Consider the following 55,884-nt stretch of genomic DNA (forward strand, 5'->3'; position numbering starts at 1 on the left):
CCTCGGCGTGAAGATCTATCTCGATCTGCACGTGAAGGTCGCGAAGGATTGGCAGCGCGATCCCAAACAGCTGGGCCGTCTGGGATTCTGACGCCGGCGACGAGCCGCTTAGCGACCGGACGTGGTGATCGGCGGGGTGAGCCACATCGATGCGAGGTCGTCCGCGGTCACCACGGTCCCGAAGTTCTGCGCGACCACCGAGACCGACGCGGCGTGTGCTGTGGGGCTGTAGGACGCGGCGCAGTCCTCGACGAGCGAGACCCAGTACTCGTGGAACAGGCCGCTGCGCAGGCTCGATTCGACGCAGATCTCGGTGGCGACACCGGTGAACAACAACGATTCGATGCCTCGTGAGCGCAGGACACGGTCGAGGTCGGTGCCGACGAATGCGCTGAAGCGATGTTTGACGATCACCGGTTCTCCCGGTTCCGGCCGGACACCGTAGTAGTCGGCTCCGGGGGTTCCGGGTCGGCAGGTCAGACCGGTCCGTGCCGTACCGGGGCCGGTTCCGACGCGGTCCAGCCACTGGGGTGAGTCCGTGGTCTCGTCGTGTTCCGTGCGGACCCACACGACGGGAACGTCCCTGCGGCGGGCGCGGTCGATCAGTTCGGCCAGGCGCGGTGTCATGGCCTCGGCAGCGGAAACGTCGAACCCGCATCCGGCGAGTGCGCCGTCCGGGGAACAGAAGTCGTTCTGCATGTCGATCACGACCAGGGCACAGCGCCGGGGGTCGTAACGGAAGCCGGATTCGTCCACGGGGATCCTCTCCTCGAAGCTGTTCGGTACGGGTGCGCCGGTCACCAGATCACCACCGCGGCGACGGCGGCGACGAGCAGTCCGCTCACCACCGGGATCGCGAGTCGGCGTACGAGATCGCCGACCGGGACCCGGCAGAAGCCCGCGACCACGATCAGCGACGACCAGATGACGAGGGTGCCGCCGCCGGTCCAGGTCGCGGCGTTCTGCGCCAGTGCGGCAAGCGTCGCGGTGTCCATGCCGGCCTGCGGTGCGAGCGCGGCGGCGATACCGCCGGTGAGCGGCAGGCCGGCCCAGCCGGAGCCGTCCAGGCCGATGAGCATGCCGATGAGGATCATGCTGAACGCAGCGAACAGGCCGTTGTCGGGAATGTAGGTCCGCACGCTCTCGACGGCGTCGAACAGGAATGCCGGTCCGGTTCCGTCCTCGATCCCCAGGATCGATCCGGAGTAGTCGGGGATCCCGAGGTACACGAATCCGGCCACGGGCAGGATGATTCCCATGGCCTTGAATGCATAGACCAGGCCGTCGACGAACTGGGTGGCGCAATGCTCCAGGGCTTCGGTCGGGCGCGTGGTCAGGGTCACGGCGGCCATGAGGACCAGTGCGGTGCCGCCGACGAGCGAGGCGCCGGCACCATCCGACCACGGGACGAGCTCGGTGAAGCGTCCCAGCATCATGTAGACGAGCACCAGACCGAAGGTCGCAGGAACACCGATCGCCCAGGCGCGTGCGCGTGTGGGGTGGGCGAGGACGGGCGTGACCGTCCCGGGCATGTCGACGTCGGCCACGATGCCCACCGACGCGGGTCGGTCGATCTCGGCGGTCGGCAGATCCCCGTTCGGGTGCGGTGCCGGGTGTCCGCGCGTGGGGCCGCCGATCGCCGAATCATCCGCCGGGGGCATGGAATTCGCGGAGGTGCGGGCGATCTCTTTGCGGATGGTGAGGAACCAGGCGAGTGCGGCCGCGGTCAGGCCCACGATGAGGGACAGGACGAGCGCGCGGTCGGCGATGTCGTCGGCCGGCACGCCTGCGCCGCTCGCCGAGATCGACGGTGCGAGGCCGATGACGTAGTCGGATGCGAGGGCCATGCCCTGCCCGGAGATCGCGAGGGCGATCGCGGCGCCGAGCGGCGGCAGTCCGGCCTTGATCGCCGCCGGGAGCAGTACTGCGCCGATGAGCGCGAGAGCGGGTGTGGGCCAGAAGAACAGCGACAGCAGGTAGGTGACGACGAACAGCACGATGTAGGCGACGCGGCCGTTGATCATCCAGCGTCCGAAGGGGCGCACCATGAGTTCGTCGGCGCCGATGGATCGCATTGCCGCGAGCATCGACGTCACGGCGGCGATGACGACGAAGATCTCGAAGAGTGCGCCGCCTGCGGTGAGGGTCGCGCGAAAGACCGCCATGACGGCGGAGGCGACGTTGCCGTCGTAGGCGAGTGCGGTGGCGAAAGTGGCGCCGACGGCCGGGATCAGGACGTTCTTGCGCAACGCCATGGCGACGAGCAGGCCGACCAATCCGAGTAGGAAGACGATGTGTGCGACGGTCACGGGAGACTCCTCGACATGTGAACATGCGGCGGGTGACGACCGTGGACGGACCGAAGGGCGCCGCGACATCGATGGGCGGCACCGCCGTCGTCGGCCGGAACACCGTTGATCTTGAAGATCGGCGACGGGCTCGGCAATCGGCCGACAGACCATTCGTGACGGGAAAGAACTGTGCACAGTGCACAATTCGTGACAGTCGGGTTTCCTCGCAGACGCGGATGTGAACGCGCCGTCACACCGGAGCGTGGAGGACGGCGCCGGGGTGGAGTTCAGCGGCGATCGGCCGTCGCCCCCTGCAGCAACAGCAGGACGCCTTCCGACAGGTCCGGCTCCGTGCCCGTAGACAGGCGGCGCAGCTGCAGACCGGTGATGGTGGCGACCAGCGTCGGGGCGATCGCCTCCGGTGCCGGCACGCCGAGAGCGGAGAGGACGGAGATGGCCAGCACGTCGTAGGCGCGCCAGCACCGCTCGGCGACCCGCCGCAGCTCGTTGTCGCGTCCTGCCTGCACGTACAGTTCGAAGGGCGCGATGCGCTCGGCCGTGAAGGTCAGGTCGCGGGCGACCCGCTCGGTGAGCTCCGCCGCTTCGGTCCACGAGAGCGCTCGCGAGCGATACCGGTCGGCGAGTTCGCGCAAGCGCTCGGTCTCCTCGTCGACGAAGAACTCGAGCGCGGCCCGCAGCAGGTCGGCCTGGGTGGGGAAGTGGTAGGTGATCGATCCCAGCGAGACCCCGGCGCGTGCCGCGATGCGCCGGTTCGTCACCCCCGCGACACCGTGGGTGCCGACGAGATGCAGAGTGGCGTGGACGATCCGCGAGCGGGCGTCGTCGCGCGTGGTCACCACCACTGCTCCGGGGTGTGCTCGTGCCAGCGCAGCACCGCCTCCAGTTGCGAGGCGAGGGACACCAGAAGCGGCTCGGAGTTCTCCGGGCCGAGCAGCTGGGCGCCCACCGGCAGACGCTCCTCGGTGAATCCGGCCGGGACGTTGACCGCGGGCCAGCCCAGCACGTTCCACGGCCACGCGTACGGGCACGCGCCCGTGATGACCTTGTCGGTGGCCCAGCCGCCGATTCCGTCGATCGCCGTCACCGGTAGCGGCGGTGTGGCGGTGGTGGGGGCGAGGACGACGTCGAACCGGTCGAAGATCCGGCCGACCCGCCGGTGCAGGCGCGGTTCGGCGGCGCGTGCTGCGCGTAACGGAAATCCGTGCAGTAGGCGGCCGGCACGTGCGTTGGCGCGGGTGCGGACGTCGGGGAGGGACGGATCGGGCAGGCGATGCACCCAGTCCTCGATGCCGGACATGGATCGCGGAAGGAAGTTCAGCCCGAAGAGGATGCCGTAGTCGGGATCGGCGAGGGTCACCTCGTGCCCGAGATCGCGCAGCACGGCGGCGAGCGCGGCGATGCGGGTGCGGACGCGGGCGTCGAGGCGGGTGGGTGTCGCGGTGAACGGAATCTTCAGTGACAGAGCGATGTTCAGCTTGCCCGGATCCCGCCCCACGGCGTCGGAGACGGTGAGCGGCTCACGCCGGTGCCGGTCGCCGGGATGGTTGCCGGACACGACGTCGAGGAGCAGGGCCGCATCGGCGACCGTGCGGGCGAGGGGGCCGTGCGTGGTCAGACCGTTGAAGGACTCGGCGTCGGGCCACATGGAGATACGGCCGCGTTGCGGCTTGATGCCGACGAGATTCGACCACGAGGCGGGGATACGGACCGATCCGGCACCGTCGGATCCCAGCGCGGCCGGCACGAGTCCGGCGGCGACGGCCGCGGCGCTGCCGCCCGACGAACCACCGGGGGTGTGCTCGCGCGACCACGCACTGCGCGTGTGCCCGAAGGCGTCGCCGCCGGTGAGCGGCCACTGGCCGAGTTCGGGGGAGTGGGTCTTGCCGACGATCACGGCGCCGGCGGCGCGCAGACGGCACACGACCTCGGCGTCGGTGTCCTTCGGGGTGAAGGTGCCGGCGCAGCCGAACATCGTCGTCTCGCCGACGATGTCGGTGTCGTCCTTGATCGCGATGGGGACCCCGAGCAGGGGCCGGCGTTCGCCGCTCGCGCGGCGCCGGTCGGCCTCGCGGGCCTCGTCGAGTGCGGCGGTGCGGCGCACGACACGGAAAGCGTTGAGGTGCGGCTGCGACTGGTCGATCCGGTCGAGGCTCGCGCGGACGAGCTCCGTGGAGGTGGTCTCGCCGCGGTCGAGCGCTTCGACGGTCGCCGTCAGATCGTGCAGGTCGGTTCGAGCGTCCATTCGTTCCCCCGTTCGTTCGAACGAACAATAACGCGTTCCAGTTCTGGATGTCGAGGCCCTTTGCGGGTCGTCCCGTGTCACCGCGACATGACAGACTCGGGGAGTGAGGCTTTATCGGGACAACGCGGTGGTGCTGCGCCAGCACAAGCTGGGCGAGGCCGACCGCATCGTCACCCTGCTGACGCGCCGGCACGGTCTCGTGCGGGCCGTCGCGAAGGGCGTGCGCCGGACACGCTCGAAGTTCGGCGCACGGCTCGAACCGTTCGCCCACATCGACGTCCAGCTCCACCCCGGCCGCAATCTCGACATCGTCACCCAGGTGCAGACCCTCGACGCCTTCGCCGTGGGCATCGTCGACGACTACTCCCGCTACACCACCGCATGCGCGATCCTCGAGACCGCCGAACGTCTCGCCGGTGAGGAACGCGCGCCCGTACCGCGCCTGCACGCGCTCACGGTCGGAGCTCTCCGGGCGGTGTGCGACCGCACCCGGCCACCCGAACTCGTGCTCGACGCCTACCTGCTGCGGGCGATGACCTACGCGGGGTGGGCACCGGCGATCACCCACTGTGCGCGTTGCGACCGTCCCGGCCCGCACACCGCCTTCCACGTCGCCGCCGGCGGCGCGGTGTGCGTTCACTGCCGTCCCCCGGGGGCGGCCACACCCGCACCGGGGGTGTTCGCGCTGCTCGACGCACTCAACCGTGGGCGTTGGGCCGACACCGACGCGGCCGACGCGGCGGTGCGTCGCCAGGCCAGCGGCCTCGTCGCCGCACACCTGCAATGGCACCTCGAACGGCAACTGCGCTCGCTGCCCCTCGTCGAACGCGGTCGTACCGAACCTGCGATGGACAACCGGGCTGATGACGTCGCCCGGGCCGTCCGGCAGGATGGGGATCGTGATTCGACGACGTACCACGCCCCCATCGTCTGAGCGGGTGATCCGGCCGCCCGACCCGCATCCCTCGGGTGCACGGCCTCCCGTCCTGCAACCCGAGCTGATCCCGCAGCACGTGGCGCTCGTGATGGACGGTAACGGGCGCTGGGCGCAGGAGCGCGGTCTGCCGCGCACCGCCGGACACGAACGCGGCGAAGCCGTGCTGATGGACACGGTGTGCGGTTGCATCGAGATGGGCGTCAAGTGGCTGTCGGCCTACGCCTTCTCCACCGAGAACTGGAAGCGCAGCCCCGACGAGGTCCGATTCCTCATGGGCTTCAACCGCGACGTGATCCGGCGACGCCGCGACGAAATGCACGAGATGGGTGTGCGCGTCCGGTGGGCCGGCCGCCGTCCCCGCCTGTGGCGCAGCGTGATCAAGGAACTCGAGATCGCCGAGGAACTGACGAAGGACAACGACGTCATGACCCTCACGATGTGCGTCAACTACGGCGGTCGTGCCGAGATCGCCGACGCCGCACGAGAAATCGCCCGTCGCGTCGCGGCCGGTGAACTCGATCCCGAACGCATCACCGAGTCGACCATCGCGCGTTTTCTCGACGAGCCCGAGATGCCCGACGTCGATCTGTTCCTGCGGCCCTCTGGCGAGCAGCGCACCTCGAACTTCTTGCTGTGGCAGTCCGCCTACGCCGAACTCGTCTTCCAGGACACGATGTTCCCCGATTTCGACCGGCGCGACCTGTGGGCAGCATGCGTCGAATATGCCTCGCGCGACCGACGATTCGGTGGTGTGAAGTGACCTCGCTGCGCGAACGGATCGCAGTCGCCCTCACGCCCTTCGTCGACGTCCGCAGCCCGTCGTCCACCGCGAACGGCGACGGCTCGTTCGGATTCGACTACGGCGCCGTGCCCTTCGCGCTGCAGGTCGTCACGCTCACCGAAGGACTCGACGTGGTCTCCGTCACCGGAGTGCTCGCGTGGGATCTTCCGCTGGACGACGCCGTGCGCAGTCGCGTCGCGACCGCCGCCGACGTCCTGCAGTTCGGCTCGATCCACCTCGTCGAACGCGACACCGACGCCGACGTCGTACTACGGTACTCGTTCCCCGCGACCGGTCTCGACGACACGGCGCTGACCACCATGCTGCTGCTCGTCCTCGACGGCGCCGCCGACGCGCGCAGTACCGTCGCAGGAATCCCCGACCCGAAGGAGAATTCGTGACCACGACCGACACCGACGTCGAGACCATCGCCGAGGAGATCGTCGCCGACGACGGGTCGCATGCCGTCGCGATCCCCACCGAGGACGACGACACGCTGCGTGCCGCTGTCGTGGAGACGCTTTCGGAAATCCTCGAGGAGGCACCCGAAGCCGACGAGGACGGCGAGATCCCGATCTGGATCGACGACGTGCTCACTTACGCGACCGTCGACGCCGAGAGCGGCTTCGTGCTGCTCACCACCTATCTGGTCGAGGGCATTGCGGGCCGCACCCGGGCGGCGGAGGTTCTCGGCGACCTGCAGGTCGAATTCCCCGAGGTGAAGTTCGTCCTCGACAAGGATCGGGTCACGGTCGAGCTGCGGGTCGCGGCGTCGCCGCTCGTCCCGATCCATCTCGTGCGGGCCGTCGCGGCGCTCGTCCCGGTCGTCGAGCAGGCACGCGCGCTGGCGCAGCGCCTCGGGGGCGAGGCGTCGGTCTTCGACGGTGACCCCGACATCGACGAGGAGGACCTGCTCGTCGACGGCTGCGGATGCGGTGACTGTGACTGCGGCTGACCGCCGCGGTCAGCCCTGTGCGAGCGCGCAGTCCCGGCAGTTTCCGAAGATCTCGACTGTGTGACTGACGTCGACGAAACCGTTCGCCTCGGCCACCTCGTGCGACCAGCGTTCGACCTCCGGGCCGTCCACCTCGACCGTGAAGCCGCAGTGGCGGCACACGAGATGGTGGTGGTGCCCGGAGGAACACCGCCGGAACAGCGACTCGCCGCTGTCGGTGCGCAGAACGTCGACGCTGCCCACCTCGGCGAGCGACTGCAGGGTGCGGTAGACGGTGGTCAGGCCGATACCCTCACCGCGCTTGCGCAGTTCGTCGTGCAGATCCTGGGCGGAGCGGAACTCCTCGGTGTTGTCGAGCAGGTCGACGATGGCGCTGCGTTGACGGGTCGAGCGGACCCCCACGAGAGGTTTGCGGGCGGAGGTCATTGCGATCGTCCTTCCTGGGCGTGAGCGACGGCGTCGACGACGATATGGGCGAGGTGGTCGTCGGCCAGGTGATAGAGCACTTCGCGTCCCGAGCGTTCGCCGCGCACGACGCCGGCGGTCTTGAGTACTCGCAGATGCTGGCTGATGAGCGGTTGGGTGACCCCGAGGGCGCCGACGAGTTCGTGCACGCAACGAGCGGACTCGCGCAGTTCGAGCACGATCGAGATACGGACGGGCGCCGACAGCGCGCGCAGCAGCTCACCGGCCGCGATCAGCGTGTCGTGGGAGACGTGAGACCGGGACGCAAGGGCGTCGGTCCCGCTCGGTCCGCGGGCGCGTTCGCCCGTGCTGCACTCACCTGGATCGGCGTCGATGCTCACGGGGCTCCTCGGGGCGGGGACGGCCGCCGGTCGGCGGGCCTTATTGCAAATCGATTCCATTTTGATATGCATGGTTGTGCATGTCAACCGGCGCGAATTCGAGCTCCGAACGAGGAGCGATAGGCTTACAGATCGACGCATGCTGCGAAAACCCGCATCGAAGATGGAGAAACCGAGTGGCACCCAAATCCAAGATCGATACCGTCGCCAACCTCGCCAAGCGCCGAGGCCTGGTCTATCCCTGCGGTGAGATCTACGGCGGCACCAGGTCGGCCTGGGATTACGGGCCGCTCGGTGTGGAGCTCAAGGACAACATCAAGAAGCAGTGGTGGCGCAACATGGTCACCGGCCGCGAGGACGTCGTCGGCCTCGACTCGTCGGTGATCCTCCCGCGCCAGGTGTGGGTCGCGTCAGGCCACGTCGGCGTCTTCAACGATCCGCTCGTCGAGTGCCTGAGCTGTCACAAGCGCCACCGGCAGGACCACCTGCAGGAGGCCTACGCCGAGAAGAACAAGCTCGACGACCCCGACGCCGTGCCGATGACCGAAATCGTCTGCCCGGACTGCGGCACCAAGGGCCAGTGGACCGAGCCCCGCGACTTCAACATGATGCTCAAGACCTACCTCGGCCCGATCGAGAGCGAGGAAGGCCTGCACTATCTGCGCCCGGAGACGGCGCAGGGTATCTTCGTGAACTTCGCGAACGTGCTCACCACCTCGCGCAAGAAGCCGCCGTTCGGAATCGGCCAGATCGGCAAGAGCTTCCGCAACGAGATCACGCCCGGCAACTTCATCTTCCGCACCCGCGAGTTCGAGCAGATGGAGATGGAGTTCTTCGTCAAGCCCGGCGAGGACGAGCAGTGGCACCAGTACTGGATCGACTACCGGATGAACTGGTACACCGATCTGGGTATCAACAAGGACAACCTGCGCCTGTACGAGCACCCGCTGGAGAAGCTGTCGCACTACTCGAAGCGCACCGTCGACATCGAGTACCGCTTCCACTTCCAGGGCAGCGAGTGGGGTGAGCTCGAGGGTGTCGCCAACCGCACCGACTTCGACCTGTCGACGCACTCGAAGCACTCCGGCACCGACCTGAGCTTCTTCGATCAGGCCACCAACGAGCGCTACACGCCGTACGTCATCGAACCTGCGGCCGGTCTGACCCGCTCGCTCATGGCGTTCCTCGTCGACGCGTACACCGAGGACGAGGCACCCAACGCCAAGGGTGGTGTCGACAAGCGCACCGTGCTGCGCCTCGACCGTCGCCTCGCGCCGGTCAAGGCCGCCGTGCTGCCGCTCAGCCGCAATGCCGACTTGAGCCCGAAGGCCAAGGATCTCGCCGCGAAGCTGCGCCAGAACTGGAACATCGAGTTCGACGACGCCGGCGCGATCGGCCGCCGCTACCGTCGCCAGGACGAGATCGGAACCCCGTTCTGCATCACGGTCGATTTCGACACCCTCGAGGACCAGGCCGTCACGATCCGCGAGCGCGACACCATGGCGCAGGAGCGCGTGAGCCTCGATCAGGTCGAGGGCTACCTCGCGCAGCGCCTGCTCGGCTGCTGATCGCCCGACCGACGCACAGTGCCCTCCGGTCCCGACGGACCGGAGGGCACTGTCGTTTCGCAGGGGCGGGGCGTTTCGTAGCGGTCAGGTCGTGGAGCGACGATCGATGTACTCGACATAGCCTCGGCCGGAGATCTCCTCGCCCCGCCAGGTCGCCGCGTACGCGAAACCGGTGACGAATCCGGTGCCCAGCCCGTAGGTGAACGGGTTGTCCATGGTCGCTTCGAGATCAAGCCACGGGCACCCGGTGGCGTCCTTCACCAGGAACCGGGTCCGTCGCGGCACCGGCATCGGGGTGCCGTAGCCACTCCGGGTGCGCAGGATCGCCGTCGTCATGAAGGGCCGGCCACCGATCGCGTAGCGGCTCAGCAGCATCTGCGTGTCGGCGTCGAGATCGACGATCTGGTAGACGACATGGTCGAGCGGAGCCTTCGCCGCAGGCGGCAGGGGAGTGGACCGCACCGGATACGGACTCGGCATCGCGCCGTACTCGAACGAACACAGGCCCTGCGCGGTGACGCTGTCGCCCTGGTCCGTAGTGCACCCACCCGAATCGGCGTGAGTCGACATGTGGACGCAGGATGTCGTTCTCGGAGAACGGCTTTCCGTCGGACGACGCCGCGGAATCGAACAGGCGGATCGCCGATCCCAGACCGGTACCCAGTGCGCGCGCTGCGATCGGGCGCATGCTCTAGAAGCGTCCGCCGCTCGACCCGCCGAAACCGCCACCCCCGAAACCGCCTCCTCCGAAGCCGCCTCCGCCGAAACCACCGCCGCTCCCGCTGTTGAGCACGCTGTTGATGAGGATGCCGCCGAGTACGGCCCCGGCGATGTTGCCGCCCGACGACCCGCCGCGCGGCGGGCGCTGCTGGTAGTCCCACCGTTGCACGTCGTTCTGGGCGCTGCGCAGCGCCTCTACGGCGAGCGACGCGGCGGTCCGCGCGTACTGGATGGCGGCAGCAGGATCGGCATCCGCGGCCTGTCGCGCGGCCTGCAGGTGCCGCTCGGCTTCCGACAGTCGTGTGCGTGCCTTCGCGCCCACGACCCCGCGACGCGTTCCGATGAAGTCGGCCGCGGCGGTGACCTGCGCCTGCGCCGCGCTCAGATCCTGCTCGAGACGGCGACGCATCTCCTCGGCCTGCTGCTTGGCCTGCCGCGTCCGGGCGCGCAGCTCGTCGAGACGCGCATCGGCTTCCACGACCCGCGTGAAGCTGCCCAGCGGGTCGGTGTGCTGCTCGGCGCGCGCGTGTTCGAGTGCCTCCTGCACGGCCTTCAAAGCGTCGACGAGTTCGGGACCGCCGGCCTCGACGAGCTGCTTCGCATCCGCCACGCCCTGCTCGGCGTCCTCCATCGCCGCCGGGAGTGTCGCGATGGCGCGTCGGATGTCCTCGGCCGCGTGGTCGAGCGCGTCGAGCAGCGTCGCGGCATGACCGAGGGCGCGCTCGGCTTCGCGAATCGCGCGCACGGCGTCGCCTTGCTCGCCGACCGGTCGCGCCACCGCGGTGCGGCCCTGATCGATCGCGTTCTCGGCGAACGCGATCTCCTCTCGGGCCAGCGAGACGTTGTCCACGACCGGCGTCAGAGCGCCGGCGGGGAACTCCGAGTGCAACTGTCCGAGGATCCGTTCCGCCTCCGGGATGCGCGCCTGGAGGGCGATCGCCTGCTGAGTGAGGCCGTCCAGGCGAGCCGGGGCGTCGAGCAGCAGATTGCGCATCTTGTCGAACGCCTCGACCTGGGCTTCGAGTTCGCGGTCGGCCTGCCCGCACGAGGAGATCAGCTGCACGAGCATGTCGCGCTGCTGCTCGGGTGTCTCCGGGATGTCGTCGTCGAGACGCTGACGGATCTCGAACGCGTTCGCCAGCGCACCCTGGGCCTGCCGGTAGGCACGGTCGAAGGGGGCCACCGCCGCGTCCCCGAATTCACCCCGGGCGAGTTCGAGCGCCTCGGCGCTGGAACGGAGCGCGTTGTCGGTCTCGACGAGCAGGGTCTGCGCGTACTGATCGAGGCCTTCGATCGGCAGACCGCGCAGGGCCGTGGTGTCGGCCGGGTCGATCTGCGCGGCCTGGGCGGCGCCGGACTCGGCGCGCTTCTTCTTTGCCCGCCGGTTGTAGGCGTACACACCGGCACCGCCGGCCGCGATCACACCGCCGCCGACGAGCAGCGTCGTCACCGGGGCACTCGACGGCGTGAGCGCGTTGCTCAGGCCGTCGGCCGCGCCCACGGCGGCACCCGCCCAGTCGCCGTTCCGCAGGGCGGGCACGATGTCCGACGAGCTGATCCGGTCGCGCTCGCTCTCGGAGATCTCCGATCCCGGCGGTGTCCACAACGCGAATTCGCGGTCGACGGTCGCGACCGCCAGCAGGGCGGTGTCGGCCCCGAAGTTGCTCGCCTGCGCGGTGGCCTGTGCCCAACTGTCGTAGTCGCGTCCGTCGAAGCTCGACACGTAGGTCACCCACAATTGGAGACCGTGCTCGTCGTAGAGGGTGTTCGTCGCCTCCTGGAGGCGTGCGACGTCGGCGTCGTCGAGCACTCCCGCAGAGTCGGTGATCGGCTGGGGAAGCCGCGAGGGTGGTTCGGCGGAAGCCGCCACCGGCAAGAGCAACCAGGCGGCCACTGCCAGCAGAGCAGGGACGAATGCGAGCGCGGAACGTGCGGGTCGCCGGGACGGTGCGGCCGATACGTGTGCCATGGAATCGAATCTAGTGGCTGTGAGGCGTCGGCGGGGTCGGCGCGTCGTCCGGTCGACGCCTTCTCGTTCGCTGGCAGAATCAGGGGGTGAGCACCGCATCCCGCCGCACCGGCACCACCGCGACGTACACCGGGGACGACCTCGGGGTAGGCGCGCGCATCGCGCGCTGGCTCCGACGACTGATCGTCGGAGTGCTGCTCGCCGCTGTTCTCGTCGTGGGCGGAACGGCGCTGCGGGTCTGGCAGGTCGCGCGGATCGACGACCGCACGCCCGCCGACGCCATCGTCGTCCTCGGCGCGGCCCAGTATTCGGGGACACCCTCGTCGGTGTTCGAGGCCCGCCTCGAACAGGCCCTCAAGCTGTACGAGGCGGGAGTCTCGCCGCGGATCGTCACCGTCGGCGGCAAACAGGAAGGCGACCTGTTCACCGAGGCCGCGGCGGGGAAGAACTATCTCGTCTCGCGCGGCGTGCCGGCGGAATCGATCCTCGCCGTCGAAGAGGGCTCCGACACGCTGCTCAGCGTCGAGGCCGTCAGCCGGGAGATGTCGGATCTCGGACTGTCGTCGGCAGTGTTGGTGAGCGACCCGTGGCACTCGCTGCGCACCCGCACCATGGCTCGCGACGCGGGTCTCGATGCGTGGACCGCTCCCACCCGACAAGGCCCGGCGGTGTTCACCCGCGAGTCGCAGCTGCACGGGATCGCCCGCGAGACCGGCGCGTTGATCTGGTACCAGATCACCCACTTCTCCGCCGATTTCCCGTACACGGCGGAGCAGTGAGGCGGAACGTAGGGTCTTCGGTGACGGAAGGCAGTGTGATGCAGGGCTACAGCGAACACGATCTCGAACGGCGCGTCGCCGAGCCGCGGAAGACCTCGGCGCTCGCCGGCTCGGAAGGCGCGGCGTCCGAACGGACCGCTTTCGCCCGCGACCGCGCCCGCGTGCAGCACTGCGCCGCCCTGCGCCGCCTGGCCGACAAGACACAGGTTGTCGGCCCCCGCGACGGCGACACCCCACGCACCCGCCTCACACATTCGATGGAGGTCGCGCAGATCGGCCGCAGCATCGCCGAAGGGCTCGGCTCCGACCCCGACCTTGTCGACCTCGCCGGACTCGCCCACGACATCGGGCACCCGCCCTACGGGCACAACGGCGAGCGGGCACTCGACGCGGTCGCAGAGTCCTGCGGCGGATTCGAGGGCAACGCGCAGAATTTGCGCATCCTCACCTGCCTCGAACCGAAGGTCCTCTATCCCGAGGGCACGAGCGCCGGCCTCAACCTCACCCGGGCCTCGCTCGACGCGACGCTCAAGTACCCGTGGACGCGTCCGCGTCCAGGCGCGAAGTTCGGTTCGTACGACGACGACGCCGAGGTCCTCCACTGGATCCGCGAGGGCGCACCCGAACGTCGCAAGTGCCTCGAGGCGCAGATCATGGACTGGTCCGACGACGTCGCGTACTCGGTGCACGACCTCGAGGACGGCGTCATCGACGGTCGCATCGACCTGCGGATGCTCGAGGATCCCGACGAGGTCACCGGGCTCATCGAAGTGGGCATGCGCGAGTTCTCGGGTCTCGACCCAGCCGAACTGACCGAGGCTGCCAAACGGTTGTCGTCCATGCCGGTCGTCCGCGCCGTCGGCACCTTCGACGGCACCCTCGCCTGCTCCGTCGCGCTCAAGAAGCTGACCAGCGAGCTGGTAGGCCGCTTCGCCAACGCAGCGATCCTCGGGACTCGGGAGGCGACGGAGGGCCGACGCGTCACCCGGTACGACGCCGACCTCGTGATCCCGCCGATCGTGGCGTCGGAGGTCGCGCTGCTCAAGACGATGGCGCTGCAGTTCGTCATGTCCGACCGCGCCCACCGCACGCGCCAGGAATCGCAGCGCGAACGCATCCATCGCGTCGCCGAGTGGCTGCTGCGCACCGCGCCGGTGGGGCTCGACCCGTTCTTCGTCGCCGCATGGAAGGCGGCGCCCGACGACGCCGCGAAGGTGCGGGTTGTGGTCGACCAGATTGCCTCGTGCACCGAATCGCGCCTCGAGCGGATCGATCGCGACAGCCTCGCCGCGCAGGCGAGCTGGGGCTGACACGGACTTTACACCCGGCGCGGACACATTCTCGGGGTCTGCGGAGGTGTATCTGTCCGCGGGACGCGCCGACCGACTCGGGTCTGCCGGTCGCAGCCGACCGTTGTGCCGGACGGTCGGCGCGGCGGCTTAGACTCGTCACCGTGGCCGGACGTATTTCAGACAGAGACATCGCGGCCATTCGCGACCGCGTGCGCATCGAGGACATCGTCGGCGAGTACGTTGCACTCAAGCGCGGCGGCGCCGACTCGCTCAAGGGCCTGTGCCCCTTCCACGACGAGAAGTCTCCGTCCTTCCACGTGCGGCCCAACCACGGTCACTTCCACTGCTTCGGCTGCGGCGAGGGCGGCGACGTTTACTCGTTCCTGCAGAAGATCGAGCACGTCAGCTTCGTCGAAGCAGTCGAACAGCTCGCCGAGCGTGTCGGCTACACGCTGAACTACGAGGGCGGAGGTCCGTCCGTCCAGCGCGACCGGGGTACCCGCGCGCGGCTGGTCGCGGCGAACGCGGCCGCTCAGCAGTTCTACGCCGAGCAGCTGCGCACTCCCGAGGCGCAGGCCGCTCGCGACTACCTGACCGAACGCAACTTCGATCAGGCTGCCGCAGAGACGTTCGGTTGCGGCTTCGCGCCCGCCGGCTGGGACGCGCTCACCAAGCATCTCCTCGGCCGGGGATTCGAGTTCTCGGAACTCGAGGCCGCGGGGTTGTCGCGGCAGGGACGCCGCGGACCGATCGACCGGTTCCATCGTCGTCTGCTGTGGCCCATCCGCAATCTTGCGGGAGACGTCATCGGTTTCGGTGCCCGCCGCCTGTACGACGACGACCAGATCACCGCGAAGTACATGAACACACCGGAAACGGTGCTGTACAAGAAGTCTCAGGTGCTGTTCGGTCTCGACCTCGCCAAGCGCGAGATCGCCAAGTCGCATCAGGCCGTGATCGTCGAGGGATACACCGACGTCATGGCCATGCATCTGGCCGGTGTGAAGACCGCGGTTGCCGCGTGCGGCACCGCTTTCGGCGACGAGCATCTTGCGCTGCTGCGACGACTCCTCATGGACGACAGCTTCTTCCGTGGCGAGGTCATCTACACCTTCGACGGCGACGACGCCGGTCGTGCGGCGGCGATGAAGGCGTTCGAGGGAGATCAGAAGACCGCGGCGAAGACCTACGTCGCGATCGCACCCAAGGGTATGGACCCGTGCGAGCTGCGGCAGCAGTCGGGCGACGGCGCGGTGCGCGACCTCATCGCCCGCCGCACACCGATGTTCGAGTTCGTCGTGAAATCGATTCTCTCCGAACACGACCTCGACACCGTTGAAGGCCGCGTCGAAGCTCTGCGCCGGTGCGTTCCGGTGGTGGCCCGCATCAAAGACCGCACGATCCGCGACAACTACGCGGTGCAACTCGCGCACTGGACGGGATGGGACGACATCCCCACGGTGCGCCGACGCGTGCAGGAGGAAGCGCGACGGGGAGTTCGTGCACCGGAAGCGAAGACGCGGCCGGCTACGGCCACGGCAGAGCCCGTCTCGGCCCTGCGGCGCCCCCGCTCCAACGATCCGGCGCTGTGGCCGCAACGCGACGCGCTCAAGGCCGCTCTGCAGTATCCGGGCATCGCGGGAACCGTCTTCGACTCCCTGCCGCCGGAAACCTTTACCGATCCCGCTTACGCGGCGGTGCGGCAGGCCGTCGCCGACGCCGGCGGAACGGCCGCCGGCCTCGGGGGAGCCGAATGGGTCGACGCCGTGGGCAGGGCGGCGACAGATCCCGTCGCGCATTCGCTGGTGATGGAACTCGCCGTCGAACCGGTCCCCACCGAAGAGGACCGACTGCCGCGCTACATCGGCGGCGTGCTGGCCCGGCTGCAGGAGGTCTGGGTCGGTGAACAGGTGGCCGAACTGAAGTCCAAATTGCAGCGGATCTCCCCGGCCACCGAGTCCGAGGAGTTCCACGCTCTGCTCGGCGACCTCATGGCGCTCGAACAGTATCGGCGGAGCTTGCTCGACCAGGCTATCGGTGACGGCCTGGCCGGCTGACCACCTACTTCTTCAACTGGTCCCGCGGGATCATGATCGTGGTCGTCTCGTCGATAGGCTTCATCGGTTCGAGTTTGGGCTGAGGGCTGAGCGAGTCGGCGAGTTTCTGGCGACCCACCTCGATCGCCTTCTTCGTGACGGGACTCGCGGCTACCGCCTTGGCCGTCTTGCTGAGCTGTTCGTACCTCGCGCGACCCGCTCGGGTGCCGAGCACGTATCCCGCAGCGACCCCGACCAACAAACCCATCAATGTGCTGTCCTTCCACCTGTGACTGCGTCGCCCCCATCCTGCCCGATGACCCTGCAGCATGCCCACAAGCAGGCGATTTGGTGCTGCGGCGGGTGGGACGCTATGGTTTTTCACGCACCGGGGGAAACCGCGGAGCGCCGCAGGACAATCCCCTGTAGCTCAATTGGCAGAGCATTCGACTGTTAATCGAACGGTTGCTGGTTCGAGTCCAGCCGGGGGAGCGCCCAAGAATCCTCCCACCCGTCACGGGTGGGAGGATTCTGTGCATCCGGAGGTGTACCGATACGGCAGAGCATCTGCTGATGTGATCTCCGTTACTTCACACCCGGCCGAGTGTTGCCCGCTGTGTCCGGGTAGCATTCGATCGCGCCGTGCGACGAGTGCGGCACTGTGCGACGAGTGTCGTCGCGACGGGGCGGTAGCTCAGTCGGTTAGAGCCGCGGACTCATAATCCGCTGGTCGTGGGTTCGAGCCCCACCCGCCCCACTCTCACTACCAGGCACTTCGCCAGATTCCAGCGGTACGAACAGGTTCGGATCGTCCTCAGTGGTCACCGAATGGTCACGCGGGGTTCTGGGTACCAACGATGCAGCGGCCTCCGCTGCCTGAGCACCGACCCCTCCGAGGAGGTGCGAGTAGGTGTCCGACGTGATCGAGATGGACGAGTGGCCGAGGCGCTTCGACACCACCGCGATCGGGACGCCGGCGGCGAGCATCAGCGACGCCTGCCCGTGGCGGAGGTCGTGGAGGCGGATCGGACGCAGTCCTGCGGCCGCGGACAGTCGCGCGAACTCGCTCGAGACGAACGACGGCGGCAGGGGAGTCCCGTCCTCGCGAGCGAACACCAGGCCGTGGTCGCTGTACGCCTCACCCCAGGCCGCGCGCTCGGTGTCCTGCGTGAGCTTCTGGGACAGGAGCACGCCGACCGTGGCCTGGTCGAGGTCGACGACCCGATCCTCACCCGATGCCGTCTTGGGCCGGCCGAACCGGAACTGTCGGTGCTCGCCCTTGCAGTACTGGCACACCACGCCGGCGCCGTCGATCTCGACGAGCTGCTGACGCACGATGATGATTCCGCGCGTGAGGTCGACGTCATCCCAGCGCAGGCCCGCGGCCTCACCGCGCCGCAGTCCCGTCATTGCCATGACCTCAAATAGTGCTCCGAGGCGATCGGTGCCGACGTGATCGAGGAACTTGCCCAGCTCTTCCGGCTCCCACGGCGTGACCTTCGGACGAGGGGCGCGGGGGAGCTCGAGGTTCTCGGCTGCGTTGTGGCCGACGAGGTGCTTTCGCTTCGCCGAGGTGAGGGCCGACCGCAGGGTCGCATGGACGCGGCGGATCGTCGCGGGGCTGAGGGCGGTCGGGTTGCGACGCTGACCCTTGCGGATCTTCTCGTCGGGCTTGGGTTTCGTCGGCGGCTCGGCGATGTCGCGAAGCATCTTCTCCACGTGCGTCGCTCGCAGGTCCCCGAGACGCAGGCGGCCGAGGTGGGGGATCAGGTAGGTGTCGATGTGCTGGCGGTAGGACCGCACAGTGGTCGGGCGGATGCCGGATGCTTCCTTGGTCGCGATCCACTGGTTCAGGTACTCGGCGACCGTGATCCGGTTGTCGTGGGCCACCTGCCCATTCGCCACCGAGGTGAGGTACTTGCTCAGCTCCTCCTGTGCGTCGTCGGAGGTACGGAAGCCGGACTTGCGGACCTGGCGGCGCTTGCCCGTGGCGGGGTCGATACCGAGGTCGGCAACGAATGTCCAGGACCCGTGCGCCTTCTTGCAGGCTTTCCGCCGGCCCTTGGCGTCACGCTCGACGGGGCATTTGCACCGCTTGTAGACCGAGCCCTTCATGCCTCCCCTTCCAACTCAAGGTATCGGATGATGTCTGGCACCTTGTCCTGCACATGAAGGCTGATATCCATGGCTTGTGCGGCGTGGACTTGGATTGATCTGGTCGCCTCAGTGAAGTCCCGCAGTAGGCCCAAGAGGCGCGCGAGATCTTCGCGGACGACATTGCTGTCTGTGTCGGCGGGCTGCAGTTTTTCAAGGTCAAACATCCGTAGGGACGCACCGCTCGGCATCACCACTTCGGTCTGACGGCGTAGGTCGAATAGGTCGTCGATCGTGGTGCCGAGCACTGTTGCAAGGGCCACCACCTCCACTGCAGTGAATGCGCGCTTGCCGGCCTCCGCAGCCGAGACCGCTTGACGACTCCATGGCTTCCCGAGAAGGGGTGCGAGTAAGGCGCCCAGCCCTTCCTGTGTCATCTCACCAATCCCAGGTTGAGCTTTGCGGAGTTCCTGGATCCGCCGGCCAATCACTTCCTCGATCCGCATTGTTCCTTCTGGCGTCGTGTGAGCGAATGTGGTGTCCGAATGAGCATGACACGACATTTTTGCGTTGACAAGCGTGAACCGACGGTGTTCCATGGTCATCGTGAATCGGACAGTCTGATTCACGATGACAAAGGAGGGGTGATGGGTCGTCGATCGATGGGCATGACAACCGAGGAGATCAAGGCGCTCGGCACCGTGACGGATCTCCGGACTGCCCTCAAGGCGGCCGGAATTGGCACGACGTATGGCTACCGCATGGCCGCAGCGAACGAGCTTCCGTTCCCGGTGCGCCGAGTAGGCCGTCAGTACCGAGTTCCGGTCGCGGGCCTTCTGAAGGCTCTGGAGATCGAAAACGACACCAAGGCGACCGCGTGACAGCTCAGCGGTCTGCCGGAATGCGAATGCCGGCGGGGGCAACCGCCGGCATTCAGGAGAACCAACTCACAGCAAGGGAGAGATTCATGGACCAGTCTAAGGGCTACACCGCTCGACACCACAGGACGTGTTTCGAGCGTTTCGAGGCGGACGGTCCGGGAAGCGGAAACGGCTGGCTGAGCATTGCTGGCGAGGTGCGTGTGCATACCGACGTCGGCGGCTTCGGTGAACCGGTGATCGTGCTCAACGAGATGAGCATCAACATCGCTGACGCGCCTCTCGTCGCTTCCGCGATCCTCAGCGAGTACGGCCGCCTCATTGAAGAGGCCGGACTCGAAGTGGCGATTCGCCGTGGATAACTCGACGCTCCCCGACATCACCATCGACTACTGGCCTTCGACGGTCGACTTCGATGCGCCGATCGAGCTGGTTCCCACCGAGAAGGCTTGGGAGGTCTGATCATGCCCAGCCTGCACGTATCCGTCGACGTGGACGTCACCGCCTGCGCCGTGAAGTCCGTCGGCGAAGTTCAGATCGAACTCGGTCGCCTTGGGTCGATCTACCTCGACCCCGATCGGGCCCACGCGCTCATCGACGAGCTGCAAGAGGCACTCCGGAACCTCGCCGAGACGGAGACACACCAGCTCCACCGTGACGAGGTCGCCATCCGTAGCGCCGCAGAGTTTCGGGAGGATCGTTGACCACATCCCACGATGCCGTGTCGTCACGCCAAGTGCGTGGCGGCCCGGCCGCGGGCGTCGACCGGGCGTCCGAGAATGCGCACCCCGACCTGATGACCCTGGCGTGCCAGTGGCTCTCCACCCTCCCGTCCGGTGCCGAGTTCACCGGCGGGCAGTTGTGGGAGCACCTGCCCGGCTACGTCGCCGACCACCCCGGGCGTTGCGGAGCTGCGATCACCAACCTGCAGCGGCGCGGCCTGATCGAGTTCTCGGGCTACGGCCCTCGCTCTGCCGATGGTGGCTGGGATCGGCCGACGCGGATCTGGCGCCGCACCGATGTCCCGATCACGGGCGGTGAGGACTGAGCCATGTCCGGTCGATCGCTGAACAAGTTTGCCTGGATGGAGGCACTCCGGGGTGCGGACCTTACGCACGCCGAGTATCGCGTCCTGGTGAACCTGAGCACCTATGCACGCGGCGATCTGACCAACGCCCACCCCGGTCTCTCTCGGCTGTGTGAGGACGCCCGGGTGTCCGAACCGACGGCGAAGAAGGCGCTTCGCCGGCTGGTCGAGAAGGGCTGGATCGTGCTCACCGACAGGGGCGGGAACGAGCACTGGAAGGGCAAGGCGAACGTCTACGCCCTCTCTATCCCCAAGGGGGTAACTCATTTACCCCCTTGGGGTGAGAAGGGGGTAAATCCGAACACCGAAGGGGGTAACTCATTTTCGGAAGGGGGTAAATCGACACCCCTCGAAGGGGGTAACTCACTTACCCCCCATCAGAAAGATCTATCAGGGGATTTCATCAATGGATTTCAATCAGGGGGAGTCGTTGCGCTAAGCAACGCGGGCGCGCGCGAGGATGCCCTCCCCCCTGAAACCGTCGCAGAACAAGCCGAAGCCGCCTTCGGCGAGCTCTTCGGTGAAACCCCACGGTCGGTCGACCTGGACGCCTACGAGCCCTCGGTGCCTGTCGTCGACGAACCGAGGATCGACCCGGAACTGACCCCCCTCGCATGGATCGACAACGAGCTCCCCGGCGGATTCCGCGGTACCGAACGTGCAGAGGCTCAAAAACGCCTGGAAGCGGGCGAGCATCGCGTCACGATCCGCTGGGACCTCGTCAAGGCGCGCCACACCCGCCCCAAGATCGGCCAACGCCGGCACCGCTTCATCGAACCCAATTCGCAGACCTCGCAGGAGGCTACGCCGTGACTACCCATGAACGATTCTGGGAACGACCCCAGGCCCCGAAGCATCCGCTGATCGAACCGTGGGAGGAACTCCCCGACGATCCGAACTACCCGACCTTCGAGAACGCCGTCCGATTCGGCATCGAACGTCACTGGCACACACTCGCCGTCGCCAAGACCGACGATTGGGAGGAAGTCTCCGCGACCGCGGTGTACGTCAGCGACGGACTCGTCGGACCCCTCATCGAGTTCGGACCGTGGACTCTCGAACCCCGCGAAGCCCGAGTCCTCGCACGATCCCTGCTCGCCCTCGCCGACGCCGCCGAACCCGAGCAGCAAACAGCGTGACCCCACAACCGCACACCCCCGACGCGGCCGAGACACCCCTCGGCCGCGTCGGCCTGTCTCAGAACAGCAATCGAGGAGATGAACCCATGCCCAACCTGCGACACCTCCCGGTCAAGTCGTGGCCGGTGCTCTGGCACGAGCTGCTGACCGAGATCGAGATCTTCTCGGCGGCCCATCACATGCCCCTCGACAATGTCTGGGCACGGGTCCACGCCAACGACTACTGGGCGGCCGTCGAACTCTTCGACCAGATCCGCGACGCCACTCACCACTACGTCGGACCGGCCCAGGACGGCGCCTGATGGCCACGCAGGCAATCAGGCGCCGCAGCCGCGACGGCCTACCCGTCCCGGTGCCCGAGATCCCCGCTCTCGTCGATCCCCGGCTGCACGGTGCCCGGTGCGCCGGCATGGCACCGACGTTCGATGTGTGGATCCCGGACGAGTCCGACGACGATCGCCGAGACCGCCTCGCCTACGCCCAGCATCTCTGCAGTCGGTGCGCTGTCCGTGTCGCCTGCAGACAGGCCGCGACCGAACATGACGCATCGGGGATCTGGGCCGGAGTGCTCCATGGGGATGCGGGACGACCCAAGCGGGAGGCGGCGTGAACGCTGAAGTGAACGTTTGCTTCCGCTCTCCCGTGCGCGAGGCCCGACAGCATCCGGACGTCCGGCAGCTTCCCTACGGGCGCGTAATGGGACGTCCCACCCCATCCCTACGCGCGCGTGAATGGACCGGTCCACTACGCCCACACGCGCGCGCGAAAGAGACGTCGACCGATCGGAGGGAACGTTCCAACCCTGTCCCACGCGCGCGAAGTAAACGTTTCCCGCCTTCCCCGCGCGCGGGAACCAGACGTCTGGCACCACCCCTACGGGCGTACGCGCAAGAACCGAACGCCGAATCGAACGTTCGGCACGGCGTCCACGCGCGCGAGAGGCCGCGGTGACCATGTGACCACTGCGTGACCACATGGCCTACGAGCTGCAGAAATGTCACACCCATCGGATATGAAATCCGAAGGTAGAACAGGAGAACCAACCACATGACGCCACTACCACCGGACCCCGACAAGTCGACGCACATCGATGACGCCAAGGCACTCGTCCGCGCACTCGCCAACAGGGACACCGATGGCGCACTGGCTCTGATTCGCGGCCTCGACCGGAACGAGCTCGAGCACATCACCCTGTACCTCGCACGTGGTGCCGCAAATCTCGTCCTCGATGCTCACGTTGAAGAGCTCGACTGGGTCCTTCAGGGGCTCCGGGCCGTCAATGAGGTGGAACCTGCTGCCGGCCCCGCCGCACCGAAGGGCAAGCAAGCCGAAGCGCTCCGCCTCACCAGACGGCTGGTCGGCACGGTCATCGAGCAGATCGAAGGCCGGCGGGACCAACTGGCCGAACCCCGGAAGGAGGGCTGACCCGTGGCACTCGACGTGGGGGAGCTCGTCGCCCGGCTGACGCTCGACGACTCCCGCTTCATCCAAGGGACCCAGCGAGCCGAACAGCAGGGCCGCCGGGCCACCCAGCAGATCACGAACGGATTCCAGGACATCACCCGCGCGGCTCAGCGGGCGAGTCAGGCGGCGCAGGCGGTCGAGATCAACGACCGATTGGACCGCGACGCCAGGCAGATCGCCGACCGGATTCAGGAACTCGAGCGCAACGCTCGGCGAGCCGACCAGTCCGTCGACGACATCGAACTGAACGACCGCCTACTGAGAGAGGCCCGACGAGCCGCGGACGAGATCGACCAGATCCGAGCCGGTGCGCGACAGGCCGCGGGCGCGGTCGATGACATCGAGCTCGGCAATCGACTACGGCAGGACCTTCAGGACGCCCAGGGGGAACTCGACCGGCTGTATCGGCAGTCGAGCGAAGGCGCCGGCCCTGCAGGATCTCAGTCTGGAGGCAACTTCCTGTCCGGATTCTCGGATGCGGTCAGCAATCTCGGATCGAAGGCCGGCCCGATCGGCTCGTCACTCCTCGGTGCTGTAACCATCGGAATGACGGCCGGGATTGCAGTAGGCGCCGCGTTCGCCCATGCCCTTGCCGAGGGGATGGAACAGGAGAAGGCCCGCGACCTCATCCAGGCGAAGCTCGGCATCAACGAGGCCACCGCCGAGAACCTCGGCCGCGCCGCCGGGGCCGCCTACTCGAACGGCTGGGGCGAGTCCGTCGAGGCCAACATGGACACGGCTCGGCTGGCCATCCAGAACGGACTCCTCACTGGCGAGGAAGACACCGCGACCTTCGCCAGCACCATCGAGAACCTCGAGATCATCTCGTCCAAGCTCGACGGCGAAGTGTCCCAGTCGGTGCAGGCCGTCGGCGCACTCATGGCCAACGGGCTCGCTCGCGACGCTCAGCACGCCTTCGACATCATCGCCCGCGGATCGGACGGCACCGCGAACAAGGGCGAGGATCTCCTCGACGTGATCCGCGAATACTCCGCGGGCTGGTCGCAAGCCGGGTTCGATGCCGAGTTCGCTCTCGCGATGATCTCCCAGGCGACCGACCTCGGTGTCGACAACGCCGACCGGGCCGGCGACGCCCTCCGTGAATTCGGACGCCGGATGTACGAGGACGCCGACGTGATCAAAGAGGCGATCACTGGCCTGAACTTGCCTGCCGAGGAGCTGTTCGCCCAACTTGAGGCGGGCGGAGAAGTTGGCGAGCAGGCATTCGACCGGATCTTCGACGCCATCCGCGAGATCCCATCAGAGACCGAACGTGCAGCAGTCGCACAGCAGTTTCTCGGCGATACAGCCGGCGACTTCATCCGCGTGTTCACCCAATGGGACCCCTCGACCGCAGTCCGCAAGTTCGGCGAGGTCGAAGGCGCCGCAGCCCAGGCCGGGGAAACCATGTCCTCCAACACGGCCGCCTCGTTCGAGTCTGCGCAGCGATCGATCGAGGCATCCCTCGACGCCCTGGAACTCGCGCTCGCCGAGGCGTTCGGCCCCGAACTGGCAAAGGTGGCCGACTGGGTCTCGACGCACAAGCCCGAGATCTTGTCGCTCTTCTTCGAGACCGCGGACGGTGCCCTCCTCGCCGGGGAAGGCATCGCCCGGTTCGTCTCGCTGTCGCTCAACGCCATCGGCCCGTTCACCGCGATCATCGCCGAGGCGTTCTCCGGCGCCCTCAACTCAATGGGATCCTTCGTGTCCGGTGCCGCATCCGTCGCCGACGCACTCGGTATGGACGGCATTGCCAGCTCCTTGCGCTCGGCCGGTGACTCGCTCTACGACTACGCCGACAAGGCACAGCAGGGCAGCGCAGCGATGTTCGCTCTCGCCGACTCCATCGACAACGATGTCGTGCCCGGACTCCAGGGCTTGCGCGCCGGCCTGCGTGAATCCGGTGACGGGGCCGTGGCCACCGCCGAGATGATGCGCGCCCTCGGCGACACCGTGGTCACCGGCATCCCAGACGAGAAATCGATCACCATCGCCGACAACAGCCCTGAGACGATCCAGCGGCTCGAGGCACTCGGGTTCAAGGTGGAGAACACCCCGGACGGCATCACAGTCACCGCGGACACGACCGAGGCCGAGAACATCATCGGCGGGTTCATCAACACCCAGCGCTCGACCACGGTCTGGGTCGACATCCAGCGGCGCAAGGAAGACCTGGGCATCGCCGCCAACCAGTTCGGGCCCTACTACGACCCCGGCAGTGGCCAGACGTTCGCCGACGGTGGCATCGACGACCGGGCCGCTCAGATCCGGGCCGGCCGCGGCCGCGGGGTCACCTGGGCGGAAGCAGAGACCGGCTGGGAGGCGTACATCCCCGGGGCGATGTCCAAGCGGCACCGCTCCGAGAAGATCCTCCAGGAGGTCGCCGACCGGTTCGGGTTCGGGCTGATCAAGATGGCCGACGGCGGCATCACCGAAGGCGGGTTCAACTCCCAGGCCGCGGTCGCGAAGGCCATGGCCCACGACGGCGAGGGCTACGTCTACGGCGGCCTCGACTGCTCCGGCTACCTCTCCGCGGTGTTCAACGCCGGGACAGGTCAGAACGTCCGCTTCACCACCGCCAGCGACTTCGAGGCGATGGGCTGGCGCCGAGGTTACGACCCTGACGGGTTCAACATCGGCACCGACGGCGGTGTCGGGGAGAACGGCCACATGGCTGGCACCCTCTACGGCACCAACATCGAATCCGACGGCAGCAACGGCATCCAGTACGGCCGCACCGCCGACGGCGCGCTCGACTTCCCGTACGTCTACCACTGGCCCGGGGCGACACCACAGGGCGACAACCCCGCGACCGAGCGCACCGGGGAGGGCTTCACCCGCGACGACCTGACCTCGGATCTCACGACCGGCACGACCGACACCGGGATCACGATGTCGACGGACGGACAGCGCGTGTTCGTGACCAACTGGCCCGCCGCCCTGGGAGGCACTCAGAAGCCCGCAGACGAACGGAAACCGATCTGGTCGGCATCGATGCGCGTGTTCGAAAACGGCGGCCTACGGGCACCACAGGAAGCGCTCATTGCCCCGGAGGGCGCCGAACTCGTCCACTGGGCGGAGAAGGGTACCGGGGGAGAGGGATACATCCCCCTCGCGCCGAGCAAGCGACCTCGCTCGGTCGCGATCACCCGGCAGATCGCCAACCGTTTCGGATTCGAGCTCGTCCCCATGGAGAACGGTGGCCTGAGCGGATTCGGTGGGTACGTCGGCAACACCGGCGCAACCTTCGACGTTCCCCTCACCGGGGCGGGCTGGGCGGCGATGTCCCCGAACAAGCGCCGCGCCACCCTCGCCAGCCTCGCCGGCCTCGGCATCGGCGGAGCGTTCGCCCTGGCATCCGGTTTCGACGAGAACGGAATGTTCACCGGGCAGTTCGACACCGGAGCGAACTCCCATCCCGGCCTCGAGAAGGCGTTCGGGCAGTGGGCGGATCAGATCGCCGAGCAGCTCGCAGCGATCCGCAAGGCGGCCGAGAATCCGACCCCCGTCGAGGTTCAGGTCGACATCGACAGCGGCTCCCGGACGGCACAGATCGAGATCATGAAGCGCGGTCTGGTGTGAGATAATAAGTGACACAACAGGATTCATCGAATCAACTAGGAGAACCCACCATGGCTACACCCACACCCCAGAGCTACACGGCACCCGACATCGTGGTCGCGGTGCCCGGCGGCGCCGGTCCGACTGTCCTGCAGGACCGCGCCGTGACCATCCTCGAGGACGGCAGCCTCGTCATCGGCGGCGACGTCGAGTCGCACGAGAAGATGCGTGCCAACCTCGCAGCCAAGAAGGAGTCCTGATCATGGCAACGCCCGAACCTCAGACCTACACCGCGCCCTACGTCGTCGTCGACAGCCCGGGCGGCCTCCACAAGACGAACGCTCTCGTGACGATCCTCGAGGACGGGTCCCTCGTCGTCGGCGGTACCGCGGAGACGAACGCCAAGCGGGTGGACATGCTCGCCGAGAAGATCTCACAGGACGGATAACCCATGAACATGAAGGACCTGACCCGGCAGGCCATCGCCGCTCGCTCCGAACGCGACCAGGCGCTTCGAGCGTTCACGCGCGACCCCAACGCCACCGACATCGAGAACGCCTACCTCGAGGAGAAGCACACGAAGGCGGTCGAGGAGCGTTACGCCCAGCGGCTCGCCGAACTCCGCGACGAAGCTGAGCGGATCACCGCGGAGTCCAAGACGAAGGCGGAACGTCACATGACGTTCGATACCACGGACTCGGCCGCGCTGATCCGCTCCGAGCAGGCATGGACGCACATCGTCCGGCCGGCCCTCGAGAAGGGGCGCACCCTCGACCAGGCCCTCGCAGGAGCCGACGAGGACGCCGTCTTCGGCGCCCACCGCTTCGCCGCGGCCTTCCTCGGCGACAGCGCTCCGGTCTCCCGGGCCGTCACCGCGCGCCTGTCCGAGCTCCGGCCCGAAGCGGCCGGGGAGATCCGCGCCGGCGTCGACGCAGACGCACACCTCGACGCCTTCGAACGGACGCTCACCACCGCGAGCCGAGGAGATTCCCTCGAGGCTGCGATCGGAATGCAGTACGCCTTCGGAGCGGACGACCGCGACGAGTCCAGCGAGAGGGACGACACCCCGACGCAGGGGGAGTCGTTGGCTGCAGCTCTCGGCGCGAGGTACCACGCCGTTTGACCAGTCGTTGCCTTCAAGGCAACAACCCGAACAGAAGAGACCCCCTCCGAAGGGAAGCGGAGGGGGTCTCGCTTTGCATCGGCAGCCTGTGACCATCGAGTGACCACATAGGCTTTCAGCTGCGGAAACGTCGGTCAGATCGGACCATCAATCCGCAGGTGGGCGAGGGGCCTATGCGGAGTCTTCGGCGACGAGGTCTGCAGCGAGCTGGGTGCCGATCTCGTCGAACTTGCCAGCCCTTGCGTTCTCGACGGCTTTAAGGATGAGACGAGCGAGCTTCTCGGCTTCATCCATGGTGTATCCGAGCCGGACGTTGATCCGGCGGATGCTGTTCCCGTCCGGCAGGCCCGTCGGATGAACGACGATATTGACCTCTTCGGTCTCACCCTGTGCGTTCTTCCGCTCGGGAATTGCGTATACGTGAGGGGTGAATTCCCCGTGTGCTCCAACCTGAATATCCATGCGGGGCACCGTACACCGTGTCCGCGAGCTTCGCGCAGAGCTAGCGACCATCCCCTGCCGCACGTCGCTCAAATGCTGCAACGTTCAATTTAGGCGCCGGTGCGACCTCATCTGGCGGCTCGACGTCATCCCGTACGGACGCGATAATGACGGGCTGAAAGAGGGCGGTGAGCCGGCCGAATTTGACGATCCCTAGGCAAAGCCCGCTAAGGAAGAGCCATTGTGCGACGACGGCGTTGTGCCCCGCGGCTGGTGTCACAGTCGAATCAAGAGCTAGCGCTCCCAGGGCTAGAACGGCTGCGACTAAAGCACCGGTGTAGATGCTTCTCCATGAACGAGCCAAATCCCGTCCCCCATGCGCTTTCAAGGCGGTGGCTCGTGCACCTTTGGCTGACGCCAACTGGCCCACTGCAACGCCGCTCATCGCGCCTGTGAGTGAGACCACCACCGCGAACGCTGAATAAAGACCTCGTCGATCTGCTGGAGGTAGCCAGGCAAGGACGTCGAATCGGTTCGTCTTTGCAACGAGAGCGCCGTAGAGCCCAACGATCGCGACCGTAGCGACCAGGTCGACCCACCGATGGTCGATCCAAGCGTCGTAGATCTTTGCAAAGATCTTTGGTGTCGCCACGTCCCAGGACCCTCCCGTGCTCTCAAGTTGCGGGGCGGTCGACAGCTGCCCTCAGCTCGCTCTCATGTTCCGCAACTACTTGAAGTATGGCCTTGACCGCTGACTCATTCCGGATGGGTTGGCCCTCGTCGTCGAACGAACCAATCTTGCGCTTGGCGGTGATCCTCTGGCGTATGAAGTCTACGTTCTGCGTACTTGCGTTGTCTTCTGCGTCGTAGTACAGAAGCCGTGCTTTTGCCTTGCCCAGATCGTTCTCGTCAGCTGCCGCAGCCAGACTCTCCGCTTCTGCGCGAAGGATCTGACGGGTTTCTGTGTTCTCCTTCGCTCTCGATGCTTGGAGGATAAGGGTGACTGTAATGGGGCCGAACTCTTCGTTCACCTTTCGGAGGATGCCCGACAGTCGAGATCCCCGTGCCTCTAGCGCTTGGGCTTTGGTTGTGCTGATGCGAGTCTCGATTCGAGAGGCTTCAGGCGCTCGGGTGAGCTTTCGCCGAGCCTCGCTCGATAGCACCGCTTCGACTGCTAGGTGCACGTCCTGACCAAAGACTCCCAGAGCTTCGAGCCACTCGACTACGGCGCTGGCTGTAGGGGCGGAGGTTGAACCTTGAATAAGCCCGAGAATGTTCCCGAACTCTAAGAAGCTCACGATGGAGGTTTCGTAGAGCTGGTTGGTCTCATCGAGCTGGATGTCCTGGACAGACTTCTCGTTGTCGTTGTAGATCCCCAACCACGCTTCGATGTCCCGTACCTTGAGGAGCTTGAGGTGGGCCCGCTCTTCATAGAACAAGATCTCGCCAATGAGGATGCGGCCACCGACGTTGCTGGTGCGCTTTTCTAGAGGCTGCTTGGAGAGAAACGTCAGCACCTCGTACCAGTCCGCATCTTCCATCGGCACGTTCGCGGTAGGCGACTTGTATGCCATTACACGGAAGAAGCTGATGGTCCGCTCGCCAGTAGCCACTAAGCCCCCTACATTGAACAACTTGGATTCATTACCCCTAATGCGTGCGGATCGTACCGCAGGATGGTGGGGGTCATTAGCGGTAGAGGGTGGAGTCTGCGCCCCTTGGGTTTCCAATATGAGGCCGGATCCACAGAATGATCTGATGACCTACCGACGCGCACTTAACCCGAACATGCTGACGATCCATGAGTTGGGCAAACTGATTGGGCGCGCTCCCGCCACGATCAGAAAGGATCGTATGGCAACCCCCGGCCATCCGCTGTTCGGGAAGGCGATCAAGCGCGGTCCAGGCTCGAACAGCCCTCTGCTCTGGTGGCGTAGCGATGTGGAGGAATACTTCGCGGCGATGGGCCAGCGCGTCGACTGGTCTGCGATCGATGGACCGTCGGTGGAGGAGGCCCAAAGCGTCCCGCCGAGCTCACCGGACGCAACCGCGGTGCTCATGACCGTGGTTGTCGACCTCGCTGAGGGGATCGCTGGTGTCCTCCTCGATGTCGCAGCGAAGGCTCGGGCGGGCGAGTATGGCCGAAGCTGAGTGGGCAGTTACAGAGCTGATCTCCGCAACTGTGGGCATGAGGGCCACGATTGCAGGTGACCCAGATTGCCGACGGCGACAACGTGGCAGGTGGGGATCATTTTGTCGGCGCCGACAAAATGATCACGCCCTTCCTGAGCGCCACGCGATGGCGTCGGCGGGCAGGATCATCCAGCGGCACTTGCGCTTCCCGTTCGGCCCGTCCGGCTGGTAGGCGGGCAACTCCCCGCGCTGGCATGCCTTGAGGACGGTGTCGTACGACGGCGATGTGTGAGTGCCGGGACCCTTCCAGCCGAGCATCCGGGCGGTGTCCTCGACGGACAGGGGGATCTCGCCGGGCGGGTTGGCATTCATCGCGCTCCTATCTCGGTTGTGGCCTGCGCAACCCAGCGGGTTGCTCAGCTCCCTGGGGATACGCAACGCCGCGAGGTCATGGACACCCCTGTCCATGACCCTACTTCTGTGGCCACACGGTGGTCACAGACGATGTGTGTGACCACGGCAACCGGCGGCGATAGGAGGCATTCGACGACCTGATCTACCTGCAAAAAGTATCGCTTCGCGTTAAGGCATATCAACCGGCGGTGAGGGTGGATTCTGACTCATAATCCGCTGGTCGCGGGTTCGAGCCCCGCCCGCCCCACATCCTCCGCTCGTGGCCACGAGATGTCCCTCTGTACCGAAACGGTAGCGTTCGATCCCATGAGCACCCTTCGAGAAGTCGGTGACCGCGAGGCATGGCGTTGCTGGTTGTGCGACGAGCCTGTGGACCCCGATATGTCGGTCAACGACCCACGCGGTCCCAGCATCGACAGCATCAACACCGCGAAGAAGGGTGGCAAGGGGAAGGGTGGGGTCGAGCGACTCGCGCACCGGGCCTGCAACACCAAGAAGGGTGCCGTCAAACCCGTCGTGCCGTGGCCCGACCGGTTGTTCGTCGTCGACCCGGCGCCGATCATCGGTGTCGTCGAGCAGCTCACGCGCAAGGGTGGTCGCGTCGCCGTCGCCCGGTGCCCCGACAAGGCGGACGCGGAGGACGCCTCCGAATGGCTGCTCGATCGCTTGTCGCGCCTCGAGCCGGGAGTGCGGTTCGACACCCGGATCGAGTCGGCCGGCGGCGGGTACCTGGTGGTGCTGACGGCCTAGCCAGGAATCAGCACCAGTGTGGAGCGATCCGGTGACTCGGCGGAGACCTCGACCTCTGTGAGCACCGTTCCGTCGGATCTCAGCAGTGTGTAGCGGCCCGGCATGAGACCGGTGAACAGGAACCAGCCGTCGCTCGTGGTAACGAGGCTGCGATCGATGTTCTGATCGCACACGTCCAGGCCGATCAGCCGAACCGTGGTGGACGGATGAAAGACACCTCCGATCCGGCCGTGCGCCACCGCTCCGATCGCATCCGGTGGGTCCGGTCGGTCGCCGGCCTCGTCCGGGCGCCGGATGGGCGCGCCGTCCGGCGGTGCGCACACCGGGGCCGAGAAGTGCGACGACCGGGCATGCGCGACCGTCGGGTCGGCCCCATCCGCAGGGACAGGCCGGTAATTCGTCGCCGCGATAAGCACCCCTGCCCCCACTGCGGCGAACAGCATCCATCGGGCTCTTCGGATCGTTCCCCTGTGCAGCAACGGATCCACCTCCTCTCCGTAAGAGAACTTAGGAAAGTTGTTCTCGCCGAGGGTTATTCGGAACCGACGCTTCGATGGATCGTGACGATACCCGGCGCGGACGGGAAGGGCTATCGTCCGTGGAGGCGACGCACAGCAGCGGAATATAACGTTCGGACCGTCGAACCGTCGAAATCCTCTGTTGGCACAACGATTCGGACTAGTTTCGGGCGAGGGTGGTGCGCGGAAGAGGTACATTCGGCGTCCCGCACGGCAGATGTAGTTGCGCTGTTGTGTTCGGGCGACTCGGCGAGGAACGTCGGTACCGGAAATAATCGCCCCGGGAAGCGGTGTTGCGGGTTTCGTCGGCGTACTCACCGGCACCGAGTTGCTCGGAGCGGACTGCGGAACGAGGGGCACATGACGGTCGACGAGAAACCGACGACGCTCCGCCGGATGAACGGCCTCCTCGCAGGGATCCGTGACGGCACCGACGACGACACCCTCGCGGCAGGCGTCGTACTCGCCGCGACCGTGGTCGCTCTGGTCTGGGCCAACCTGGGCGACTCGTACGAGTCGTTCTGGCACACGCCGCTCAGCATCAGCATCGGCGACTACGGCATCGACCTCGACCTCAAACACTGGGTCAACGACGCGGTCATGACGCTGTTCTTCTTCGTCGTCGGTCTCGAGGTCAAACGTGAGCTGACCATAGGGGAACTCACCGATCGGACACGCGCAGCGGTGCCCCTGGTGGCGGCGATCGCGGGTCTGGCAGTGCCGGCGGCGTTGTTCCTGCTGCTCAACCCGAGCGGAGAGGCCGCCGGAGCGTGGGGTGTGGTGGTCTCCACTGACACCGCATTCGTGCTCGGTGCGCTCGCGTTGGTCGGACCGCGGTGCCCGGCCCGTTTGCGCGTGTTCATCCTCACCCTGGCCGTGGCCGACGACATCGGTGCCCTCGCCATCATCGCCTTCGTCTACACCGACGATCTGCAGCCGGTCTTCCTCATACCTGCGGCGATCGGGCTGCTGTTGATCCTGCAGTTCCGTCGGCTCGAGGTGTGGCGCGGCGTCGTCTACTTCGTCGTCGCGGCGGGCACGTGGGTGGCGTTCTACGAGTCCGGTGTGCATCCGACCCTCGCGGGTGTGCTGATCGCGTTGATCCTTCCCGTCTATCCACCGAGGCGCGGCGAGGTGGAACGCGCCGGTGAGCTCACGCGAGCGTTCCGGCAGTCACCCAACTCCGACTACGCGCGCGCCGCGCAACTCGGGGTGCTCCGCGCGGTGTCCGTCAACGAGCGTCTGTTGCGGCTCTACCAGCCGTACACGGCGTTCCTCGTGGTGCCGATCTTCGCTCTCGCCAATGCCGGTGTGGTGATCTCCGCCGAGACCGTCGGCGTTGCGATCCGGTCGCCGATAACGTGGGGCGTCGTCCTCGGTCTGGTGGTCGGCAAGTTGGTGGGCATCACCGCGGCCACTGCCGTCTTCGCGCGCCTGCGCCCCGGCAGCCTCCCACCGGGACTCACCCTCTCGCGCGTCGGTGGGGGCGCCGCGCTCGCCGGGATCGGGTTCACGATCTCGCTGTTCATCGTGGACCTGGTGATCGAGTCTCCCGAGGCGGCCAACGATGCCCGGATCGGTGTGCTCCTTGCGGCGATTCTCGCCACGGCACTGGGCTGGGCGCTGTTCCGGCTGTCCGATCGCCTGCATCCGCCGCAGGGTCCGGCAGGACTTTTGCTGCTGCGTCCGGTGGACCCGGACCGCGACCACGTGCGGGGGCCGCACGACGCCCCGCTCACGCTCGTCGAGTACGGAGACTTCGAGTGCCCGTTCTGCAGCAAGGCCACCGGCAGCATCCGCGACGTGCACAAGCACTTCGGCGACGACCTGCGGTACGTCTTCCGGCATCTGCCTCTCGACGAGCCGCATCCGCACGCGCGTTTCGCCGCCGAAGCGGCCGAGGCCGCCGCGGCGCAGGGGCGGTTCTGGGACATGCACGACCATCTGTTCGCCAACAGCGACGCCCTGTCCCGCGACGAGATCTACGAACACGCACAGCAGTTGGGTCTCGATATCGACCGGTTCGACGAGGACCTGCGCCTGGGGCGGCACCGGCACCGTGTCGAGGACGATGACCTCGACGCCGAGACCAGTGAGGTGTTCGGAACGCCGACCTTCTATCTCGGCGTCACCGGCTCGGATCTCACCCGGCACATCGGTCCCTTCGACGCGGCGACGCTGATCCGGCGGCTCGAAGAGGTGCGCGAGGGGTAGGGACGACACGATTCGGGTGGATCGGACCCCGGAAGCGGGGGTCGATCCACTGAAATCGGGGCGGACGGGCGGATCTACGAGGAGCCGAGCGGCTTGTCCCGGTTACCTCCCGAACCGGTAGCGAACGTCTCGACGATGTTGTGGCCGAGGCAATCCGGCCGCAACGGCGTGTACCGGCACTCCATGTGGAACCACCAGTGCTCCCACTCCGCACGCTCTTCCGGTGTCAGTTCCGGGGGTGCCTCGTCGGTGTCCGCAACGGGGGAGACGCCGGGCCGGAGGTAGATGTCGGCGCTTGCCGTCGCCGGCACTGCGAGCGCGATTGCGGCACAACCGAGCACGCCCGCGGCGAATCGCTTCATGAAAACCTCGAATCTCTCGTACGAACCTTCGGGGAAATCATTCCCCGGTGGGTCGCACCCCGCCATTCGAGACGAGTGGTTCGAGCCCGTCGAGGACGCGCCGCAGTCCGAACTCCCACGCGTGATCCGGGCTGTAGGCGGCGTTCATCTCCGCTCCGGCTGCCGCGCCCACCCGTTGCGCGAGCGGGTGTTCGTCGCCGAGATAGTGCGCCAATCGCTCGTTCCACCTGGCCCAGGTTTCGCTCATGTCGGGGGCGTGCGGATCGGGACGTCGCGCTCGCGCCGCACCGCGCACGAAGTCCGCGACGAACGTCAGTGCAGCATCGCGATCGATGTCGCCGAGGGATGTCCCGTCGAAGGCGTGGAGTTCGTAGTCGTACTTCGCGATCGTGCCGGGGCCGAGGGCCGTGCGCTGATCCTCGACGTCCAGCAGCCACCAGTGCGCGGCGTAATGCTCGAGTTCGGCTTCGGCGACGTGCCGTACCCGATCCCGCCACGACGGGGATTCGTAGCGCGCCCGGGGTTGCCGGGCGTGTACCCGGTCCACCATGAGGACGAGAAGGTCGTCGCGCGATCCGACATGGGTGTAGAGGGCCATCGCGGAAATCCCCAGGTCGGTTGCGAGGCGGCGGATCGTCACGGCCTCGAGGCCTTCCGCGTCGGCGACGGTGATGGCTGCGTCCACGGCGGATGCAGTGGTGACCTTGGCTTTCGGGCCGCGTGAACCGCCGGTGGGCGCGTCGGGATGGTCGCGCCACAGCAGGTCGATCAGATCGCGCGCCATAAGTGCCTCCCGGAATCTCGTCCTCGGGAGTACTCTATACGTCGTACAAGGTTTCTGTCGCGGGAGGTCTTATGAAAATCAACGCCACAGCGCTGTCGCTCAACGTCGCCGACACGGCCGCCTCGGCCGATTTCGCTATCCGGCACTTCGGCTTCACGGAGGAGATGTCGGCGGACGGATTCGTCTCGCTGAGTCACCCGGACGCAGGCTTCAACATCGTGTTCCTGCGTACCGGGCTGGCGACGTTCAAGCCGGAATCCGTCGCCGGACCGGCCGGGCAGGGCATGCTCATCGCCTTCGTCGTCGACGACGTCGACACCGAGTTCGCGCGCATCGCGGAGGCCGGTGCGACGGTGGTGACCAAGCCGGAGACCGAGCCGTGGGGCGAGCGGTACTGCCAGTTCGCCGACCCCAACGGGATCATCTGGCAACTCGTCCACTGGGTCTCCGAACCGGCCTGACCTGAGCGAGGTTCAGTCGAGGCAGAATTCGTTGCCCTCGGGGTCGCTCATGACGATGTGGCCGGCCCCGAACGGCGGCGCCGGGTCGTGACGTTCCAGGCGCGTGGCTCCGCGCGCGATGAGCCGTTCGGCCTCGGCTTCCAGGGCCGCCATGCGTTCGGCGCCGTCGAGTCCGGGCGCGGCACGCACGTCCAGGTGCACCCGGTTCTTGGCCTGCTTGCCCTCGGGCACCTTCTGGAAGAACAACCGGGGCCCTGCCTCGTCCGGATCGACGACCGCCGACGCGTCGTTGCGTCGTTCGAGCGGCACTCCCATCGCGTCGAGTGCGTCGTCCCACGAGACGAAATTGCCGGGCGGCTTCTGTATCTCGTACCCGAGAGCGTCGGCCCAGAACTCCGCGAGGGCTCCGGGATCGGCGCAATCGAACGTGATCTGGATATCGCGTGCCATGTCAGCTCGTCTCCTGTCGGGCTCGGGTACGGGAATGCAGGTAGAGGTCCCGCAGGAGGCAGACCTCGGACAGATGGTGGATGAGTTCGCGGTGGATGTGCAGGACCAGCATGCCCATCGGGTACTGCGCGTACGGTCCTTCCGCCTCACCGCACGGGCGGGCGAGTCCGTCTTCCCCGAGGGACTCGACGCCTGCGATCCACGTCGAGAGTTCGGTATCGAGCTGGGCGAGGGCCTCGTCCGCTGTCGCTGCGTACTCGAACGACGTGTAGTCGGTGGGGGTCCGCCCGAAGTGACTCGCATTGCGCATCGCCAGCACGCCGACGATCACATGCCCGAGCCGCCACGCGATGGTCGTGAACGGCGGTGGATCGGGTTCGGGGAACGCGAAATCGATGGTCATCGCTCCGGCTCCCCCCTGCACGGGAGCGGTACTCGTCCCGCGCGGCCGCACACTCCAACAGTCCGGTGCGGGCTCGAAGAAGTATTCGTCGTCGGTAAGGCCGTCGAGGCGGTGGCGGACCGGATAGTCGAGTTGCTGTCGCAGTAGGTGGTTCCATTCGAGTTCCGTCATGACTCCAGGCTGACGCATATTGCGGACAGATTCGGTCCGTGATCTGTGCGACCATCGTCGTATGACCGTCGAGTCGACCACCGAACGGGTCCTGCGGGTGCTGGCACTGCTGCAGAGCCGCCCGTCCTGGACCGCGGTCGAGCTCGCCGCGGAACTCGGCGTGACCGATCGCTCGGTGCGTCGCGACGTCGATCGTCTGCGTGCTCTCGGCTATCCCGTGCGCGCGACTCCCGGAGTCGGGGGCGGTTATCAGCTCGGAGCCGGCACGAGATTGCCGCCGCTGCTTCTGCACGACGACGAGGCGATCGCCACGGCGGTGTCGTTGCGACTGGCGTCGGGCAGCACGATCGCCGGCGCCGCCGAGGCGGCGCTGCGCGCACTGGCCAAGCTCGACCAGGTGATGCCACCACGCTTGCGCGAGGAGGTGCGGGCGATCTACGGCGCCACCGAGACCGTCGTCGGCGCGGGCACGGAGATCGACGTCGACGTGCTGATGGCCCTGGCCCGAGCCTGCCGCGACGCGACCCGTGTGCGGTTCCGGTACACCACCCGCCTGGACGCGGACGACGAGCGCACCGTGGAACCGGTACGGATGGTCGCCGCGGGACAGCGCTGGTATCTCATGGCCTGGGATGTCGACCGTGACGACTGGCGTACCTTCCGGCTCGACCGGATGCGCGAGGTGACACCCACGATGTGGCGGTTCCGGCCGCGGCAGCATCCTGATCCGGTGGCCTACGTCCAGCGGTCCGTGACCGAGTCGCCCTATCGGTACATCGCGCGGATCCGCCTGCGGGCCGACGCCGAACACGTGCGCGACATGGTGCCGCCACAGGTCGGGCGAGTCGAGGACGATGGGGACGGATGGTGCGTGCTCGTCGTCGGTGCGGACGACCCGGACTGGGTCGTGATGCACGTCGCGCGAATGGGTTTCGAGGCAGTCGTCCTCGAGCCACCGGAACTCCGGAAGGCTGCGGAACGGCTCGCGGCGCGCCTCGCCGCGATCGCCGCCCGTGTCGATCGGTGACGGGTCCTCGCATACAGACCCGTCGCATGGTTGTGTGGCGTAGGTGACGGCGAAGTGGCTCCGGCTCGGAGCAGACGGTCTCGGGTGGGCAGCGACCGCGACAGGCGCGGTCGGGCTCGCGCTCCATTTCAGTACGTCGTCGGCTCGGCCCCTGGTGCTCGCAGCGTCCGGCGCCTCGTATCTGATGGTCGGAGCGCTGATCGGGCTGGTGGTGTTCGGGGCTCGCCGTCACGTCATCGGAGTCCTCGCGGCGGCCGCGGTCGCCGCGCCGGCCATCTGGACACAGGCACCTCTCCACGTCGCGACAACCGCGTCCGGGACGGGACCCGACATCACGGTGATGCACGCGAACATCCTGTTCGACGGGGGTGCCGATCCGGACGTCGTCGTCGCCCGGGTCCGGGAGCGTGACGTCGACCTGCTCACGGTGAACGAACTCACCTCTGCGGGAGTCGAGGGGCTCACCCGTGCCGGTCTCGACGACATGTTGCCCCACCGATATCTCGTTCCCGGACAGCTGGCGTCGGGTACGGGAATCTGGAGCCGATTTCCGCTGTCGGACACCGTCGAACACGACGGGTTCATGTTCCACCAACTCTCCGCGGTCGCGGACGTACCGGGAGCGGGACAGGTCGCAGTGCACGCATTCCACCCCGTGCCGCCGGTCTTCGATACGCAGGACTGGGCCGCCGAACTGTCACGACTGCAGGACATCCTCGATCGGTCTCCGGCGGACGTCCCCGCGGTCGTCGGCGGTGATTTCAATGCGACTCAGGGCCATTCGCAATTCCGCGCGTTGCTCTCGGGGCGCTTCGCCGATGCTGCCGAGCAAGTGGGAGCGGGGACGGTGCGCACCTACCCGACCGACAAATCCGGCCCGCCGCTCGTCGCGATCGACCACGTCCTCGTCGCGGACGCGACGGCAACCTCGTTCGAGTCCGTCGAACTGCCCGGAGCGGATCACCTCGCGGTGGTCGCCCGGATCCGGTTGAGTCCCCGGGCGTGACGACGTGGGATCAGGGTTCGACGTTCATCGACTCGGCGAGGATCGGCCACGCCGTGCGCAGATCGTCCTCCCAGTAACCCCACGAATGCGTTCCGTCGGAGTCGAGTTCGGCCGTGACCGGGATGTCGAGGGATTCGAGCCGGTCCACCAGCTGTCGCGTGCAGATGTTCGTCGCGGCCTCGATCGCTCCGCCGGCGACGATCTGCGTGGCGAACGATTCGCCTGCCGCCCGTTCCTGGCCGGGGATGTCGTACGGGCCGGGTAGACCGTTGCGGCTCGACAGGTACAAGGCCTTGCCGCGCAGGCGTTCCGCATTGAGATAGACGTCGTGCTCGGCCCAGCGCGGACCGTCGGCCGGACCCCACATGTTCTCGACATCGCCCTTGCCGCGACGCTCGACGACGAGCTTCACGTACAGCTGTCCCACCGGGTCGCTGGTGCGCACGCATCCGCTGAAGGATGCCACACCGGAGTACAGGTCTCCGCTCTGGATCGCGAGGTCCAGCGCGGAACCCGCGCTCATGGACATCCCGATGATCGACTGCTTCCCGTCGGTGTCGAGCAGTTCGTCGACCACGGGCGGCAGTTCCTCGATGAGGAAGGTCTGCCATTGGTTGCGGCCGAGAACCGGGTCGTCGAGGTCCCAGTCGGTGAAGTAACTGAAGTTGCCGGTGGCGGGAACGACGACGTTGACGTCCTTGTCCGAGAAGAACTCGGCGATGTCGCTGCTCTCCATCCACCCGGTGCCGTCGATCACGCCGACACCCGCGCCGCCGAGGGCGTAGACGACCGGCCGCGGCTCGCTCGGGTCGGCCGGACGCAGGACGTCGAGCGGGACGACGGTGTCCATCGCCGGAGAGTAGACGCGGACAGTCCAGTGCTGGTCGGTCACTTCGTCGATACCGTCGACATAGGCGGTGGCGGGCTCGGTGCTGCCCGGAGCAGGGTCGGCCTGCGCGGTGACAGCGCCGGACACGAGGATGGACAGGCCTGTGAGACCGATCGTGAGGCCACGGAAACCACGACGGGACACGACGGATCGACGCACGGATGAACTCCTCGACTCGAATTGATGCTGATGAGTCGTTCCCCAGGCTCGACCCGCTGGGCTGGACAGTACCTTCCCCCGGTTGCGAAAAGTGCCCCGGGGTACTGTGATTCCCAACTCTCGGGACGCCGGAACGGGTTCGGCCGCCGCACCCGGGACCTGGTGCGGCGGCCGAACTTTCGAGCGGTTGAGTGGTACTCAGAGTGACAGGATCGATGCGGCTGCGGTGCCGGGTGCGCCGTAGACCTGAGCAAGACCCACCTTCGGCTCGCCCGGGACCTGACGCTCGCCCGCCTGACCGCGCAGCTGCAGAACCAGTTCGTGGACCTGGCGGATGCCGGAGGCCCCGATGGGTTCACCGTTGGCGATGAGCCCGCCGTCGGTGTTCACCGGGAGCGATCCACCTATCTCGGTCGCACCCTCGGCGATCAATTTCTCCTGGTCGCCGTCGGCGCACAGCCCGGTCTCGGCCATGTGGATGACTTCCGCTCCGGCGTCGGTGTCCTGGAGCTGAGCGACGTCGACATCCTCGGGACCGATTCCGGCGGCCTCGTAGGCGGCCTTCGCGGCGTAGACGGTGGGGGAGACGTCCTCCTCGACCGACGCCCACGTCGCGTGGACCTCGTACGCACCGTAGGTGCGCGTCCGAATCGCGGTGGAGCGCAGGTATACCGGCTTGTTGGTGGTGTACTTCGACACCAAGTCGCCGCGGCACATGATCACCGCGGCGGCACCTTCGTCCGGAGCGCAGAACATCTTCGCCGTGAGGGGGTAGTTGAGCATCGGGGACGACAGGATCTCCTCGATGCTGAACTCGGTGCGGCGGAAGGCTTTCGGGTTGAGCCCGCCGTTGCGGTAGTTCTTCGCCGCGACCCGGGCGAGCGTTTCGTGCGAGATGTTGTGGTCGATGGCGTAACGGTTCGCCTTCATGCCGAAGAACTTGGTGGTGACGAACTGCCCGTTCTCGGCGTACCAGGCGGGCAGGCCGAGCATGGCGGGGTCGGCGGTGAACGCGCCGCGGGGGTGCTTGTCGGTGCCCACCGCGATGCCGATGTCGTACTTGCCGGAACGGATCCCGTCCGCGGTCTGCTCGATCGCGCTCGCGGACGTCGCGCACGCGTTGAACACGTTGGTGAAGGGAATGCCGGTCAGGCCCACGAGGCGGGTGACGGCGTCGGTGTTGTCGACCTCGTAGCTGCCGCCGATGCCGAACTGGATGTCCTTCCAGGCGACACCCGAGTCCTCGAGGGCGAGCTGGATTGCGTCTGCGGCCATTTCGATGGCCGACTTGGCGCCGAATCTACCGAACGGGTGAAGGCCCACCCCGATGATGGCAACGTCGTTCATGATGTCGGGAACTCCTCGATGGGATGCGTGCGGATCAGATCGGCGCGAAGGCCCACGTGACGATGTCGGTGCCGTCGTCGTCGGTGTAGAAGGGGACGAAGGTGAGCTCGAGTTCCATGCCCGGGCGCAGTTTCTCCGGGTCGTTCTCCGTGAGGCGGGCCTCGACGCGGACCACGTCACCGAGTTGCACGAGTCCGAAGGCGAACGGCTCGAAGGTCGCCGCGGTCTCGTTGCCCGCGTAGGGCTGCTTCGGTACGAAGCCCTGCGTGGTCCACGCCACGAGCGTGCCGCGCCGCGGCAACGGCAGTTCCGAGATGTTCGCCCCGCTGCACCGGGGGCAGCGCGGCTGGGTGGGCCAGGTGGTCGCGGAGCAGTCGTCGCAGCGGCTGCCGATGAGCTGCGGGTTCTCTGCCGGCCACGTGGATACGTCGGGCGCGAGCGCCTTCGTCGTCATGGTTCGTCCTCCGTTGTCCGATGCCGATGCGGCGGCCCTCGCCGCGGTCGAACATGAGGATTACGTTAGACGGAAATGTCATTCTCTACAATGAGAGGATAAATATCGTTCGAGGCATCGACTCGTGGAGACGGGGACGGTCAGAACCGGCGCCTCCGCCGGGGAGGAGGTTTGCGTCGACCCGGCCGTGAGTGGTGCCGGTGTTGCTCCTCCTGTGCCGAGACCCCCACGCGGTACTCGTCGAGAACTCTCCGCATCGCGGCGATCGCGCGCTCCCGGGTACGCGGGTCGTCGATCTCGAGCAGCTGGTCGCGCAGGCCGGTGGCGAAATCGGCGTACTCGTTCTGCCAGTCGCGGCCGATCCGCACAGGCGCAGGCGGTGCGACGGTGGTGATGTGCTCGGCGGGAGCGCCCGCTGGGAGCCGGTACCGCGCGCCGATCTCCGGGACGACCACGCGGAGGTTTCCGTCGAGTTCGCGCAGCGACACCGTGAGGGCGGCGAGGGCGTCGGGTTCTCCGTGGTCGAGGAAGACCGTGCCGGAGATCGGCGCGCGCTGTGAGATCCAGCGCACCAGCTCGTCGCGGTCCGCGTGCGCGGAGTAGCTGTCGATCCGCCGGATCTGTGCTCGGATGTCGATGTCTTCACCCGAGATCCGGACCTTCGACGCGCCCTCGAGGATCACCCTGCCGAGCGTGCCCTGCGCTTGATAGCCGACGAACAGCACAGTCGAGTCGTGGCGGTGCAGATTGTTCCGGAGATGGTGCCGCACTCGTCCCGCCTCGCACATCCCGGAGGCGGCGATGATGATCGCGCGACGGAACGAATCGATTCGCATCGATTCCTCGGCGTCGGGGGTGTACCGGATACCGGGATGGCGGAAGACGTTCCGTCCCTCGAGGTCTTCGAGTTCGGCTGCGTGCCGGGCGAAGACCTCGGTGGCCCGGATCGCGAGCGGGGAGTCGACGAAGACCGGTACGTCGGGAATGCGCTCGTCGTCGAGAAGGTGGCCGATGTCGAGCAACAGCTCCTGGGTGCGTTCGAGAGCAAACGACGGGATGACCAGATTGCCGCCTCGCTCGAGTGCCTCGTTCACTTCCCGGGCCAGCAGATCGCGGCGCTCGGTGATGGTGAGCCGGGGTCGTGAGCGGTCTCCGTAGGTGGATTCGCAGACGATGTGGTCGATGCCGGTCGGGCCTTCCGGATCGGCATGGAACGCCTTCTGTTCCGGACCGAGATCGCCGGAGAACAACGTCCGCACGCCACCGGCCTCGACCTCCGCCGACGCCGACCCGAGGATGTGTCCGGCGTTCCACAGGCGGGCCCGGAAACCGGGCGTCGGCTCGAACCACTCTTCGAGGGGGACCGGCCGGGCGCGCGCCGCGGCGAGACGGGCGTCCTCCTCGGTGTAGATCGGGTGGAATTCGGCGCGGTTCGCGCGGTCGCGTCGCCGATTGCGGCGCTGGGCCTCGAACTCCTGGATGCGAGCCGAGTCGGCAAGCATGAACGAGAGCAATTCCGCCGTGGGGGCCGTGCAGAAGATCGGGCCGTCGAAGCCGCGGGCGACGAGCTTGGGGAGCAGGCCGCAATGGTCGATGTGGGCGTGGGTGAGGATCACGGCGTCGACCGACTCCGGGGGGAACGCGAACTCTGCGACGTTCAGGTTCTCGAGGCTGCGGGAGCCCTGGAACAGTCCGCAATCGATCAGGATCCGCGCGTCGCCGAGTTCGACCGTCGCGCACGAACCGGTGACGGTTCTCGCCGCCCCGTGGAAAGTGAGTTCCGGATTGTCGGACACGGCATCTCCTCGGACGCTCGGGCGGTGGTGACCCGCGGGACTGCCTCTCACCGTATCGAGCGCGGGTGTCCCACCGGACCGGGAAAGGATGTAGAACCTGTTCCAATTCTGTGCGATTGTGGCTATCGTCACGTGCAGAACCGGCAATGCGATGGAGGGCGAGCCAGATGAAGACCAAGGGTGCAGTGCTGTGGGGCATCGACGAACCGTGGTCGGTCGAGGAGATCGACCTCGGCGATCCCGTCGCGGGCGAAGTGCAGATCCGCATGGAAGCCGCCGGCATGTGCCATTCCGACCATCACATCGTCACGGGCGCAACCCCGATGCCGTCCTTCCCCGCCATGGGTGGTCACGAGGGCTCGGGTGTGATCACCAAGGTCGGTGACGGCGTGGTGGGTCTCGAGGTGGGCGACCACGTCGTGCTGTCCTTCATCCCTGCGTGCGGGCGGTGTCCGTCCTGTTCCTCGGGGCACTCGAATCTGTGCGACCTCGGGGCGGGACTGCTCAGTGGCCAGGCGATCTCCGACGGCACCTACCGCATTCAGGCCCGCGGCGAGAACGTGATCGCAATGTGCCTCCTCGGCACCTTCTCGCCGTACATGACGGTCAACCAGAGCCAGGTCGTCAAGATCGACAAGGACGTACCCTTCGAGCTCGCGGCGCTGGTCGGCTGTGGCGTACCCACCGGCTGGGGTTCGGCGACGAACATCGCCGAGGTCAAGGCCGGCGACTCGGTCGCCATCATCGGCGTCGGCGGTGTCGGCATGAGTGCTCTGCAGGGCGCCGTCGCCTCGGGTGCGCGCCACGTGTTCGCGATCGACCCGGAGCCGTGGAAGCGGGAGCAGGCGCTCAAGTTCGGTGCCACCCACACCTACGCCTCCATCGAAGAGGCCATCGTGCCCATCATGGAGATCACGTGGGGCCGCATGTGCCACTCGACGATCATCACCGTGGGCGAGATGAAGGGCGAGCTGGTCGATCCGGCACTGACACTCACGGCCAAGGGCGGCCGGTGCGTCGTCACGGCGATGGGCTACATGTCCGACATGGACGTCAAGCTCAACTCGTTCCTGTTCTCGATGCTGCAGAAGGACCTCAAGGGCAACATCTTCGGTGGCTGCAACGCGCGGGTGGACATCCCCAACCTGCTCGACCTGTACAAGTCCGGTCAACTGAACCTGGCCGACATGGTCACGCGCACCTACACCCTCGAGCAGATCAACGACGGATACCGGGACATGCTCGAGGGCAGGAACATCCGCGGCGTCATCCGGTACACCGAAGCCGACTGGTGACCGGCACCGACCGGTGACCTCCCCCCGCCGGGCCGTCTCGTAGGCTGGTCGCGTGCACAGCCTCGATCTGATCAGCGACTGGCCTGTCGACCGTTCCGCCGCAGCGGTGGTGACCCGGGACGGCGGAACGGTCGCGTCGACGGGAGATCTCGACGAGGTCTTTCCGCTCGCGTCCGTGACGAAGCCGCTCGTGGCGTATGCGGCGCTGGTGGCGGTCGAGGAGGGCGCGATCGAACTCGATCAGCCTGCGGGCCCCGAGGGGTCGACGGTGCGGCATCTGCTCGCCCACGCCTCGGGTCTGGCGTTCGGTGAGCGCACCGTGCAGACCGAACCCGAGAGGAAGCGCATCTACTCGAGTGCGGGCTTCGAGGTTCTCGCCGAACTCGTCGAGACGGAAACCGGTATCGAGTTCCCGGAATACCTTCGGCAGGCGGTCTTCGAGCCGCTCGGCATGCGGTCCTCCTCCCTGCCCGGACCGGCCGGCCACGGTGCGCAGTCGTCGGTGGCCGATCTCGCTCTGTTCGCGCGCGAACTGCTCACCCCGGTTCTGATCTCGCGTGAGACGGTCGCCGAGGCGACCGCAGTGCAGTTCCCGGGGCTGAACGGACTCGTGCCGGGTTACGGGATGTTCAAGCCCAACGACTGGGGTCTCGGATTCGAGATCCGCGGCGAGAAGAATCCGCATTGGACCGCCACGCGGAATTCACCGCGCACTTTCGGTCATTTCGGTCAATCGGGGACATTCATTTGGGTAGATCCCGAAATTTCCGTCGCCACTGTGGTACTTACTGATCGTGCGTTCGGAGATTGGGCGAAACCGCTCTGGCCCGCCGTCGGCGACGCGATCATCACCGAATTCACATAAACCTCTCTGGTTCGCTGGCGAAACACACGCCACACGGGCACACTTGTACGCAGCCTGCATGGAGAAGCCTTGATCGGCGAAGGTCGTTGGGGAAGACGTCCTGGTCGAATCGGAGGTGAATGTATGCGCGCATCCAACCAATTCGCGGATGCCACGGCGGGGGTGATCTATGTCCACTCCTCTCCGGCGGCCGTGTGCCCGCACATCGAGTGGGCGCTGGCCGACATCCTCGACTGCCGGCCCGATCTCGCGTGGACGGGTCAGCCCGCCTCACCGGGGCTACTGCGCACCTGCGTCGACTGGGTCGGGCCCGTCGGCACGGCCGCGCGACTCGCCGACGTGCTGCGCTCGTGGCCGATGCTCCGCTTCGAGATCACCGAGAACCCCAGCGAGGGTGTGGACGGCGAACGCTTCAGCTACGTCCCCCGTTTGGGCCTGTGGCGGGGGACCACCAGTGCCAACGGCGACATCGTCGTCGGAGAGATGCGTCTGCGCGCCATGCTGTCCTCCGCCTCCGATGTCACGAGCGAACTGCACCGCGCCCTCGGGACGGCATGGGACGAGGAACTCGAGCCGTACCGCAGCGGCGACGAAGGCGCCCAAGTGACGTGGCTCCGCCGGGACGTCGGCTGACCGCGGTCCGCCGCCCCGATATCACGACCGGAACGCACTCCACAGCTTTCTGATACGAGAACACCGGCATCGCTCCGAGGAGCGATGCCGGTGTTCTTCTGCCGTAGAAGCGCCGTTTCAGAGCGGAATGTTCTTGTGGCGCCCGCGAACCGCAGGGGCGGCGGCGAGCGCAGCGGCCAGGGTGCTGCGCGTGGTGGCCGGATCGATCATCTCGTCGACGACGCCGATGGCCATCGCGCGCCCGACGCCGCCGGCGATCGCCTCGTGCTCCGCGGCGAGCCGGTCGTGCAGGGCCTCGCGCTCCTCCTCGGGAGCCGCGGCGAGGGCTTTCTTGTGGAGGATGCCCACGGCGGCCTTCGCGCCCATCACGGCCACCTCGGACTCCGGCCACGCGTAGACGGCGGTGGCCCCCAGCGCCCGCGAGTTCATCGCGATGTACGCGCCGCCGTAGATCTTGCGCGTCACGAGCGTGACGCGGGGAACCTTCGCCTCGGCGAATGCGTGGAGCAGCTTGGCGCCGCGTCGCACGACACCCTCCCATTCCTGGCTCACCCCGGGAAGGTAACCGGGGACGTCGACGATCACGACGAGCGGAACACCGAAGGCATTGCACATCCGCACGAATCGCGCTGCCTTCTCGGCGCTCTCGGAGTTGAGGCACCCACCGAGTCGGAGCGGGTTGTTGGCGATGACGCCGACGGTGCGGCCGCCGAGACGACCGAAGCCGGTGACAATGCTGCGAGCCCAGCCGGCCTGGATCTCCTCGAAGGCGGACTCGCCGTCGACGTTGTCGAGCAGTTGGTGGACGATCGGGCGCACGTCGTATGCGCGTCGCGGCGACTCGGGCATCAGTGCCCGCAGGTCGGTGTCGCCGAGTGCCGCTGCGGCGACGTCGAATTCGCCCTGCTCGGCGAGCATCGACACGAGACGGCGTGCCCGGTGCAGGGCGTCGGGCTCGTCGTGCGCGGCGATGTGGGCGACACCGGACTTCTTGGTGTGCGTGTCGGGGCCGCCGAGCGACTCCATGTCGACCTGCTCGCCGGTGACGCTGCGCACCACGTCCGGTCCGGTGACGAAGACACGGCCCTCGGGGGCCATGATGACGATGTCGGTCAGGGCCGGGCCGTAGGCGGCACCGCCGGCCGCGAAGCCGAGAACGACGGAGATCTGGGGGACGAGACCGGACGCGCGCACCATGGCCTCGAAGACCAGGCCGACGGCATGGAGGGCCTCGACGCCTTCGGCCAGACGCGCACCACCGGAGTGGAAGATGCCGACCACGGGGATCTCGTGGTCGATGGCGTGGTCGATGGCGGAGACGATGTGCTTGCATCCCTCGACGCCCATGGCACCACCCATGACGGTGGCATCGGAGCAGTACGCGACCGTCCGGATGCCGTCGACGTCGCCGACGGCGGCGAGGACGCCCGACTTGTCGCGGCTGTGCAGCAACTCCAGGCTGCCCGGGTCGAACAGTTTCTCGAGACGGGCCAACGGATCTCTGGGGTCCACCGACGTCTCACGCAGGGTGGCTGGATCCAGGATGGTCATCGGGTACTCCTCGGGCAGACGCGGTGGTGGTGGGCTGTGGTGGAGGCTCCGGGCGGAGCCTCCACCACAGGGGCGGACAGGCGTCGACGGTCAGGCGCGACCGAATGCGAGCGCCACGTTGTGCCCACCGAAACCGAACGAGTTGTTCAGCGCGAAATCGATCCGGCCGGAACGCGGTTCGCCCTTGACCACGTCGAGATCGATCTCTGGATCCTGGTTCTCGAGATTCAGCGTGGGCGGGATGACCCCGTCACGCAGCGTCAGGACCGTGAGTACTGCTTCGAGTGCACCCACCGCACCGATCGAATGACCGAGCGCGGACTTGGGGGCGTAGATCGCGGCGTGGTTGCCCACGGCCGCGTTGATGGCCTTGGCTTCGGCCACGTCGCCGATCGGGGTGGCCGTCGCATGCGCGTTGACGTGCCCGATGTCGGCCTTGGTGAGCCCGGCGGTCTCGATCGCCCGCCGCATGGCCCGTGCCGCACCCGTGCCTTCCGGATCGGGGGCGACGATGTGGTATCCGTCGGAGGTGATGCCGGCGCCGAGGACGCGAGCGTGGATGGTCGCTCCGCGTGCCTTGGCGTGCTCCTCGCTCTCGAGGACCATCAGCGCGCCGGCCTCGCCGAAGACGAAGCCGTCGCGGTCCTTGTCGAACGGGCGCGACGCGCCACGCGGGTCGTCGTTGCGGGTGCTCAGCGCCCGCATCATCGCGAAGCCCGCAGTGGCGACCGCGTCCAGCTGACCTTCGACACCACCGGTGACGACGATGTCGGCGTCGCCGAAGGCGATCATCCGGTACGCGTTGGCGATCGCCTCGGATCCGGACGAGCACGCCGAGACCGGGGTGATCACCCCTGCGCGAGCACCGAGTTCGAGGCCGACGGTGGCCGACGGCCCGTTCGGCATGATCATCTGCACCGCGAACGGCGAGACCTTGCGGTAGCCGCCCTCACGGAGCTTGTCGACGGCGTCGATGAGCGACTCGCCACCACCGAGACCCGTACCGATGACCACACCGAGACGGTCCTTGTCGACCTCGGGGCTGCCGGCGTTCTGCCAGACGGTGCGCCCGAGGGTGAGCGCGAGGCGCTCGACGAAGCTCATGCGGCGGAGCTCGACGCGGGACAGGCCCTCGTCGGGGCTCACCTTCAGAGTTCCGCCGATGCGCACCGGCAAGTTGTACTCGTCGACGAATCCGCCGTCGATGGTGCCGATCCCGCTCTCACCGGCCAGCAGTGCCTTCCAGGTGGAGTCCACGTCGCCGGCGATCGACGTCGTGGCCGCGAGGCTGGTGACGACGACGTTGCGGAGTGCCCGAGGAGAAGGGGAGGTCACAGCAGAACTCATTCGTTGTCGTTCGTGGCCTGAACGCCTGCGGCCTCGAGCTTCTGGATGTAGTTCACGGCGTCGCCGACGGTGCGGAGACCGGCGAGATCCTCGTCGGGGATCTTCACGCCGTACTTGTCCTCGGTCTGGACGGCGATCTCGACCATGGACAGCGAGTCGATGTCGAGGTCGTCGACGAAGGACTTGTCGACGGTCACCTCGGAGGGCTCGATGCCGGTGACCTCTTCGATGATCTCGGCGAGACCGGCGATGATTTCTTCCTGGGTGGCGGCCACGATGTGGCTCCCTTCTCGATCTGTCGACTATGTCGTTCGAAACCGGCCGGATGTTTCCGACCGGGGGTCCGGGGATGTCCCGGTGAGGTGCCCGTGCTGCGCGACGGCGCGCGCAGCAACCTAACCGAGTTGAAGACTTTCGGCCAGAGCGGAGATTTCCGCGGGGGTCTTGAGGGCGACGGTGGGCGTGCCACGCATCTCGCGCTTGGCGATGCCCACCAGCGTGCCGGCGGGGGGAAGCTCGACGATCCGGCTCACCTGCGCGTCGCGCAGGGAGACGGTGCACAGATCCCACCGGACGGGCCGGGTGACCTGGGCTGCGAGACGTTCGAGGGCGTCGGCTCCGGAGGTGACGGGCTTGCCGTCGTAGTTCGACAGCAGCGTGTGCGTCGGATCCGAAGGGGTGATCTTCGCCGCAGCAGCGGCCACGGCGTCCTGGGCGGGTGCCATGAATCGGGTGTGGAAGGCGCCGGCGACCGGCAGAGCGCGGACACGGGCCTTCTCGGGCGGGTTCGCAGCGAGTTCCTCGAGCGCGGTCAGGCGCCCTGCTGCGACGATCTGGCCGGCCGCGTTCATGTTGGCGGGGGTCAGGTCCAACTCGGCGAGGCGCGCGAGCACCTCGTCCTCCGCGCCGCCGAGGACGGCGGACATTCCGGTGGGTTCGATCGCGCACGCACGGGCCATCTCGGCCCCGCGGATCGCGGCGAGGGCGACGGCGTCGTCGGCGCTGATGACACCCGCGATGGCGGCCGCGGCGAGTTCGCCGACCGAATGGCCGGCGACGATCGTGTCGGCGGGCACGAGGCCGCGACGGTCGAGATCCTCGAAGGCGAGGAGTGCGGAGGCCACCACGAGCGGTTGGGTCACTGCGGTGTCGGTGATCTCGTCGGCGGTGGCGGTGGTACCGAGCCGCGCGAGGTCGAGTCCCGCCGTCTGCGACCACTGGTCGATGCGGTCGCGCGCTCCGGATTGCTCGAGCCACGGGGCGAGCATTCCGGGTGTTTGAGACCCCTGGCCGGGGGCAAGCAGCGAAATCACGATCACCAGAGAACACCGGAAACCCGTGCCCGCGAGATGTCGGTAGCGATGAAAGCTGGCCTCTCGATTTGTGGGGTTCCCACAAATCTGCACGTCGGTGCTCGCTATCGGGCGAAAGGCCCGGGACGTTACGTGTCCGATTCGCGAATTGTGAATCGAGTGGCAGGTGGTGCAGGCGATCTCAATTCGTTATGGCTTCGTGCCAGGCGACCTACCGTCGCCGCGATCCGGAGCACGTACCCATCGCGGGGATTTGTGGGATCCCGACCCGTCACTTCTGTGATCCGCTTCAATCGATACCGCACGGTATTTGGATGAACAAACAGCTTCCGGGCGCAAGTCTCGACAGCACCGCCACTGTCGAGGTATGCGTCCAGCGTGTCCGCGAGGGACGGTCCGGCGGCCGCCAGCGGGGCGACGACGAAGTCCTCGAGCGCGGCGATCGCACCGGGATCGCCGAGCAGCGCTCGCTCCGGCAGCAACTCCGCGGCGTGCACCGGCCGGGGAGCCCCCGGCCAGCCCACCACAGCCTCCATGCCGGCGAGCGCTTCGACGGCGGAGACGTGCGCGGTCGCCAGTGTGGGTGTCGTCGGGCCGATCACCACCGGGTCGTCCGAGAACGCACGCATCAGCTCGGTGCGGAAGGTCGCCGCATCCGCCGAACCGTGCAGGTCGCCGCTGACCACCATCACCAGACGTTCACCCTGCACCACGGCCAAGGCCGCGCGCCCGTGCTCCTGGGCGACGGTGTGCACGGTGGTGATCACCGAGACGCCCTGATCAGGTGGGGGAGTGCCGACGATCACCGTCGCCGGGGCCGTGGCATCCCAGTTGAGGGTCGCGGCCCGCGACTGCATGTCCGGACCGGTGTCCCCGCGCACCACGGCGTCGACGACGAGCGCCTCGAGCCGGGTGTCCCACGCCCCCCGCGACTCGGCAGCCCCCGCGTACACGGCGGCCGCGGCGAAGCCGAGTTCGCGTCCGTACCGGAGGATCGCCTCCGTGAGCGCCACCAGCTGTTCCTCGTTACGGGCGAGGGCCGGCAGCCACTGTTCGAAGAACTCCATCGCGGCGCGGACCATGTCCACCGTCTGACGCAGCGTCAGCCGTCGTGCGAGATCCTGCGGGATCATCTGGAAGGCATCGAGACTGAACCGCAGGTCGCTGTCGGGATTGCGTACCCATTCGAGGAAATCGACCACCGACGTCTGGATGACCAGTTGCACCGTCGAGCGTTGCGACGCGTCGAGATCGGCGAAGAACGGCAACTGCTCCTGCATGACGTGCACGGCCTCGGTGGACAGACGTCCCGAGAACTGTTTGACCCGACGGAGCAGAGCGTCGGGCAGCGGTGCCCGCTCGGGACGCGAAGGCGGTACCGGGCGCTCCCTGTGAGCGCCCGGTACCTGCCCGGTCCGGCGGAGTTGCGGCTCGTCGACCATGGGACGAAAGTACCCGTCGGTCGCGAGCCGGCCGTCACGCCACTACGGACGTGACGTCGAGGTGGGTCAGGCGACGCCCGGATCCGCCATCGACACCGGGGCGGCCGTCACGTCGTCGATCCGGTAGGTGCGGGCCGCCTCGACAGCCTTCTCCCGGTCGACGGCACCTTCGCGGCCCAGTGCTGCGAGCACCGCGACCACCGTGGACTCGGCGTCGATGTTGAACACCCGGCGCGCGGCACCACGAGTGTCGGAGAAGCCGAAGCCGTCGGCCCCGAGCACCGTGTAGTCGCCGGGCACCCACTTGCGGATCTGGTCGGGCACCGCACGCATCCAGTCGGAGACCGCGACGAACGGACCGGCCGCGTCGTTGAGCACCGACGCGACGTAGGGCACCGGAGCTTCCTCACCCGGGTTCAGCAGCGCCTGGCGATCGCACTCGACGCCGTCGCGGCGCAACTCGCCCCACGAGGTGACGGACCAGACGTCGGCGGACACGCCCCACTCGTCGGCGAGCATCTGCTGCGCGCGCAGCGCCTCGGGCATCATCACGCCCGAGACCAGGATCTGCGCCTTCGGGCCGGATTCCGCACCCCGCTTGTACAGGTAGATACCGCGGAGCAGACCGTCGACGTCGAGATCCTCCGGCTCGGCCGGCTGCGAGTACGGCTCGTTGTACACGGTGATGTAGTAGAAGACGTCCTCACCGCCGAAACCGTCGACACCCTCGGTGCCGCCGTACATCCGCCGCAGACCGTCGCGGAAGATGTGGGCGATCTCGTAGGAGAACGCCGGGTCGTAGGTGACCGCGGCGGGGTTGGTCGACGCGAGCAGCAGTGAATGCCCGTCGGCGTGCTGCAGGCCCTCACCGGTCAGCGTCGTGCGGCCCGCAGTGGCGCCGAGCACGAAACCGCGGGCCATCTGGTCGGCCGCCGCCCACAGACCGTCGCCCGTGCGCTGGAAACCGAACATCGAGTAGAAGATGTACACGGGGATCATCGGCTCGCCGTGCGTCGCGTAGGACGTACCGACCGCCGTGAAGGACGCCGTCGAACCGGCCTCGTTGATGCCCTCGTGCAGGATCTGCCCGACTTCGCTCTCCTTGTAGGCGAGCATCAGGTCGGCGTCCACCGAGGTGTACAGCTGACCGTTGCGGTTGTAGATCTTCAGCGACGGGAACCACGAGTCCATACCGAAGGTGCGAGCCTCGTCCGGGATGATCGGCACGATGCGCTTGCCGATCTCCTTGTCGCGCAACAGCTCCTTGAGCACGCGCACGGTCGCCATCGTGGTGGCGACCTCCTGCTTGCCCGAACCCTTGCGGACCACGTCGTAGGTCTTCTCGGCGGGCAGCGGCAGCGGCTTCGGGTTCGTACGGCGCTCCGGCAGGAAGCCGCCGAGCGACCGGCGGCGCTCGAGCATGTACTGGATCTCGGGCGACTCGGAACCGGGGTGGTAGTACGGCGGCATCTTCGGATCCTTCTCGAGCTCGGCATCCGAGATCGGGATCCGCTGAACGTCGCGGAAGTACTTGAGGTCCTCGAGGGTGAGCTTCTTCATCTGGTGGGTCGCGTTGCGGCCCTCGAAGTGCTTACCGAGCGTGTAGCCCTTGATGGTGTGCGCGAGGATCACCGTCGGCTGACCCTTGTGCTCCATCGCGGCCTTGTACGCCGCGTAGATCTTGCGGTAGTCGTGGCCGCCACGCTTGAGATTCCAGATGTCCTGGTCGGACAGGTCCTTGACCAGTTCCTTCGTCCGCGGGTCGCGGCCGAAGAAGTGCTCGCGCACGAACGCGCCGTCGTTCGCCTTGTACGTCTGGTAGTCGCCGTCGGGCGTGACGTTCATGAGGTTGACCAGCGCGCCGTCCTTGTCGGCGTGCAGCAGGGCGTCCCACTCGCGGCCCCACACGACCTTGATGACGTTCCAGCCGGCGCCGCGGAAGAACGACTCCAGCTCCTGGATGATCTTGCCGTTGCCGCGCACCGGGCCGTCGAGGCGCTGCAGGTTGCAGTTGACGACGAAGGTCAGGTTGTCGAGACCCTCGGTGGCCGCGACGTGCGCCAGACCGCGCGATTCCGGCTCGTCCATCTCGCCGTCGCCCAGGAAGGCCCAGACATGCTGGTCGGAGGTGTCCTTGATGCCGCGGTCGTGCAGGTAGTGGTTGAACCGCGCCTGGTAGATCGCGTTCATCGGGCCCAGGCCCATGGACACCGTCGGGAACTCCCAGAAGTTCGGGAGCAGGCGCGGGTGCGGGTACGACGGCAGGCCGCCGCCGAGCGAGGCATGGCTGTGCTCCTGACGGAAGCCGTCGAGTTGCTCGGTGCCGATGCGGCCCTCGAGGAAGGCGCGCGCGTAGATGCCGGGGGAGGCGTGGCCCTGGATGAAGACCTGGTCGCCGCCGCCGGGATGGTCCTTGCCGCGGAAGAAATGGTTGAAGCCGACCTCGTACAACGCGGCCGACGAGGCATAGGTGGAGATGTGGCCACCGACGCCGACACCCGGACGCTGCGCGCGGGTGACCATGATCGCCGCGTTCCACCGGATGTACGCGCGGTAGCGGCGCTCGACCTCCTCGTCACCGGGGAACCACGGTTCGCTCTCGGTGGGGATGGTGTTGACGTAGTCGGTGGAGGTCAGGGCGGGAAGGGAGACCTTGCGCTCGTTGGCGCGCTCGAGCATGCGCAGCAGCAGGTAGCGTGCGCGGGTGGGGCCTGCGGCCTCGAGCATTCCGTCGAACGACTCGAGCCACTCGCCGGTCTCCGCCGGATCGATGTCCGGCAGGTAGGAGGCCACGCCTTCGCGGATCACCCGGACTCGGTTGTCCTTGGTCGATGCCGGCTTGGCCGAGGAATCCGGTCCCGACGCGCCCGGTGCGGCGCCTTGTCGGGAATCGGATCCGTGGATCAGGTCTGTCAACGTCTGCTCCTCATCGTGGTGGGCGCGTAGGTGGAGCGCCCTCTCCGTCGGCCGGCTCTTGTGGGAGCCGACGCAATCGACATCTGAACATGATGCACCCCTCATCTTCCCCCATCCGGAACGAAGGATCACGTCGTGGTCCGGCCAACCGGACGGATCGGGCACGGTGCGAGGTGGTGCAATAGGTCTCTTCCGAAAGATTCTCCCGCTTTTCCCAGCGATTCGGGTTGCGTTGAGGCTTCCGACGATGTTCGCTTTGACCAATTGATCGTCACGTCGGTACGCGGAGCCCGCTTCGCGCACCACAACCCTGAGGAGGAACCACCGTGGTCGCCGCGGCGGATGCCAAGAACTATGTTTCCAAGCTCGGTATCACTCACGACCACGTGGTGCAGGAACTCGGTTGGGATGAGGACACCGACGACGAGTTGAGGGCTGCGATCGAAGAGGTCACCGGTACCGAACTGCTCGACGAGGACTCCGACGAGGTCGTCGACGTCGTACTGCTGTGGTGGCGCGACAGCGACGGCGACCTGGTGGACACCCTCATGGACGCGATCGGCCCCCTCGCGGACGAGGGCGTCGTGTGGGTTCTGACCCCCAAGACCGGGCGTCCCGATCACGTGGAGCCCAGCGAGATCGCCGAATCGGCCACCACGGCCGGTCTCACCCAGACCACGGCCACCAACCTCGGGGACTGGATCGGCAGCCGCCTCGTCCAGCCCAAGGCCGGCCGTCCCCGCCGCTGACCCGGCTCCCCAGAACGAAGGATCCACACGCATGCCGATCGCCGTGGGCGCCGAAGCCCCCGATTTCACTCTCAAGGACCAGAACAACCAGGAAGTGACGCTGTCGAGCTTCCGGGGCAGCAAGAACGTGCTCCTGGTCTTCTACCCGCTCGCCTTCACCGGCGTCTGCCAGGGCGAGCTGTGCGCCGTCCGCGACGACCTGCCCACTTTCGAGAACGACGACACCGCCATCCTCGCGGTCTCGGTCGGCC

The 55,884-nt window shown here is 67.1% G+C and carries 61 protein-coding genes, 2 tRNA genes and 1 pseudogene (2 of these 64 running past the window's edge); 35 read left to right on the forward strand and 29 right to left on the reverse strand.

Features of this window, described 5'->3' with window-relative positions; all coding sequences use genetic code 11:
• On the forward strand, positions 1-91 hold the 3' end of the coding sequence (gene era / locus GON09_RS02430) for a GTPase Era (protein ID WP_213930446.1). It extends 827 nt beyond the left edge of the window; the window shows 91 of its 918 coding nt (coding positions 828-918); the start codon falls outside the window, past its left edge; it ends in the stop codon at positions 89-91.
• A gap of 17 nt (positions 92-108) precedes the next feature.
• Here era and GON09_RS02435 read toward each other — a convergent pair whose 3' ends face one another.
• The 4 genes from GON09_RS02435 to GON09_RS02450 form a co-directional block, all read right to left on the reverse strand.
• Entirely contained in the window at positions 109-801 is a 693-nt protein-coding gene (locus GON09_RS02435) for a cysteine hydrolase family protein (RefSeq protein WP_307854287.1), read from the reverse strand.
• Complete coding sequence (locus GON09_RS02440; protein WP_213930447.1) at positions 798-2,309, reverse strand: permease; 1,512 nt, start codon at positions 2,307-2,309, stop codon at positions 798-800. Before GON09_RS02440 ends, GON09_RS02435 begins: the two co-directional genes overlap by 4 nt.
• 269 nt (positions 2,310-2,578) lie before the next feature.
• Positions 2,579-3,154 (reverse strand): TetR/AcrR family transcriptional regulator, encoded by a 576-nt coding sequence (locus tag GON09_RS02445; RefSeq protein WP_213930448.1) that lies wholly within the window; start codon positions 3,152-3,154, stop codon positions 2,579-2,581.
• Positions 3,145-4,554 carry an amidase gene (locus GON09_RS02450; RefSeq protein ID WP_213930449.1) on the reverse strand — a complete coding sequence of 470 codons (1,410 nt, stop codon included), beginning with the start codon at positions 4,552-4,554 and terminating at the stop codon, positions 3,145-3,147. Before GON09_RS02450 ends, GON09_RS02445 begins: the two co-directional genes overlap by 10 nt.
• A gap of 103 nt (positions 4,555-4,657) precedes the next feature.
• Here GON09_RS02450 and recO point away from each other — a divergent pair, with 103 nt between their 5' ends.
• The 4 genes from recO to GON09_RS02470 are packed head-to-tail and all read left to right on the forward strand — an operon-like array spanning position 4,658 to position 7,227.
• Positions 4,658-5,488, forward strand: coding sequence for a DNA repair protein RecO (recO, locus tag GON09_RS02455; protein WP_213930450.1), 831 nt, complete (start codon positions 4,658-4,660; stop codon positions 5,486-5,488).
• The gene (locus GON09_RS02460) at positions 5,445-6,251 is read left to right on the forward strand and encodes an isoprenyl transferase (protein ID WP_213934236.1); all 807 of its coding nucleotides are present in this window, start codon (positions 5,445-5,447) and stop codon (positions 6,249-6,251) included. Before recO ends, GON09_RS02460 begins: the two co-directional genes overlap by 44 nt.
• On the forward strand, positions 6,248-6,673 hold the full coding sequence (locus GON09_RS02465; RefSeq protein WP_213930451.1) for a hypothetical protein: 426 nt from the start codon (positions 6,248-6,250) through the stop codon (positions 6,671-6,673). Before GON09_RS02460 ends, GON09_RS02465 begins: the two co-directional genes overlap by 4 nt.
• Positions 6,670-7,227 carry a T3SS (YopN, CesT) and YbjN peptide-binding chaperone 1 gene (locus GON09_RS02470; protein ID WP_213930452.1) on the forward strand — a complete coding sequence of 186 codons (558 nt, stop codon included), beginning with the start codon at positions 6,670-6,672 and terminating at the stop codon, positions 7,225-7,227. The genes GON09_RS02465 and GON09_RS02470 overlap by 4 nt, the downstream gene beginning before the upstream one ends.
• Positions 7,228-7,236: 9 nt before the next feature.
• On the opposite strand, the gene GON09_RS02475 is transcribed toward GON09_RS02470, so the two are convergent.
• Together GON09_RS02475 and GON09_RS02480 are read right to left on the reverse strand one after the other, a co-directional pair.
• Positions 7,237-7,653: a Fur family transcriptional regulator gene (locus tag GON09_RS02475; RefSeq protein WP_129976293.1), complete on the reverse strand. Its 417-nt coding sequence runs from the start codon at positions 7,651-7,653 to the stop codon at positions 7,237-7,239.
• Positions 7,650-8,033, reverse strand: a complete 384-nt coding sequence (locus GON09_RS02480) for an ArsR/SmtB family transcription factor (RefSeq protein WP_307854289.1) — start codon at positions 8,031-8,033, stop codon at positions 7,650-7,652. The genes GON09_RS02475 and GON09_RS02480 overlap by 4 nt, the downstream gene beginning before the upstream one ends.
• Positions 8,034-8,209: 176 nt before the next feature.
• Between GON09_RS02480 and GON09_RS02485 the strand changes: the two genes are divergently transcribed.
• Complete coding sequence (locus GON09_RS02485) at positions 8,210-9,601, forward strand: glycine--tRNA ligase (protein WP_064064166.1); 1,392 nt, start codon at positions 8,210-8,212, stop codon at positions 9,599-9,601.
• 84 nt (positions 9,602-9,685) lie between these two features.
• On the opposite strand, the gene GON09_RS02490 is transcribed toward GON09_RS02485, so the two are convergent.
• Both GON09_RS02490 and GON09_RS02495 read right to left on the reverse strand, forming a co-directional pair.
• The gene (locus tag GON09_RS02490) at positions 9,686-10,171 is read right to left on the reverse strand and encodes a DUF6670 family protein (protein WP_213930454.1); all 486 of its coding nucleotides are present in this window, start codon (positions 10,169-10,171) and stop codon (positions 9,686-9,688) included.
• A gap of 121 nt (positions 10,172-10,292) precedes the next feature.
• Positions 10,293-12,290, reverse strand: coding sequence for a TPM domain-containing protein (locus GON09_RS02495; protein ID WP_213930455.1), 1,998 nt, complete (start codon positions 12,288-12,290; stop codon positions 10,293-10,295).
• A gap of 86 nt (positions 12,291-12,376) precedes the next feature.
• Here GON09_RS02495 and GON09_RS02500 point away from each other — a divergent pair, with 86 nt between their 5' ends.
• The 3 genes from GON09_RS02500 to dnaG all read left to right on the forward strand — a co-directional run bounded on the left by GON09_RS02500 (position 12,377) and on the right by dnaG (position 16,418).
• A complete protein-coding gene (locus tag GON09_RS02500; protein ID WP_213930456.1) occupies positions 12,377-13,069 on the forward strand; it encodes a YdcF family protein in 693 nt (230 codons plus the stop codon).
• A 38-nt stretch (positions 13,070-13,107) separates the two neighbouring features.
• Entirely contained in the window at positions 13,108-14,379 is a 1,272-nt protein-coding gene (locus tag GON09_RS02505) for a deoxyguanosinetriphosphate triphosphohydrolase (RefSeq protein ID WP_213934237.1), read from the forward strand.
• A gap of 143 nt (positions 14,380-14,522) precedes the next feature.
• A complete protein-coding gene (gene dnaG / locus GON09_RS02510) occupies positions 14,523-16,418 on the forward strand; it encodes a DNA primase (protein ID WP_213930457.1) in 1,896 nt (631 codons plus the stop codon).
• Positions 16,419-16,422: 4 nt separating this feature from the next.
• Here the strand turns inward: dnaG and GON09_RS02515 are convergent, their stop codons facing one another.
• On the reverse strand, positions 16,423-16,668 hold the full coding sequence (locus GON09_RS02515; RefSeq protein WP_059380852.1) for a hypothetical protein: 246 nt from the start codon (positions 16,666-16,668) through the stop codon (positions 16,423-16,425).
• 148 nt (positions 16,669-16,816) lie between these two features.
• On the opposite strand from GON09_RS02515, the gene GON09_RS02520 reads away from it, so the two are divergent.
• Positions 16,817-16,889 (forward strand) — tRNA-Asn (locus GON09_RS02520).
• Positions 16,890-17,080: 191 nt separating this feature from the next.
• Positions 17,081-17,154, forward strand: a tRNA-Ile gene (locus tag GON09_RS02525).
• Between the two features lie 200 nt (positions 17,155-17,354).
• Here the strand turns inward: GON09_RS02525 and GON09_RS02530 are convergent.
• Together GON09_RS02530 and GON09_RS02535 are read right to left on the reverse strand one after the other, a co-directional pair.
• A pseudogene (locus GON09_RS02530) lies at positions 17,355-18,512 on the reverse strand (tyrosine-type recombinase/integrase); the annotation flags it as partial.
• Entirely contained in the window at positions 18,509-18,997 is a 489-nt protein-coding gene (locus tag GON09_RS02535) for a hypothetical protein (protein ID WP_213930458.1), read from the reverse strand. The gene GON09_RS02535 and the pseudogene GON09_RS02530, both read right to left, overlap by 4 nt.
• A gap of 39 nt (positions 18,998-19,036) precedes the next feature.
• Here GON09_RS02535 and GON09_RS02540 point away from each other — a divergent pair, with 39 nt between their 5' ends.
• The 13 genes from GON09_RS02540 (at position 19,037) to GON09_RS02600 (ending at position 27,743) form a co-directional block, all read left to right on the forward strand.
• The gene (locus GON09_RS02540; RefSeq protein ID WP_244865355.1) at positions 19,037-19,372 is read left to right on the forward strand and encodes a hypothetical protein; all 336 of its coding nucleotides are present in this window, start codon (positions 19,037-19,039) and stop codon (positions 19,370-19,372) included.
• Positions 19,369-19,731 (forward strand): hypothetical protein, encoded by a 363-nt coding sequence (locus GON09_RS02545; protein WP_213930459.1) that lies wholly within the window; start codon positions 19,369-19,371, stop codon positions 19,729-19,731. The genes GON09_RS02540 and GON09_RS02545 overlap by 4 nt, the downstream gene beginning before the upstream one ends.
• A gap of 102 nt (positions 19,732-19,833) precedes the next feature.
• On the forward strand, positions 19,834-20,073 hold the full coding sequence (locus GON09_RS02550) for a hypothetical protein (RefSeq protein WP_213930460.1): 240 nt from the start codon (positions 19,834-19,836) through the stop codon (positions 20,071-20,073).
• Entirely contained in the window at positions 20,070-20,417 is a 348-nt protein-coding gene (locus GON09_RS02555) for a hypothetical protein (RefSeq protein WP_213930461.1), read from the forward strand. The genes GON09_RS02550 and GON09_RS02555 overlap by 4 nt, the downstream gene beginning before the upstream one ends.
• A 3-nt stretch (positions 20,418-20,420) precedes the next feature.
• Positions 20,421-21,269: a helix-turn-helix domain-containing protein gene (locus GON09_RS02560; protein ID WP_213930462.1), complete on the forward strand. Its 849-nt coding sequence runs from the start codon at positions 20,421-20,423 to the stop codon at positions 21,267-21,269.
• A complete protein-coding gene (locus tag GON09_RS02565) occupies positions 21,266-21,595 on the forward strand; it encodes a hypothetical protein (protein WP_213930463.1) in 330 nt (109 codons plus the stop codon). Before GON09_RS02560 ends, GON09_RS02565 begins: the two co-directional genes overlap by 4 nt.
• Before the next feature lie 86 nt (positions 21,596-21,681).
• Complete coding sequence (locus GON09_RS02570; protein WP_213930464.1) at positions 21,682-21,897, forward strand: hypothetical protein; 216 nt, start codon at positions 21,682-21,684, stop codon at positions 21,895-21,897.
• Complete coding sequence (locus GON09_RS02575) at positions 21,897-22,205, forward strand: WhiB family transcriptional regulator (RefSeq protein WP_213930465.1); 309 nt, start codon at positions 21,897-21,899, stop codon at positions 22,203-22,205. The genes GON09_RS02570 and GON09_RS02575 overlap by 1 nt, the downstream gene beginning before the upstream one ends.
• Positions 22,206-22,642: 437 nt before the next feature.
• Positions 22,643-23,020: a hypothetical protein gene (locus GON09_RS02580; RefSeq protein ID WP_213930466.1), complete on the forward strand. Its 378-nt coding sequence runs from the start codon at positions 22,643-22,645 to the stop codon at positions 23,018-23,020.
• Positions 23,021-23,023: 3 nt separating this feature from the next.
• Positions 23,024-26,641: a phage tail tape measure protein gene (locus GON09_RS02585; RefSeq protein ID WP_213930467.1), complete on the forward strand. Its 3,618-nt coding sequence runs from the start codon at positions 23,024-23,026 to the stop codon at positions 26,639-26,641.
• A 50-nt stretch (positions 26,642-26,691) separates the two neighbouring features.
• The gene (locus GON09_RS02590) at positions 26,692-26,880 is read left to right on the forward strand and encodes a hypothetical protein (RefSeq protein ID WP_213930468.1); all 189 of its coding nucleotides are present in this window, start codon (positions 26,692-26,694) and stop codon (positions 26,878-26,880) included.
• Positions 26,881-26,882: 2 nt separating this feature from the next.
• The gene (locus tag GON09_RS02595) at positions 26,883-27,068 is read left to right on the forward strand and encodes a hypothetical protein (protein ID WP_213930469.1); all 186 of its coding nucleotides are present in this window, start codon (positions 26,883-26,885) and stop codon (positions 27,066-27,068) included.
• 3 nt (positions 27,069-27,071) lie between these two features.
• The gene (locus tag GON09_RS02600; RefSeq protein WP_213930470.1) at positions 27,072-27,743 is read left to right on the forward strand and encodes a hypothetical protein; all 672 of its coding nucleotides are present in this window, start codon (positions 27,072-27,074) and stop codon (positions 27,741-27,743) included.
• A 171-nt stretch (positions 27,744-27,914) separates the two neighbouring features.
• Here the strand turns inward: GON09_RS02600 and GON09_RS02605 are convergent, their stop codons facing one another.
• Together GON09_RS02605 and GON09_RS02610 are read right to left on the reverse strand one after the other, a co-directional pair.
• A complete protein-coding gene (locus GON09_RS02605; RefSeq protein WP_213930471.1) occupies positions 27,915-28,205 on the reverse strand; it encodes a hypothetical protein in 291 nt (96 codons plus the stop codon).
• 653 nt (positions 28,206-28,858) lie between these two features.
• Positions 28,859-29,797: a hypothetical protein gene (locus GON09_RS02610; RefSeq protein ID WP_213930472.1), complete on the reverse strand. Its 939-nt coding sequence runs from the start codon at positions 29,795-29,797 to the stop codon at positions 28,859-28,861.
• Between the two features lie 145 nt (positions 29,798-29,942).
• On the opposite strand from GON09_RS02610, the gene GON09_RS02615 reads away from it, so the two are divergent.
• Entirely contained in the window at positions 29,943-30,335 is a 393-nt protein-coding gene (locus tag GON09_RS02615; protein ID WP_213930473.1) for a hypothetical protein, read from the forward strand.
• Between the two features lie 123 nt (positions 30,336-30,458).
• Here the strand turns inward: GON09_RS02615 and GON09_RS02620 are convergent, their stop codons facing one another.
• Positions 30,459-30,689 carry a hypothetical protein gene (locus GON09_RS02620; protein ID WP_213930474.1) on the reverse strand — a complete coding sequence of 77 codons (231 nt, stop codon included), beginning with the start codon at positions 30,687-30,689 and terminating at the stop codon, positions 30,459-30,461.
• Positions 30,690-31,100: 411 nt separating this feature from the next.
• Here GON09_RS02620 and GON09_RS02625 point away from each other — a divergent pair, with 411 nt between their 5' ends.
• The gene (locus GON09_RS02625; protein ID WP_213934239.1) at positions 31,101-31,481 is read left to right on the forward strand and encodes a hypothetical protein; all 381 of its coding nucleotides are present in this window, start codon (positions 31,101-31,103) and stop codon (positions 31,479-31,481) included.
• Here the strand turns inward: GON09_RS02625 and GON09_RS02630 are convergent.
• Entirely contained in the window at positions 31,478-31,924 is a 447-nt protein-coding gene (locus tag GON09_RS02630; RefSeq protein ID WP_213930475.1) for a hypothetical protein, read from the reverse strand. The genes GON09_RS02625 and GON09_RS02630 overlap by 4 nt on opposite strands.
• 435 nt (positions 31,925-32,359) lie before the next feature.
• On the opposite strand from GON09_RS02630, the gene nhaA reads away from it, so the two are divergent.
• On the forward strand, positions 32,360-34,213 hold the full coding sequence (gene nhaA / locus GON09_RS02635) for a Na+/H+ antiporter NhaA (protein ID WP_213930476.1): 1,854 nt from the start codon (positions 32,360-32,362) through the stop codon (positions 34,211-34,213).
• Positions 34,214-34,287: 74 nt separating this feature from the next.
• On the opposite strand, the gene GON09_RS02640 is transcribed toward nhaA, so the two are convergent.
• Together GON09_RS02640 and GON09_RS02645 are read right to left on the reverse strand one after the other, a co-directional pair.
• On the reverse strand, positions 34,288-34,575 hold the full coding sequence (locus GON09_RS02640) for a hypothetical protein (protein WP_213934629.1): 288 nt from the start codon (positions 34,573-34,575) through the stop codon (positions 34,288-34,290).
• Positions 34,576-34,612: 37 nt separating this feature from the next.
• Positions 34,613-35,359: a TetR/AcrR family transcriptional regulator gene (locus GON09_RS02645; RefSeq protein ID WP_213930477.1), complete on the reverse strand. Its 747-nt coding sequence runs from the start codon at positions 35,357-35,359 to the stop codon at positions 34,613-34,615.
• A 71-nt stretch (positions 35,360-35,430) separates the two neighbouring features.
• On the opposite strand from GON09_RS02645, the gene GON09_RS02650 reads away from it, so the two are divergent.
• Positions 35,431-35,820: a VOC family protein gene (locus tag GON09_RS02650; RefSeq protein ID WP_213930478.1), complete on the forward strand. Its 390-nt coding sequence runs from the start codon at positions 35,431-35,433 to the stop codon at positions 35,818-35,820.
• A gap of 12 nt (positions 35,821-35,832) precedes the next feature.
• Here GON09_RS02650 and GON09_RS02655 read toward each other — a convergent pair whose 3' ends face one another.
• Positions 35,833-36,270 carry a VOC family protein gene (locus tag GON09_RS02655; protein ID WP_213930479.1) on the reverse strand — a complete coding sequence of 146 codons (438 nt, stop codon included), beginning with the start codon at positions 36,268-36,270 and terminating at the stop codon, positions 35,833-35,835.
• Position 36,271: 1 nt separating this feature from the next.
• Entirely contained in the window at positions 36,272-36,844 is a 573-nt protein-coding gene (locus GON09_RS02660; RefSeq protein ID WP_213930480.1) for a DinB family protein, read from the reverse strand.
• Positions 36,845-36,905: 61 nt separating this feature from the next.
• On the opposite strand from GON09_RS02660, the gene GON09_RS02665 reads away from it, so the two are divergent.
• Complete coding sequence (locus tag GON09_RS02665; protein WP_213930481.1) at positions 36,906-37,871, forward strand: helix-turn-helix transcriptional regulator; 966 nt, start codon at positions 36,906-36,908, stop codon at positions 37,869-37,871.
• Between the two features lie 43 nt (positions 37,872-37,914).
• Entirely contained in the window at positions 37,915-38,877 is a 963-nt protein-coding gene (locus GON09_RS02670) for an endonuclease/exonuclease/phosphatase family protein (protein WP_213930482.1), read from the forward strand.
• 10 nt (positions 38,878-38,887) lie between these two features.
• Here the strand turns inward: GON09_RS02670 and GON09_RS02675 are convergent, their stop codons facing one another.
• The 4 genes from GON09_RS02675 to GON09_RS02690 form a co-directional block, all read right to left on the reverse strand.
• A complete protein-coding gene (locus GON09_RS02675; protein WP_213930483.1) occupies positions 38,888-39,925 on the reverse strand; it encodes an alpha/beta hydrolase in 1,038 nt (345 codons plus the stop codon).
• Between the two features lie 198 nt (positions 39,926-40,123).
• Complete coding sequence (locus GON09_RS02680; protein WP_213934240.1) at positions 40,124-41,275, reverse strand: thiolase family protein; 1,152 nt, start codon at positions 41,273-41,275, stop codon at positions 40,124-40,126.
• 31 nt (positions 41,276-41,306) lie between these two features.
• A complete protein-coding gene (locus GON09_RS02685; RefSeq protein ID WP_213930484.1) occupies positions 41,307-41,726 on the reverse strand; it encodes a Zn-ribbon domain-containing OB-fold protein in 420 nt (139 codons plus the stop codon).
• Between the two features lie 140 nt (positions 41,727-41,866).
• Positions 41,867-43,522 (reverse strand): MBL fold metallo-hydrolase, encoded by a 1,656-nt coding sequence (locus GON09_RS02690; protein WP_213930485.1) that lies wholly within the window; start codon positions 43,520-43,522, stop codon positions 41,867-41,869.
• 167 nt (positions 43,523-43,689) lie between these two features.
• Here GON09_RS02690 and GON09_RS02695 point away from each other — a divergent pair, with 167 nt between their 5' ends.
• The 3 genes from GON09_RS02695 (at position 43,690) to GON09_RS02705 (ending at position 46,315) form a co-directional block, all read left to right on the forward strand.
• Positions 43,690-44,817, forward strand: a complete 1,128-nt coding sequence (locus GON09_RS02695) for an NDMA-dependent alcohol dehydrogenase (protein ID WP_213930486.1) — start codon at positions 43,690-43,692, stop codon at positions 44,815-44,817.
• Positions 44,818-44,869: 52 nt separating this feature from the next.
• A complete protein-coding gene (locus GON09_RS02700) occupies positions 44,870-45,682 on the forward strand; it encodes a serine hydrolase domain-containing protein (protein ID WP_213930487.1) in 813 nt (270 codons plus the stop codon).
• Positions 45,683-45,805: 123 nt separating this feature from the next.
• A complete protein-coding gene (locus GON09_RS02705) occupies positions 45,806-46,315 on the forward strand; it encodes a DUF3145 domain-containing protein (protein ID WP_213930488.1) in 510 nt (169 codons plus the stop codon).
• A 117-nt stretch (positions 46,316-46,432) separates the two neighbouring features.
• Here the strand turns inward: GON09_RS02705 and GON09_RS02710 are convergent, their stop codons facing one another.
• The 6 genes from GON09_RS02710 to aceE all read right to left on the reverse strand — a co-directional run bounded on the left by GON09_RS02710 (position 46,433) and on the right by aceE (position 54,884).
• Positions 46,433-47,866, reverse strand: a complete 1,434-nt coding sequence (locus GON09_RS02710; RefSeq protein WP_213930489.1) for an acyl-CoA carboxylase subunit beta — start codon at positions 47,864-47,866, stop codon at positions 46,433-46,435.
• Between the two features lie 90 nt (positions 47,867-47,956).
• On the reverse strand, positions 47,957-49,213 hold the full coding sequence (locus GON09_RS02715) for a KasA/KasB family beta-ketoacyl-ACP synthase (protein WP_213930490.1): 1,257 nt from the start codon (positions 49,211-49,213) through the stop codon (positions 47,957-47,959).
• Positions 49,210-49,488, reverse strand: coding sequence for a meromycolate extension acyl carrier protein AcpM (gene acpM, locus GON09_RS02720; RefSeq protein WP_006554441.1), 279 nt, complete (start codon positions 49,486-49,488; stop codon positions 49,210-49,212). Before acpM ends, GON09_RS02715 begins: the two co-directional genes overlap by 4 nt.
• Positions 49,489-49,608: 120 nt before the next feature.
• A complete protein-coding gene (locus tag GON09_RS02725; protein ID WP_213930491.1) occupies positions 49,609-50,526 on the reverse strand; it encodes an ACP S-malonyltransferase in 918 nt (305 codons plus the stop codon).
• 128 nt (positions 50,527-50,654) lie between these two features.
• A complete protein-coding gene (locus GON09_RS02730) occupies positions 50,655-51,968 on the reverse strand; it encodes a PucR family transcriptional regulator (RefSeq protein ID WP_244865359.1) in 1,314 nt (437 codons plus the stop codon).
• Positions 51,969-52,034: 66 nt separating this feature from the next.
• On the reverse strand, positions 52,035-54,884 hold the full coding sequence (gene aceE, locus GON09_RS02735) for a pyruvate dehydrogenase (acetyl-transferring), homodimeric type (RefSeq protein ID WP_213930492.1): 2,850 nt from the start codon (positions 54,882-54,884) through the stop codon (positions 52,035-52,037).
• A gap of 326 nt (positions 54,885-55,210) precedes the next feature.
• On the opposite strand from aceE, the gene GON09_RS02740 reads away from it, so the two are divergent.
• Complete coding sequence (locus tag GON09_RS02740) at positions 55,211-55,633, forward strand: DUF3052 domain-containing protein (RefSeq protein WP_016933310.1); 423 nt, start codon at positions 55,211-55,213, stop codon at positions 55,631-55,633.
• Between the two features lie 31 nt (positions 55,634-55,664).
• Positions 55,665-55,884, forward strand: the beginning of a protein-coding gene (locus tag GON09_RS02745) for a peroxiredoxin (RefSeq protein WP_213930493.1). It continues 245 nt past the right edge of the window; only the first 220 of its 465 coding nucleotides appear in the window; the start codon lies at positions 55,665-55,667; the stop codon falls past the right edge of the window.

The organism is Rhodococcus sp. B50, from assembly GCF_013602415.1.
GTDB lineage: Bacteria > Actinomycetota > Actinomycetes > Mycobacteriales > Mycobacteriaceae > Rhodococcus.

What these genes read in the sequence shown, in the direction of transcription:
- GON09_RS02645 (WP_213930477.1), bottom strand. Translation starts at nt 35,359, where the DNA reads ATGGCGCGCGATCTGATCGACCTGCTGTGGCGCGACCATCCCGACGCG.
- GON09_RS02705 (WP_213930488.1), top strand. Translation starts at nt 45,806, where the DNA reads ATGCGCGCATCCAACCAATTCGCGGATGCCACGGCGGGGGTGATCTAT.
- GON09_RS02495 (WP_213930455.1), bottom strand. Translation starts at nt 12,290, where the DNA reads ATGGCACACGTATCGGCCGCACCGTCCCGGCGACCCGCACGTTCCGCG.
- GON09_RS02595 (WP_213930469.1), top strand. Translation starts at nt 26,883, where the DNA reads ATGGCAACGCCCGAACCTCAGACCTACACCGCGCCCTACGTCGTCGTC.
- GON09_RS02490 (WP_213930454.1), bottom strand. Translation starts at nt 10,171, where the DNA reads ATGTCGACTCACGCCGATTCGGGTGGGTGCACTACGGACCAGGGCGAC.
- GON09_RS02550 (WP_213930460.1), top strand. Translation starts at nt 19,834, where the DNA reads ATGCCCAGCCTGCACGTATCCGTCGACGTGGACGTCACCGCCTGCGCC.
- GON09_RS02685 (WP_213930484.1), bottom strand. Translation starts at nt 41,726, where the DNA reads ATGACGACGAAGGCGCTCGCGCCCGACGTATCCACGTGGCCGGCAGAG.
- GON09_RS02730 (WP_244865359.1), bottom strand. Translation starts at nt 51,968, where the DNA reads ATGGTCGACGAGCCGCAACTCCGCCGGACCGGGCAGGTACCGGGCGCT.
- GON09_RS02580 (WP_213930466.1), top strand. Translation starts at nt 22,643, where the DNA reads ATGACGCCACTACCACCGGACCCCGACAAGTCGACGCACATCGATGAC.
- GON09_RS02535 (WP_213930458.1), bottom strand. Translation starts at nt 18,997, where the DNA reads ATGCGGATCGAGGAAGTGATTGGCCGGCGGATCCAGGAACTCCGCAAA.
- GON09_RS02710 (WP_213930489.1), bottom strand. Translation starts at nt 47,866, where the DNA reads ATGACCATCCTGGATCCAGCCACCCTGCGTGAGACGTCGGTGGACCCC.
- GON09_RS02655 (WP_213930479.1), bottom strand. Translation starts at nt 36,270, where the DNA reads ATGGCACGCGATATCCAGATCACGTTCGATTGCGCCGATCCCGGAGCC.
- GON09_RS02640 (WP_213934629.1), bottom strand. Translation starts at nt 34,575, where the DNA reads ATGAAGCGATTCGCCGCGGGCGTGCTCGGTTGTGCCGCAATCGCGCTC.
- GON09_RS02475 (WP_129976293.1), bottom strand. Translation starts at nt 7,653, where the DNA reads ATGACCTCCGCCCGCAAACCTCTCGTGGGGGTCCGCTCGACCCGTCAA.
- GON09_RS02715 (WP_213930490.1), bottom strand. Translation starts at nt 49,213, where the DNA reads ATGAGTTCTGCTGTGACCTCCCCTTCTCCTCGGGCACTCCGCAACGTC.
- GON09_RS02660 (WP_213930480.1), bottom strand. Translation starts at nt 36,844, where the DNA reads ATGACGGAACTCGAATGGAACCACCTACTGCGACAGCAACTCGACTAT.
- GON09_RS02505 (WP_213934237.1), top strand. Translation starts at nt 13,108, where the DNA reads ATGCAGGGCTACAGCGAACACGATCTCGAACGGCGCGTCGCCGAGCCG.
- GON09_RS02575 (WP_213930465.1), top strand. Translation starts at nt 21,897, where the DNA reads ATGGCCACGCAGGCAATCAGGCGCCGCAGCCGCGACGGCCTACCCGTC.
- GON09_RS02665 (WP_213930481.1), top strand. Translation starts at nt 36,906, where the DNA reads ATGACCGTCGAGTCGACCACCGAACGGGTCCTGCGGGTGCTGGCACTG.
- GON09_RS02695 (WP_213930486.1), top strand. Translation starts at nt 43,690, where the DNA reads ATGAAGACCAAGGGTGCAGTGCTGTGGGGCATCGACGAACCGTGGTCG.
- GON09_RS02590 (WP_213930468.1), top strand. Translation starts at nt 26,692, where the DNA reads ATGGCTACACCCACACCCCAGAGCTACACGGCACCCGACATCGTGGTC.
- nhaA (WP_213930476.1), top strand. Translation starts at nt 32,360, where the DNA reads ATGACGGTCGACGAGAAACCGACGACGCTCCGCCGGATGAACGGCCTC.
- GON09_RS02560 (WP_213930462.1), top strand. Translation starts at nt 20,421, where the DNA reads ATGTCCGGTCGATCGCTGAACAAGTTTGCCTGGATGGAGGCACTCCGG.
- GON09_RS02600 (WP_213930470.1), top strand. Translation starts at nt 27,072, where the DNA reads ATGAACATGAAGGACCTGACCCGGCAGGCCATCGCCGCTCGCTCCGAA.
- GON09_RS02540 (WP_244865355.1), top strand. Translation starts at nt 19,037, where the DNA reads ATGAGCATGACACGACATTTTTGCGTTGACAAGCGTGAACCGACGGTG.
- GON09_RS02460 (WP_213934236.1), top strand. Translation starts at nt 5,445, where the DNA reads ATGGGGATCGTGATTCGACGACGTACCACGCCCCCATCGTCTGAGCGG.
- GON09_RS02450 (WP_213930449.1), bottom strand. Translation starts at nt 4,554, where the DNA reads ATGGACGCTCGAACCGACCTGCACGATCTGACGGCGACCGTCGAAGCG.
- GON09_RS02615 (WP_213930473.1), top strand. Translation starts at nt 29,943, where the DNA reads ATGACCTACCGACGCGCACTTAACCCGAACATGCTGACGATCCATGAG.
- GON09_RS02650 (WP_213930478.1), top strand. Translation starts at nt 35,431, where the DNA reads ATGAAAATCAACGCCACAGCGCTGTCGCTCAACGTCGCCGACACGGCC.
- GON09_RS02605 (WP_213930471.1), bottom strand. Translation starts at nt 28,205, where the DNA reads ATGGATATTCAGGTTGGAGCACACGGGGAATTCACCCCTCACGTATAC.
- GON09_RS02620 (WP_213930474.1), bottom strand. Translation starts at nt 30,689, where the DNA reads ATGAATGCCAACCCGCCCGGCGAGATCCCCCTGTCCGTCGAGGACACC.
- GON09_RS02630 (WP_213930475.1), bottom strand. Translation starts at nt 31,924, where the DNA reads ATGCTGTTCGCCGCAGTGGGGGCAGGGGTGCTTATCGCGGCGACGAAT.
- GON09_RS02570 (WP_213930464.1), top strand. Translation starts at nt 21,682, where the DNA reads ATGCCCAACCTGCGACACCTCCCGGTCAAGTCGTGGCCGGTGCTCTGG.